Origin of the sequence: Reyranella sp. (assembly GCF_044224635.1) — a bacterium.
Taxonomy (GTDB): domain Bacteria; phylum Pseudomonadota; class Alphaproteobacteria; order Reyranellales; family Reyranellaceae; genus Reyranella.
In genome coordinates this window covers 1-56051 of record NZ_JBGAKA010000004.1, presented here as the reverse complement: position 1 = coordinate 56051, position 56051 = coordinate 1, and the positions used below count along the sequence as shown (strand labels likewise).

Here is a 56051-nt window from a genome sequence, read left to right as displayed (position 1 = left end):
CGTGACCCGGCCGGCTCCGGTGCCGGCAATATCGTCACGTGCGAGGGCGCTTCTGTCTTTGGCACGCTGAACCGGCTTCCCGTGGCGGGTTTCGCGGTGCTCGACCGCTATGAGGGCGTGGCGGCAGGTCACTACGAGCGGCGCACCGTCGCTGTCAGGCGCCTCGACACTGGCGAGATCGTCGAGGCGATCACCTATGTCGCCTTGCTGACTGGCGAGGGCTTGAGGCCGACCAGGGCCTATCTCGGCCATCTGCTGGCCGGCCGAGACCTGCTGCCGGCCGACTATGTCGTGCAGCTGGCCGCGACCCCGACAGTCGATTGATCAGCCGCCGCCCTGCAAGCCGTGGCGCACGTAGGATTTGAGATCGACGAGCGACTGAGCGGCAGCGGCTTCCTGCAGGCCGCCGCTGACCCCGAGCGTGCGGCAGGCCGCCTGCGCCTTGGCCAAGGCGCCCTGGACCGGCTTGCCGTCGGCGGTGTTGGTCGTAACGCCGCTCTTGCGTTCGACGAACGAGCCGTCGGGCTGCTGCTGAAATACGCACTGGGAATAGTTCTCGCCGCGTGGCGTAAAGTACGCCCGGCCACCATCGAAGCCGTGGCCGGCGCCGGGATAGACCTTGACCTCGATCTGTGCACCGTTGGCGCGCAGCGCCTCGGCATAGGTGGTGCACGGTTCGACGCCGACATAGGTGTCGGCGCTGCCCAGCAGCAGATGGATCGGTTGGCCGGTGGTCCGCGGCCGGTAGTACTGCGTCGCGCATGACGGGTAGAACGGCACGTGCAACGCATAGCGCAGGCCCGATGACACCGCGGCGGCGGCCAGCAGGTTGAGATGCGAGGCCATCAGCGCCGAGGTGCCGCCCTTCGAGAATCCCATGATGCCGATGCGGTTCCTATCGATGCGGCTGGTGGCGCCGAGCGCTTTCAGCGCGCCTAACGCATCGAGATTGAAGTCGGGTCCGCTCACCGCCGACTGGTCCTCGACGGTCGAGGAGACGCCGCGCGGACGGAACGAATCGATCACGACGGCGGCGACGCCTATCGCGGTGAGTTCGCGGGCGTAGCGCCCTTCGCGCTGGTCGCTGATGCCGCCGCTGCCGTGATGGATCACCATCGCGGGCACGACGCTTTGGCCGGCAGGCCAGTAGATCTCCGCCGTCACCCGGACCGGCTGTCCCTTCTGCCGGCTCTCGAAGTCGATCGTCTGACGCTGCTGCGCCTCTGCCGCGCCCGCCATCGCGAGGAGGGCGAGCGCGGTAAAGGCGCCGCGCATCATCACGCGGGAACTTTTGCTTTGTCGGCCAGCGCGCTGCGCGACACCGGATCCATGTTGTCGCTGAGCTCCGGCACATCGGCTTCGTGCCAGAAGTTGAGCTCGATCATGACGCCGTCGGGGTCATGCACGAAGACCTGCTGCAGCGGCCGCGCCGGTACCTTCTTGACCTCGAACGGAACGCCGTCCTTCTTGATCTGGTCGATCGTGCCGCGGATATCGGCGCAGTTGATGGCGATGTGATCGATCGCGCCGCTGCCATGTTCCTCACGACCGGTTTCGGACAGGAGATGAAGGATCGGCTTGTCGCCGGCGTAGAGCCAAGCGCCGGGGAAATTGAACGGCGGCCGATCGCCGTTCCTCAATCCGACGTAGCGCTCATAGAAGCGTACGGTTGCTTCGAGATCCTTGCAGTAGATGTTGTAGTGATCGAGCGAAAGAGCGGGCATCTGTCACCTCCGACCGTTGCCATTGGCGGGAGATTACAGCACTCCGGCTCAGCCGTGACAGCAGGAATTGTCGGTTTCTGCTTGTATTTGTCGTGGCGGCGCTTGCCGGTCCGGCTCCTTCACTGGATGCGGTCGGGACGCCCGAGCACGGCGCTGAACACCGTGTCGGGCACGGCGATGCGCCCGTCCTGGTAGGCGCGCTGGAGGGCGGAGGGATCGCGGTCGGGCTGGCGGGTCAGCGCCGCCATGCGATCGATGAAGTCGAGATCGGTCTCGGCGTCAGTCTGGCGCATGGCGCCCCAGACGTTCGCGGATGTGCGGCTCGGGCTGCTGAGCCGCCGTCAGCGCCACGCCATAGGCCGCTGCAACGTGCTGATGAAGCAGCACGCCCTGGACGACCTCGGCCAGCTGGCCGGCATCGTCCGGCAGGCCGTCGAGCAGCCCCGCGTGCCGGCCGGCGTCGCTCATGTCGACCGGTATCCGAAAACGGTCGAGGGTCATGCCAACGCCTTCTCGAGATTGTCGAGGGCGGCCGTCCAGCCGCGACGATGGTCGTCGCGCGCTGTCTCGTTGAAGAACTGCTCGTGCTTCAGGGTCAGGATCGTGCCGTCGCGGTCGGGCGCCAGGGCGACGGTGACCTGGGATTCGCGCTCTGGCGTACTTTGCCATGCCCACGAGAACACCAGCTTGCGCTCCGGCACCACCTCGCGATAGACGCCGCTCACGCTATGGTGCTCGCCCTCCGGCGACCAGAACTGGACGCGGAAACGGCCGCCGACCCGGAGGTCGGCCTCGGCGATGGGCGTCCTGTCGGAGCCGGTGACACCCCACCAGCGGATCATTTTTTCCGGCTGCGTCCAGGCCTGGAAGAGCTGCGCGGGCGAGGCCTTGAAGCGGCGCTCGAGGGTGAGGGCGGGTTTGGCGAGGGTGAGGCTGGGGTTGGATTGCATGACTCGTCCTCCAGGAAAGCGGCCAATCGGTCGAGTTGCTCGGTCCAATAGCGTCTGTAATGGGCGAGCCAGTTCATCGCCTGCTCCATCGGCGCGGCCTCGAGCCGGCAGGTCACGGTGCGGCCCGTCTTCGAGCGGGCGATCAGGCCGGCGTCACTCAGCACGTCGAGATGCTTCATGATCGCCGGCAGGGACACTGGGAAGGGCCGCGCCAGCTCACTGACCGTGAGCCCGTCCTCCTCGTCGAGGCGGGCAAGCAGCGCCCGTCGCGTCGGATCGGCCAAGGCAGCAAAGGTGCGATCGAGCGTGGCGGTTTGATAGTTAACCATAAAGTTAACTATTAGGAAGTCAAGCCGAGGAAGTCAAGGGCTCGCTCGCACCGACAAGAAGAGCGCCACGGGAGTGGCGCGCTCATAGGCGCATGACCAGCTCTTCCGGCGCGCGCGTCGCGAGGGATTGCTCAGCACCGTCGGCCGTAATGCCTCACAGCCGCCCGATCAGCGCCTGCGCCGCGGCGGGATTACGCACCTTGGCGCCCGAGATGAAGTAGAGGAACACATCGCCGCGCTTGGCCCATTGCTTGGCCCGCTTGGCCCAGGTGTCGAGCTCGGCCGGCTTGAACCCGGTCGCCGGCTTGTCCTGCGAGCCCATCAGCCGGGCGTAGGTGAAATCGGCCGTCGGCTCGTCGATGACGGGGAAATCGTCGTCGCCTGCGGCCTGGATGATGGCGACATTGTGCTTGCGCGCGAGATCGTAGAAGCGCGGGTCCTTGAAGCTCGGATGGCGCACCTCCAGCGCGTGGCGCAGGGGCAGCTTGCCGGCCTCGCGGGGCAGCAGCTTCAGGAAGGCGTCGATATCCTCGGCGTCGAACTTCTTGGTCCCCATGAACTGCCAGTTGATCGGACCGAGCCGGTCACGCAACTCGACCAAGCCCTGGCTGACGTAGCGCTGCACCGACTCGCCCGCCTCGGCGAGGACGCGACGATTGGTGCAGAAGCGCGACGCCTTCATGGCGAAGACGAAGCCCTCGGGCGTCTCGTCACGCCACTTGGCCCAGCTCGCCGGCTTGAAGCTCGAATAGTAGGTGCCATTGATCTCGATGGAGGTGAGCTTGCGGCTGGCGTATTCGAGCTCGCGCTTGTGGGCGAGACCCTCGGGATAGAACACTCCGCGCCACGGTTCGAAGGTCCAGCCGCCGACGCCGACATAAATCTTGCCGCTCATGACCTGCTCCTTGTCCGGGGCGCTGGGGTACCATGCGACCCATCGCCCGGCCAGATGCAGGGTGTTCGCATATGCCACTCAATCCGTCATCTCGAGCGGGGCTGCCCGATTCGGCGCTGTTTACAGCGCCTTTGGCGGCGCGATCGAGGGACCTTTCTAATCGCCGTGCCGCAACAAGATAAAGTCCTTCGACTACGCTTCGCTCGGCTCCGGTCGGGATGACGGCGTTTTTTGCCATATGCGAGTGCCCGGGGACCAGGCTGCTTCACCCGAGGTGGCCAAGCGGAAGGGGCGCGCCTGTCTTGATCGTCTGGATGGCGATGTTGCTACGGACTTCGCGAACGATCGGCAGCTCCAGGAGCTTATCGACGAGGAAGCGCTGGTAATGCTGCAGGTCAGGGACGACGACCTCCAGGAAGTAGTCGGCCTCGCCTGACACCAGGTGGCAGGCGATGACTTCGGGCATGGCTGCGACCGCCTGCTCGAACTTGAGGGCGCGCTCGTTGGCATGGCCGTCGATCTTCACGCCGACGAACACCGAGAAGCCGAGACCGACGCGGTCGCGCCGCAGCACCGCCCGATAGCCCTCGATGTATCCCTCGCGCTCGAGCTGCTTGACCCGGCGCAGGCAGGGCGAGGGCGACAGGCCGACCCGGTCGGCCAGCTCGACATTGCTGAGGCGGCCGTCGCCTTGCAGCGCGGCGATGATGCGGCGATCCAAGGCATCCAGGTCAGATTCTGGCATGTTCTACGCATCCTGGGCGCGGGTTGAGTGGATCATTGTGCCATCAGTCGTTCAGATAGCACAGTTTGCAAGGACGTGCCCTCGTGTCGAATGCCATGGTCGCCCGCCTTTCACGCCACGGGAATGCATCATGACAGAGACAGCCGTCCATCAATCCCTCGTCGACATCGTCGACGAGTACTTCGAAACCATGTTTGACAATGACGTCGATCGCTTCGATCGGGTGTTCGCGCCAACAGCCCAACTGCACGGACTGCGTGATGGCAAGCTTCGCGTGCTGCCGGTGCTCGAGTATCGGAAGGCTCTTGCCTCCACCCCGTCGCCGAAATCCAAGGCGGCGCCGCGGCAGCAGGAGATCCTTGCGATCGACATTGCCGCGCCGGTGCAAGCAGTGGTCAAAGTCAGGGTGCGCATCGATACGCTCCTGTACGTCGACTATCTCTCCTTCCACCAGATCGACGGCGCATGGCGCATCACCGCCAAGTCGTTTCACATCGAGAGGCGCTTCGAAGCGTAGCCATATGAGACCGACGCGGATGCAGTCTTGTCGTCAGGCCATGATGCTGAAGGTGTAGCTGCTCACCACGTCTTGCGGACTGTTCACGGCGCGATTGGTCGCGAAGTAAACGGCTGTCGTCATCCGGTGGACTTCTCCTTTCGCAAGTCGCCCGGATGCCGAAGCGTGAAGCCGGCGGGGTCGACGCCGCGTTGCAATCGATCCCAGTCCAATGGGGCGGCGATCGGGAAACCGGGCAGGACTCGCGGCGAGAAAGCGCCGATGGCGCCGCCGCCGCGGGCGTTGTAGCGGCAATCGATGGCGGTGCCGGTCAACCGGCCGGCGATGTCCTTGCCGTAGCGCTGTGCTTCCTGCCAGGTGAGCTCGGGCTCGATGGGCACCATGACATGCAGCTCAGGGCCGCCGCTGAGCTTGGGCCAGCTCTCCAGCCCTTCGCTTTGCAGGAGGGCATGCAGGCGGAGCGCGGTTGCCACGGTGCGCTGCCAGTCGTTGCCCCGGTCCGTTGCGAACACCAGCAGATCGGGATGGTCGAGATCATCGATTGTGGCATTCCACGGATGCAGCTCGACCGCGGCCATCCTGGCAAGTCCCAAGAGACCGTCGATGCTGTCGATCCAAAATCGATGACCGTCGCCGACCGTGATCCGCTGTACGGCCTTGGGCACCTCGGCCGACGGATCGTGCGGCACGAGGTCGAGCGGTCGTCGGGCGAGATGGACGAGCGCTTCCTTGCCGACTTTCTTCCAGTAGGCCGCGAGCTCTGCCTTCGCGGGCACCGTGTCGTTCCGTTCCGCTCTCTTGACGGCCGCAGTCGGAAGCGTCTGCTTCAGCGTGCCGATATCCTGCCAGGGATCGCGATCCAAAAAGGCGAGGCGATTGGGCAGGTTGAGGATGGTGAAGTGATTGGCGCGGATGTCGGGGCCGAGCTCGTCCCAGTCGAGCGGCACCGAGACCGGTGCGCCGTCGCGGGCGCGCGTCGAGTAGGCGCCGACCGCTGTAGCGCCCATGCCGTTGCGCAGGTAGTCGACATAGATGCGGCCGCGGCGGCCGCTTTTGGCCATGTTGTCGGTGTAGAGGGTCGGCTGGTCGGCGGCCATGGACGCGGCGATCGACTGGGCGAACGCCTTGACGCTGTCCCAGTCGGCCTGCGGCGCGAGCGGGAAAACCACGTGCAGGCCCTTGCCGCCGGTCGTCTTGACGAAGCTTTTCAGCCCGCTCGCCTGGAGGCGGCGGCGGACCTCGTGGGCCGCGTCGATCACCCTTTGCCACGGCACGGTGTCGTCGGGATCGAGATCGATGGTCACGCGGTCGGGCAACTCCGGCCGGCCGGCTTGCGCGCCCCAGGGATGGATCTCGAGCACGCTCGCCTGGTCCAGCTCGAGCAGGCCCGCAAGGTCGTCGATCACCAGCATGCGCTGCTCGTCGTTGGGCACCGCGATCTGGCGCACCGCGCCGCCCAGGCCGGCCCAAGCATGCTTCTGGAAGAAGCATTGTGCGGCGATGCCTTCGGGACAGCGCAGCAGGCTGAGAGGCCGACCGACAATGTGCGGCAGGATCCAGCCGGCAATCTCGGCATGGAACTCGGCCAGTCCCTGCTTGGTGATTCCCTGATTGGGCCACAGCAGTCGTCCGGGATTGGTCAGTCGCACCGGCAGCGTCGTACCGCTTGCTGCCTTGCTCCTGGGCTTGCGCTCGGTCGGCGCCGCCTCGCGCGGCTGGGACGACGACGTCTTGCCTTCGACGAGCTCGCGGAACACGGCATGACGGATCAGCCCGCCACCGGTGCGGCTGCGATACTCGATCTCGGCCGACAGCGCAGGCTTGACCCAGCGCACGCCCTTGGCGTCGGCCGTCTCGTCCTTGAGCGGCGGCGTGGCGGTGCGCAACGGCTCGAGCCGCTGGCCCAGCTCGCGCGCGCTCGCGCTCGTGAAGCCCGACCCGACATGGCCGACGGGCACCAGCTTCTTGCCGGCATACTCGCCCAGCACCAGCGCCGAGACCGCCGCCTTGTCGACGGTAGACGGGATGAAGCCCACGATCGCGAAGCTGTCGGTCCGGCTCGCCTTCAGCTTGAGCCACGTCTTGATGCGCCCCGATTGGTAGGCCGACGAGGCCACCTTGGAGATGATGCCCTCGAGGCCGAGGCGGCTGGCGTGCCGGAAGACGGCATCGCCGTCGCCTTCGATATGCTCGCTATAGCGCAGACGGCTCGAGCTGCCGTCGGCCGCGATGATCTGGGCCAGCGCCGCCTTGCGCTCGCTGAGCGGCGAGTCGCGGAGGTCGAAACCGTCGAGATAGAGGAGGTCGAAGGCGTAGAACGCCATGTCGCCGCGGCCGGTCTTCAGCGCGTCGACCAGCGCGGTAAAGCTCGCGACGCCGGTTTCAGCATGCACCACGGCTTCGCCGTCGACGATGGCGACCTTCACCGGCAGGTCGGCGAGCGCATGCGCAAGGGCGGGGAAGCGTTCCGTCCAATCGAGCCCTTGGCGGCTGAACAGCCTGGCTCGGCCGTTCTCCAGATGCGCCTGCAGGCGATAACCGTCGTGCTTGATCTCGTGCAGCCAGCCGCGGCCCGAAGGCGCCCTGTCGGTCGGTGACGGCAGGCTCGGCTCGATGAAGCCCGGTAGGGCGCCAGCCTTCGCCTTGGTGAGCGCCGCCGGATCGAGGATGGGCTTGCGCCGGCGGCGCTTCTTCGCCGGCTGCGTGATCTCGCCCTGGCCCGACGCCCAGACGCGGTCCTGGTCACGGGTGATCGCGTCCATCGTGCGGCCGGTCGCGGCCGAGTTCGGCTTGTCGACCAGGATGTCCGGGACATCGGTCGGACGCGCCGCTGCGTCATCGGACTTGAAGAGCAGCCAGGCCTCCTGCTTCTCGCGCGGCTTGGGCGCCATGCGCACGAGATGCCACTGACCCTTGAGCTTCTGGCCGTCGAGCTGGAACTTGAGATGACCCTTGCGATAGCCGAAGGCGGGATCGAAGTCGGGGGTCCAGGTCCCACGATCCCAGATCATCACCGTGCCGCTGCCATATTGGCCCGGCGGGATGACGCCCTCGAAGGCGGCATACTCCAGCGGATGATCCTCGACATGCACGGCGAGCCGCTTCTTGCCGGCGATCAGGCTGGGGCCTTCCGGCACCGCCCAGCTCTTCATCACGCCGTCGAGCTCGAGGCGGAAATCGTAGTGCAGGCGGCGCGCGGCGTGCTTCTGGATGACGTAGGCGTTGCCCGCGGTGCCGGCACCGGCGCGGGCGGGCGGCTCCGGCGTCTTCGAGAAGTCGCGCTTGGCGTTGTAGGTGTCCAGCGATTTGGCCACGGCGGCAGGGTAGGGGAAGCTCGAAGCGGATGCCACCCGGTGCGCCTCGGGTATCGTTGCCGTATTGGATTGGCCGAGAGCGGCATGGGAGACAAGCGTATGAAGGACCTCGCCGGAAAGACCGCGTTCGTGACGGGCGCGGCGTCGGGCATTGGATTGGGGATCCCACCGCCTTCGCCCAGGCGGGCGCGAAGGTCATGCTTTGCGACATCGAGGAAGAGGCGCTGTCCGCTGCCCTCGCGAAACTGAGGCTCACCAACGCCGACGTCGACGGCGTGAAGGCCGACGTGTCGCTCAAGGCCGAGATCAAGGCGGCGGCAGACGCGACGATTGCCCGCTATGGCAAGGTCCATATCCTGGTCAACAACGCGGGCGTGACCGGCGGTGGCGTTTATGGCGCGTGGACCGATGCGGCCTGGAACTGGACGATGGGCGTCAACCTGATGGCGGTCATCTGGGGGATCGAGATATTCGGGCCGCTGATCGAGCAGCACGGCGAGGGCGGACACATCGTCTCCACGGCCTCGATCGCCGGTCTTATTTCATCGTCGAGCATCCCCTACAACGCCTCCAAGTATGGCGTCGTCGCACTGTCCGAGGGCCTGCGGGACGAGCTCGCGCCGCGCGGCATTGGCGTGTCGGTGCTGTGTCCGGGCTTTATCCGCACGGAGATCCTGACCTCGTGGCGCAATCTGCCCGAGCGCTATCGTGGTGCGGTCGGCACGATGCCGACGTCCGGGCCCGTGGCGGAGCGGATGAAGTTGGTCCGGGAGCGCATCTCCCAGGGCATCGATCCTGCTTACGTTGGTGAGCTCGTCCGCGAGGGGGTCGAGAACGACTGGCCGTACATCTTCACCGACACTGAATTCGAGCCGTACATCGAAGCGCGCTTCGCTGCGATCAAGAAAGGCTTCGACCAGATCCGTGGACGCAATCCGAAGCATTGAGGCGTCGTCCACGAAGGCCGCCTCGACCGTTTCGGCCGGCTTGATGCGGTCAGCGGCGGCGTGCCAGCATCGTGCGAACGTTTTTGCCCCGACCAGCCTGCCCGGGAGGCATCTCATGTGCCGCAACATCAAGAACCTCTACAATTTCGAGCCGCCGGCGACGGAGGAGGAGATCCACGCCTCGTCGCTCCAGTTCGTGCGCAAGCTGAGCGGCTTCAACCGGCCCTCCAAGGCCAACGAGGAGGCCTTCAACCGTGCCGTGGAGGCAGTGACCCGCGCCGCGCGCGAGCTGATCGACTCGCTGACGACGACGGCGCCGCCGCGCGACCGCGAGGTCGAGGCCGAGAAGGCACAGGCCCGCTCGGCGTTGCGTTTCGCTCGCCCGGCCGATGGCACCGCCTAGCGCGCGCGAGGTCGGCATCGACGTCGACGCCGGCCGCCGCGTCTCGAGCCTGCTGCAGATGCCGGTGCAGGCGCGCTGCTGCTACGTGCTGGCGCACGGCGCCGGGACGGGCATGACACATGCCTTCATGGCGAGCGTCGCGTCGGAGCTCGCCGAGCGCGGCGTCGCCACTTTGCGCTATCAATTCCCCTATATGGAGCAGGGCGGCAAGCGGCCCGATCCGCCGGCGCTGGCGCAGGCCACGGTGCGGACCGCCGTGGCGGCGGCCGGTCGGCTGTCGCCTGGCCTTCCACTGATCGCCGGCGGCAAGTCGTTCGGCGGGCGCATGACCTCGCAAGCCCAGGCGGCCCAGCCGCTCGCCAATGTCCGCGGCCTGGCCTTTCTCGGCTTTCCCTTGCATCCCGCCAAGCGACCCTCCGACGCGCGCGCCGCGCATCTCGCCGAGGTGCAGATCCCGATGCTCTTCCTGCAAGGCACGCGCGATGCACTGGCCGATCTCACGATGCTGCGTCCGGTGGTCACGGCGCTCGGCCAACGCGCCACGCTGCACCTCGTCGACGACGCCGACCATTCGTTCCACGTCCCGGCCCGCACCGGCCGCAAGGATGCCGAGGTGCTGCGCGAGATTCTCGACGTGCTGGCCGCCGTGGGCGAAGGGGTTGTGAACGTCATGCTCCTCCCCAGCCTCGCTGGGGAGGTGTCGCCGTCTTACGGCGACGGGGTCATGGCCGGGAGCGCGCCACTCCGTGGTGCTCTTCTTGTTGATTACACATCCCATGAGCGCCACGGAGTGGCGCCCTCCCAGCCATGAGCTTGACCCTTCCGCCCGGAAAGACACCCACGGTCCGGAAGATCATGAGCGCCACCGCAGCGGCGCGGTCTCAGCGACGATGGTCATCCCGTCCGGGCGCGCTCCTGCTGCAGGCGCATGCGGCAGAGGGCGAGGGCTTTCTGCGCAGTGCTGGCGTGCCGCGAGGACGGCTCGAGCTCGAGGAAGCGTTCCCATATTCCGAGCGCTTCGGCGCAGCGGTCGAGCTTGGTGAGCAACAGGGCCAGATTGAAGTACGCGTCGGCGTAATCGGGCTGGGCCTGCACGGCGCGGCGATACTCGGCGATGGCGAGATCGGTCTGCTTCTCGTCTTCCGCCGTCAGGGCGAGATTGTACCAGGCCTCGGCGAAGGCCGGGTCGCGGGCGACGGCGATCTGCCAGGCGATCTTCGCCTCGGGCGCGCGGCCTTGCGACTGGAAGACGTTGCCGAGATTGAAGGGCAGCACCGGGTCGGCGGCGTCGGCGCGCATCGCCGTCGTGTAAAGGCTTTCGGCGGCGGCGAGGTCACCGCGCTCGGCGGCATCCTCCGCCTCGACCAGCAAATCGTCGAGGCTGCGTGCAGTCTGCTCCAGGCGCATGGTGAGCTGGCCGCTGAGCTCGGCGAGCTGGCCGCCGATCTCGCGCACCAGCGCGCCCGACGGACCTTCCGTGAGGCGCGCCTCGGCGAGATGGCTGCCGCGCCGCCGCAGCGCGACCGACGCCGCGAGCACATCGCCGAGAGCGACGCCTTGCCTCAGGAGGCGCGCGGCCTCGCGGGCCCCCACGAGGTCGTGGTAGGCGAAGCGTTCGTCGACCGGCTCCAGCACGTCGAACAGCACCAGGCACGACACCAGATTGGCGGACAGACCGGCGAGCCGCTCGATCTCCGTGCGCGCCATGCTGCGCTCGACGGCCGGCGGCGCATCGAGCAGGCCGAGATGGCGGCGCAACACGTTCTCGCTGATCAGCGCCGCAGTCGCCGGCAATCCGGGCGGCAGCTTCACGCGGCCATCATCGAGTGCCTGCGCCACCGCCGAGTGCCCGAAGGCCACGATCGTCACACGATTGGAGGGCCGGGTTGCAAGCTTGCCCCCGCGATTGTGCACGAGCTGCTCGAGGCGGCGACGCGTCAGGCCCTGGATGCGGCCGACGACATGGAGAGTCTGTCCAGCGAGAGGCAACCCGGCCTCACGCCGTCAGCGGGCGGCCTTGCGCGCCCTGGGCTTGCGCGCCGGCCCGGCGGCGGCGGCCGCCTTGGCCGCCTTCTTGCTCGGCGCGCGCGGTCGGCGGATCGCACCGGCGTCCGCGCCTTCCGCCTGGAGGCTGCGCTTCAGCGCATCCATGATATTGACGACGTTGACCGGCGCCTCGGCTTCGGGCACCGCGAAAGCTTGGCCGGCCTGCTTGGCGCGCAGCATGCCGACAACGGCTTCCTCGTAGCGATCGGTGAATTTGTCGGGCTCGAAGTGTCCGGATTTGCGGCCGATGATCTCCTGGGCGATGTCGAGCATCTCGGCAGGCAGCTTCACGTCGCTGATGTCGGCAAAGTATTCGCCGTCCTGCCGGACCTCGTAAGGATAGCGCAGCGTCGTCGCCAGCATGCCCCTGCCGCGCGGCTCGAGCATCAGCATGCGCTCGCGCCGGTTCAGCACGACGCGGCCGATGCCGACCATCGCCTTGCGGATCATGGCGTCGCGGATGACGGCGAAGGCCTCCTCGGCGACCTTGTCGTCGGGCGCGAGATAATAGGGGCTGTCGAGATAGATCTGGTCGACCTCGGCCTGCGGCACGAAGGTTTCGATCTCGATGGTCTTTGTGCTCTCGATCTTCAGCCCCTCGAGGTCGGTGTCCTCGACCAGGACGTATTGTCCCTTGCTGACCTGGTAGCCCTTGACCCGGTCGGCCGTGTCGACCGGCTCACCGCTCACCGAATCGACGAGGTTCTGCTTCAGACGATTGCCCGTCTTGCGGTTGAGCGTGTTGAACGACACGCGCTCCGACGTCGAGGTGGCGTTGTAGAGCGCCACCGCGCACGAGACGAGCGACAGTTTCAGGTAGCCCTTCCACGCGGACCGCGGCATCGAAAACTCCCGAATACAAGGCTGAATGCATTTTAGGGCAGCGGCGCCCGGCGGTCCAACGTCGCCGGGCACCGGACTGTAACCATTGTATCAATTTTCGGCCACGCGCTTCCGGCAGGCTTGGCCTGCATTGTAGCCGAGTGCCGAGATGCTCGGACGAAGGTGGGGAGGCCGGCTTCTTCTTTGCCGCCATCTCGTTCTCCTGGCTGCCCGGCCAACCGATGCGGACGCGAAATCCGCAGCAAGACACGCTCCAGGTCGATATATATATATATGCGGGCTGCCGAAAGCGGTGCCGGCCACAGAGTGGCTGGCCGCACGCGAACCGCCGCCGGACACATTGCATCCGCCTTAGCAGTTGTGCCGCTACTATCGTAGCGAAACAGCCCGACTACAACCGAAACTGGCAGCTGATCGATGACGCAGACTCAGCCCTTGACCGACCCGGCAGTCAATCCCGAGACGTAGTGCTCGACGAAGAACGAATAGATGATCGCTACCGGGATCGAGCCGAGCAGGGCAGCCGCCATGAGCTGGCCCCAATAGAATACATCGCCCCGCACCAGTTCGGCGATGGCGCCGACCGGCACGGTGCGCACCTCGGTCTTGGTGAGGAAGATCAACGCGTAGAGAAACTCGTTCTGCGCCAGGGTGAAGGCGAAAATGCCGGCGGAGATGAAACCCGGGCCGCAGAGAGGCAGGACGACCTTGACCAGGGTCTGCAGGCGACTCGCGCCGTCGATGCGCGCCGCGTCCTCGAGCTCGACCGGCACGGTGCGGAAGTAGCCCATCAGCAGCCAGGCGCAGAACGGCACGAGCAGCGTGGGATAGGTCAGGATCACCGAGGTCAGCGTATCGCCGAGGCCGAGCCGGTTGATGATGTCGGCAAGCGGCACGAACAGCAGCGGCTGCGGCACCAGGTAGGTCGCGGCGATGGCGAAGGAGACCAGGGCCGCGCCGGCGAAGCGAATGCGCGCCAGCGGATAGGCGAGCATGGCGCCGAACAGAAGCGAGATCGCCGTCGACACGATCGCCACCACGAAGGTGTTCCAGGTCCATTCCAGGAAGCTCGTCTCGGTAAGCAGGTCGACGTAGTGCTTCAGGGTCGGCTGGTGCACGATCAGCGGCATGATCTTGCGGTTGTAGAGTTCCTGGTTGGGCTTCAGCGAGGTGACCGCCATCCAGTAGAAGGGGAACAGGCAGAACACCAGCGAGACGCCGAGCGGCAGCCACAATTTCAGGATTCGGCCGCCGAGGCCGTCGCGCGACACCGTCACGACTTGGGCGCCCGCATGTAGATCGCCATGGCGAGGATGATCAGCGCCAGCGGCGGCACCATGGTGAGCGCGATCGCGGCACCCTGCCCGAACTGGCCGCCGTTCATGGCGATATCGAAGGCGTAGGTCGCGAAGACATGGGTGGCGTTGGCCGGCCCGCCGCGCGTCAGCACATAGATCAGCTGGAAGTCGGCGAAGGTGAAGATCACCGAGAACATGGTGACGATGAAGATCACCGGCATCAGGAGCGGCAGGGTGACGTAGCGGAAGCGCTCCCAGGTGCTGGCCCCGTCGATGGTCGCCGCCTCGTAGAGCTCGGGCGAGATGGTCTGCAGGCCGGCCAGCAGGGTGATGGCGTAGAACGGCAGGCCGCGCCAGACATTGACCACGATCAGCGAGCCCATCGCGAGATACGGGTTGCCGAGCCAGCTCGGACCGGGATTGGCGATCCCGGTCGTGATCAGCGCCCAGTTGATGACGCTGAAGGCGGGGTCGAGGATCCACTGCCAGGCGATGGTCGACAGCACCGTCGGCACGATGAACGGCAGCAGCAGCAGGGCGCGCGTCAGATTCTTGAAGCGGAAATCCTGGTTCATCACCAGGGCAAGGCCCAGGCCGCCCACCATCTTCAGGATCGTGGCGATGATGGTATAGACGAAGGTGTTGGCGACGACCTGCCAGAACACGGGATCGTGCCAGGCGGAGATGTAATTCTCCAGGCCGACGAACACGCCTTCCTTGGCGACCGGCCGATTCTGGAGGCTGAGCCAGATGCCATAGAAGAAGGGATAGCCGACCAGCGCCGCCATGAAGGCGACCGGCGGCCCCACCATCAGCCAGCTGAACACCCCGCTGCGCTCCAGGAAGCGGCCAAGCGAGAACGCCGGCCGCCGACGCGTCAGCGTCGGCGCGAGCGATTGCCCCGTCATCCGGGTCAGCCTGCCTTGTAGATCTGCTTCAGCTGGGCCTGCGCGTCGGCGATCACTTCCTTGGTCGACTTGCCGGCGCACGCCTTGGCGAACATGTCGACCACGACGTACTTGGCAACGCTTTCCGATTGGGCGCGGCTGAGCGGCGCCGGCCAGCCGGGCAGGTGCGAGGTCTTGAGGGCGTCGCGGTACGGCAGGTTGCGCGGCTCGACCTTCCACATCGGCGCGTCGTCATAGACGTGCAGGAACGGCTGGTAGTAGGTGACCGCCACATCGAGCCACGCGGAGCACTGGGGCGGTGCCATCAGCCAGCGCAGGAAATCCTTGGCCGCCTTCTGGTCCTTGGTGTGAGTGAAGATCGCATGGCACAGCGGATTGAGCATGTGGAAGCGACCCTTCGGCCCTTTCGGGTTCTCCGACTGGTCGATCACCTTGGCCATGTCGGGGAAGTCTCGCTTGGCCCCCCACAGGATCGATTCGGCATTGTTGGTGCAGGAGATCTGGCCCGACAGGAACGCCTTGTTATTGTTGACGTCGGTCCAGCCCAGGCAATCCTCGAACATCGTCTCCTTGAAGAAGCGGCGACAGAAATCGATCGCCCGCGCGGTCTCGTCGGAGTCGATCACGATGGTCTTGCCGTCGGCCTCGACCTCGCGCGCGCCGTACGACCAGAGCAGCGGATAGAGCCAGCCGTGATTGTCACCGAAACCATGGCCCAGCTCGAAGCCGAACGGATGGCCTGCTTTCTTGAGCTTGATGCCGGCTTCCAGGAGCTCGTTCCAGGTGTCGGGGAATTTGGTGTAGCCGGCCTCCTTGAACCAGTCGGTGCGCCAGTTCATCAGCTGGCCGATATTGCCGAACGGAATGGCTTTCCATTTGCCGTTTACGACGACGGATTCCTGCGCCGATTCGTACCAGCCGCCCGACTCCTTGCCGATCTCCGCGGCGATGTCGCTCACGTCGACGAACTTCTGGTCGAACAGGAAGGCCCAGTTGAAGCCGATCGCCGTCAGATCGGCGCCGGTCGCGTTCTCGGCCGCGGTGGTGACGCGGGTCAGCAGGCTGCCGACGCTCACGACCTCGTAGTTCACCTTGATGCCCGTCGCCTTCTCGTAGGCGCTTGCGAGCTTGTTCTTGAAGAAGGCATCATAGGGCGGCACGAACGAGCTCTCGTGCAGCATGGTGAGGCTCTTCGCTTGGGCTTGAGCGGCGGCCGGACCAAGCAGAGTGCCGGCAGCGCCGTACGCGGTAAGCTTAAGGACGTCTCGTCGAGACTGACGGGAAACGGTACTCATACCCAGATCCCTCCCTTTGCCGTTTTGTGAGCGGAGCATAGCCGACGCGAGCAGCGTCGACCACCTCGATCGCAGGCGAGCCGTTGAGCCAGACGTATCGGGTCGCGTTGATGCCCGCGGCGTCGGCGATTTCCTCTCGATCCGCTCAACCCCCGGAGGCCGATCGATCCGATGCAGGCGCTGAACCCGATTCGTCAGACCGACTACACCATCAGCTTTGCCCGCGACCTGGAGGCGATGCGGCGGTTCTACGAGCAGATCATGGAGTTTCCGCTGTTGCGCGTCCGGGATCTAAGCCGAGATCTGAGTGGGCTGTCGCGGACTATCTTGGCGATCGCAAAGGCCGCGCGAAGCTCAACTCATGGCCGTCGAGATCGGTAAGATGAAAGTAGCGTTCGCCCCATTCGGCATCGCGCGGCGTCGTCGAAGGCTTCCAACCGGCCGTCAACGCGCGCTCGTACAGGGCGTCGACATCGGTGACATGGAAGATGACACGTCCCCACCATGACCAGCCTGTGTCCGCAGGCTGGGTGATCAGGTTGAGAAAGCCGGGGCCGGCCCGCAGGCTGGTGAACGAGGATGCTTCTCCGCCGTAAACGATCTCGAATCCCAGCGAGAGGTAGAACCCGACAGCCCGCCGCATGTCGTGCGTGCCGAGGGTTATTGCGCTAATCGCTTCGATCATGCCGGCACCTTAGCGCAGCCTCACCGGGCCCTGAAGCCGGGCGGCAAGCGCGCGGTCGAGCACTATGAGCCGGGCGTCGACGCTTCGTTTGACCTCGCTGGCGATCAGAACATGCCATCGTCGCGAGGCCGGCGTCTTGTCCTGGGACGCTCCCAGACGACGCCGGGATACCCTTTCAGTGGCACGAGCTTGCCGCCCATGTAGGTCCAGTCCTGCAGTTCCGAGATGCCGATATGGTAGAGGGGCTGTCGGCCGGTGCGGCTCTGAAAGAGCGCCCGTGGGACGTTCACCATGTGCGGCGAGCGCGTGCGTTCATAGAACAGGGGTGTGCCGCATTGCCCGCAGAAGCTGCGGGACGTGCCCGTGGCCTTGTCCTCGTATCGCACGATCTTGCGCGCGCCTTTGGTCACGCGGAAACGCTTGCGCCAGCTGCCGACATAAGTGGCGTAGGCCGCGCCGTGGGCACGCCGGCTTGCCGCGGAATGGTCGTGCCATGCCCAGCGGGCGGGAAAGCCGATCTCGAGATGGACGGCGCCGCAGAGGCATTCTCCCGCGACTTGACCAGCTTCGTCCGCTTTCCGTTTCATGGTCATCGCGGCCCCGGGCTTCTGAAGCATGCTCTTTCTTGGTGCAATCATGTGTGCGGACCCAGAATTGCAGCGCCAATCGTGCGCCGTCGGCGCGATCCTGTCGCGCACGATACCGCTCGGTGGATTTTCCGTCGAACGCGCTGACAGTATCGGATGGAGATGAATCACGTGCGATGCTGCAATGCGCGTGCCGCCAAGAGTGACATTGCCGGAAATGGAGGCGCGTCGGCGTTCACCCATCGAGCCTCGCCGTGGACGCCGTCGTTGCTTGACGGGAACCGGGACCATTGCGACGATCGGTTCTCGACGGGGGAATGAGGGGAAGATTCAGATGGCGTTGAAGCGTTTGCTGTGCATGGCCGCCCTGATTGCAGGCATGCCGTTTGCCGCTGCAGTTGCCCAGGACAAGATCGTCGTCACCTCTGCCGGCGGTGTCTGGCTCGAGTCCGCCAAGGCAAACTTCGCGGCCTGCTTCAAGGAGCGCACGGGCAAGGAGGCGGAAATCCTGCTTTCGGCTTCGAACGAGATCATGCAGAAGCTGCGCGCAAGCCCGGGCAAGCCGCCAATCGACGTCGTCGTGCTGTCCGAGACCGACGCCATCAGGGCCGGCCAGGAAGGCCTGCTCGACAAGATCACCGCCGACAAGGTGCCCAACATCAAGGACGTGCCGGAGATCTTCCGCAAGCAGTGGAACGACTTCGCGACCATCCAGAATTTCGGCGCCATGATCGTCATGGTGAACGGCGACAAGGTGCCGAACCCGCCCAAGGACTGGAAGACCCTGATCGACGAGGTCGCCGCCGGCAAGTATGGCAAGCGCGTGTCGTTCCCATCGCTCACCATGCCGTGGGGGCCGATGTTCACCTGGTTCCTGACCACGCTCTACGACAACAACGAGGACGTGGTCTTCCAGAAGTACAAGGCGATGCTGCCCAACATCGCCAAGTACTGGGTCTCGCCGGTCGAAGCGCTCAACATGTTCGCCGCCAAGGAGATCGACATCCTGGTCTACTGGGACGGCCGGGCCTACGCCTTTGCCGAGGAGAACAAGTGGGCCAAGGCCTATATCCCCGAACCCGGCGCGTTCCAGTCGGCGGCTATGCTGGCCAAGCCCAAGGGCGCGCCCGATCTGGCCTGGCAGTATGTCGATTGCGTGCTGTCGCCCAAGGCGCAGCTCGGCCATTCGCAGATGGTCAAGTATCCGATCGTCAATTCCACCGTGGAGTATCCGCCCGCGCTCAAAGCGCAGCTCACGCCGCTCGACAAGGTCCGCCAGCCCGATTTCCAGCTCATCATCCAGAAGGTGCCGGGCTGGCTCGATCGCTGGAACAAGGAGATCCGCTGACGCAATGCGGCGGTCGACCGTTGCGCTGCTGCTCGCCCCGGCGATCCTCTTCCTGCTGTTCGGCTTCGTCGCGCCGATCGCCGTCGGCCTGGGGGAGAGCCTTCGGGCCGGCCTCGGCCTCTACGGCAAGATCTTTGGCGATGCCTACTATCTCGAGGTGATCGCCAGCACGCTGGCCTTGTCGGCGGTCGTGACGCTGCTCAGCCTGCTGATCGGCTATCCCTATGCGCTGATCCTGGCGCGGGCGCGCGGCTGGAGGAAGGCGGCGCTGCTGCTGCTGCTGGTCGCGCCGCTGCTGGTCAACGTCGTCGTGCGCAGCTTCGGCTGGACGGTGGTGTTCGGCCGCAGCGGCCTGATCAACGCCGTGCTGGCGGCTCTGGGCCTGCCGACCCTCGACATGCTGAACAGCTGGACCGCCATCGTCATCGCCCTGGTTCATGTCCTGATGCCGTTCATGGTGCTGTCGATCGCGGCGACGTTGGAGACTCTCGATCCCGCGCTGGAAGAGGCGGCGGCGACGCTCGGTGCGCGGCCCATCCGGATCTTCCTCCATGTCGTCGCGCCGTTGAGCCTGCACGGCGCGGTGACCGGGTCGATCCTTGTGTTCGCCCTGTGCATGGGCAGCTTCGTCACCGTGATGATGATGGGCGGCAACAGCACGATGGTGCTGCCGCTCCTGATCTACCAGCAGCTCTCGGTCGCCGGCGACCAGGCATTCGCCGCCGCGCTCGGCATGGTGCTGCTGGCGACGGTGTTGATGGTGTTTTGGCTGCAGGGCAAGGTGGTCGGGAAGCTGCGGCCATGATCCGCAGCGCCTACCTCGTCGTGGCCGGGCTCTTCATCCTGACGCCGCTGGTGGTGGTCGTCGTCGTCGCCTTCACCTCGGCGTCGTTCGTGAGCTTCCCGCCCCCGGGGTTCTCGCTGCGCTGGATCACCAAGGTGCTGGCGGATCCCGCCTTCATGCGGCCGCTCGTCAACAGTGTCCTGCTCGGACTGGCGGCGGCGTTGTCAGCTGCAGCCCTGGCCGTACCGGCCGCCCTGGCCCTGGTGCGCGGCGGTTTCAGGGGCACCGCCGAGATCGAGTCCTTCCTGCTGTCGCCGCTCAGCCTGCCGGCGCTGATCCTGTCGATCGCGCTGCTGTTCTATCTCAGCCGCCTCGGCGTGGGGGCGGGCTTCATCGGCCTGCTGGTCGGCCATACGGTGATCGTCCTGCCCTACATGCTGCGCACCGTGCTGGCGGTCGCGCGCGGCGCCGATCCGGCCCTGGAGGAGGCGGCCTTCGTGCTCGGCGCCGATCCGTGGCGCAGCTTCCTCCACGTCACCTTGCCGATCCTGCGGCCCGGCATCGTCGCCGGCGCCCTGTTCTCCTTCCTGGTGTCGTTCGACGAGGTCGCCGTGGCGCTCTTGCTGTCGACGGTGTCGACGATGACCCTGCCGGTCGCCATCCTGAATCACGTCGCCAACAATTACGATCCGGCGATCGCCGCCATCTCGCTGATCAAGATCGTGCTCGTCGTGGCCGTGCTGGTGGCGCTCGAGCTGGGGTTCGGGCTCGACCGGCTGATGCTGTCGCGGCGGCGGCCATGACCCGTGGCAGCCTCGAGATCCGCGGACTGACGAAGCGCTATGGCGCGCATGCCGTCGTCGATGGCATCGACCTCGACGTCGCGGCCGGATCGTTCGTCGCCCTGCTTGGACCCTCCGGTTGCGGCAAGACCACGCTGCTGCGCTGCATTGCCGGCCTCGTTCAGGCCGATGCGGGCGCCATTCGCATCGACGGCCGCGACATGGTCGGCCTGCCGCCGTGGCGGCGATCGCTCGGCATGGTGTTCCAGAGCTATGCGCTGTTCCCGCACATGAGCGTCGCCGCCAATGTCGGCTTCGGCCTCAGGATGCAGGGCGTGTCGCGCGACGCCGCCGCCGGGCGCATCACCCGCGTCCTCCAGATGGTGCGCATGGAGGGCTTCGACGGGCGACGGCCGGCCGAGCTCTCGGGCGGCCAGCAGCAGCGCGTCGCGCTGGCGCGCGCGTTGGTCACCGCACCGCCCGTGCTGCTGCTCGACGAACCGCTCTCCGCGCTCGATGCCAAGCTGAGACTGGCGATGCGCACCGAGCTGCGCGAGCTGCAGCGCCGGCTGGGCATCACCACGCTGTTCGTCACTCACGACCAGGACGAGGCCATGGCTGTCGCCGACCAGGTCGCCGTCATGGACCACGGCCGGATCGTGCAGATCGCCGAGCCGGAAACCGTCTATCGCCGGCCGGCGACACCGTTCGTCGCGGAGTTCATCGGGCGCATCAACCGTCTCGACGGCCTGACCGACGGTATGGCGATGGTGCGGCCCGAGCATATCCGGCTGCGCCCGCCGGGTGAGACCCTCGATGGCGAGATCGGCGTCGAGGGGCGCGTCGTCGACATCGTCTTTGCCGGCGACAGGCTCGAGATCCATGTCGATGCCGACGGCCGTCGCATCCTGTGCGTCAGGCCTGCCACGGTGGGCCCGCCGCCGTCGATCGACAGCGCGATTCGTGCCGCGTGGTCACGCAGCGATATGCTGACCTACCGAGCCTGATCGAACCAGCGTCGCCAAGCCGGCCATTGCGCGATCAGGTGGGCGAGCCTGGCATAGCCTTCCGCGGCCGGATTGCTGCCGTCGCCGGCCTGGGTCATGCGCTCCCAGTCCGGATCGCCCAGCAGCTGCGTGTGCAGATCGAGGAACGGGATGCCGAGCTCCGCGGCGAGCCCGGCATAGGCGTTGTTGTACTTGGCCTGGCGCGCATTGGAAAAGCGGAACTGCGGGCCGGCCAGGAGCTGAGGGTAAGGCTTGATGTCGCTCATCGGGATCAAGCCGATCCACAGCGTGGGCTTCCAGGCCGCTGCCGCGCTCATCAGGGCGCGCGCGTTGTCGAGCGACTCGGCCAGCGGCACGTCGAGGCCCTGGCCGACCACCTCCTTGGCGTCGTTGCCGCCGAAGGCGAAGACCAGCCTGCCGTTGGCTGCGGCCGGCAGCCTCGCCTCGCATTCGGCCCGCCAGCGCTTCAGCAGGCCGCGCGTGGAATCGCCCCTGATACCGAGATTGTACGTGGTGACGTCATGGCCGCGGGCCCACTCACCGGCGGCCAGCCGGCCGACCCAGCCCAGCGCCGTCTCATCGCCCGCGCTGGCGGTGAAGGCATCTCCCAGGAAGCAGATCCGGCTGAAGGAACGACGCTGCGGCGGCCAGGAATCTGGCGTTGGTTTCAATGTCATGGTCGGCTGATTGTTGGCTTGCAACGCGGCGTGACGCAAGCGGCCGGCGAAAGGGCGCATTCATTCGCTTCCCCCGTAAGACGGCAGGGCGTTCGCATTTGGACGCTTTTCTTCTCCTCCCCAGCGGAGCTGGGGAGGAGAATGAAGGCGCGTCCAAATGCGAATGCCCTGCGTAAGACGGGGGGAGGCGAATGAATGCGGCTATCCCGCGGCGCTCGGCAAGACTAGAGTCGGACGGCAGCCCGAGGGGACAACCATGAAGACCCATGTCCGTTGCGGCACACTGTTCAGCGCCGGCGATCAGGAGGCGAGGTCCGGGCAGACCCTGGTGTACGACGCGCGCGGCATCCTGGAGTTTGTCGGTCCGACGGAGCAGGCGCCCAGGGCGGCGCCGGCCGAGCCGGTGCTGGACTATTCCCGCCAGTTCGTCATGCCGGGCCTGATCGACGTCCACGTCCATCTCGCCTACGGCAACGCCAAGAGCGAGGAGGATATCGATCTTTACAGCCCGCTCGAGTTCCGCGCGCTGCGTGGCCTGTTCTTTGCCCAGAAGCTGCTGGCGGCGGGCTATACTGCACTCTGCTCGCCGGGTGATGCCGGGCAGGTCAGCCTGTCGATCCGCAACGCCATCCGCGCCGGTCTGTTCGACGGGCCGCGCATCACCGCCGCCGGGCCTTACATCACCGCACGCCAGAGCCTGACCGATTGGTATCCGAGCTGGATCGGCGCACCGTCGACCTCGATCGGCCGACTGGTCACCAATCGCGACGAGGCGATCGAGGAGATCCGTGTTCAGGCCAAGAACGGCGTCGACTGCGTGAAGATCGCGCTCGACGGCATCCAGCGCCGTCCCGACGGATCGCTGATCGCCGCCTTTACCGAGGACGAGACCGCCGCCATGGTGCGCGAGATCCAGCGGCTGGGCCGCAAGGCGGTGGTCCACGCGATCGGCCGAGAGGCCGTGCTGTACGCCGCGCGGGCGGGCGTCGACCTGATCTTCCATGCCTTCGACCTCGACGATGAATGCATCGACGCGGCGCTGAAGGGCGGCTCGGCAATCGCGCCCACGCTCACCTTCCAGCGCAACATCATCGAATTCACCCAGCCGCACGACCCGGCGGCGAACAACGGTCGCGTCGGCCATGTGCAGCGCCAGTACGAGCGCGCCTGCCGCAACCTCGCCAAGGCCCACAAGGCCGGCGTGCCGATGCTGGCCGGCACCGATTCGGGTTTCGCGGTCACGCCCTACGGCGAATGGCATGCGCGCGAGCTCGAGATCTTCGTGAACGATCTGGGCTTCACGCCGGCCGAGGCGCTCAGCGCTGCGACCCGGGTCAACGCGCGCTTCCTCGCCGACGCCGAGCGGGTCGGCACGCTGGAGCCCGGCCGCTCAGCCGATTTCATTGCCCTCGATGGCTCCCCGCTCGAGGCCATATCGATTCTGCTCGACAAGAGCCGGATCCATGCGGTGCACCTCGGCGGCAAGCGCATGACGCTAACCGAGCGCGGCTACGATCCGCGCGAGGTCACCGACAAAGCGCTGGTCAACTGGAGCGATGTCTACACCCAGGCGCGCGTCGCCGAGCTGCGCCGCGACACGCCGCTGCGTCGGGCTGCGGAGTAACCGTCCGGCCCATGGGATCAAGCAAGGGAGGAGATGCCGGTGTTGCCCCTCGTTCTGTCGTCCGACTCGCACGTGTTCGAACCGCCCGACCTGTGGCAGAAGCGTATCGATGCGGCGTTCCGCGATCGCGGGCCGCGCATCCAGCGGATCGACGGCGCCGACCAGATCGTGGTGGAGGCTGATCAGATCCTCTCGGGCATCGGCCTCATCTCGAATGCCGGCGCGCGGTTCGAGGCTCCCGAGACCATCTCTGCCGATGGGCGCTTCGAGGATGTGCTTCGCGGCGGCTACGACCCCGAGCAACACCTCAAGGACATGGTGCTCGATGGGGTGGCCGGCGAAGTCCTCTACCCCTCGCAGGGATTGTTCTACTTCAGGCTGGCGGATTCTCAGCTGATGTCCGCCATCTTCCGCGCCTACAACGACTGGCTCGCCGAGTTCTGCCGCACCGATTCCGGCCGGCTGAAAGGCATCGCGATGATCAACCTCGACGACGTCCAGGATGGTATCGAGGAACTGGAGCGTGCCGCCCGTCTCGGCCTGTCCGGCGCCATGATCACCGAGTACCCCTTCGAGCACCGGCGTTACGACCAGCCCGAGTACGAGCCGTTCTGGGCCGCCGCCGCCGCACTCGGCCTGCCATTGAGCCTGCACACGGCGACGCGACGGCAGGGCAAGATCCGCGGCGCCGGCGAGAAGACCCTGCGCGACGCCAGCAGCCGGTCCACGAAAGCGCACTATCCGGCGTTGTCGATGTGCGACATGATCTTCTCAGGTGTCTTCGAGCGCCATCCGCGCCTGACGCTGGCCATTGTCGAGTTCGAGCTCTCGTGGGTGCCGCACGTGCTTTCCTCGATGGACTATACGTACCGCGAGCGTCACGGCGAGGCGATCTACCGGTTCAAGGACGGCATGGTCCCGAGCGATTTCTTCCGCCGCAACGTCGTGCTGAGCTTCCAGGAGGACGCCATCGGCATCCGGCTGCGCGATATCATCGGCGTCGACAACATGATGTGGGGCTCGGACTATCCGCACAGCGAATCGACGTTTCCCCAGTCGCAGAAGATCCTGGCCGACATCCTGGCCGGTGTGCCGGCCGACGAGCAGGCCAAGATCGTCGGCGGGAACACCGCGCGAGTCTACGGCTTCGACGTGGCGAAGGCTGGTCGGCCCTGATTCACCACGAGTTGCGTAGCTCGCGCAGCTTCAGGAACACCGTGCGCTCATCGGGCTTCTCGGGCAGGTCGGGGAAAGATTCGCGCAACCTGGCGATCACCGTCGGGCTGCTCAAGCGGAAGAAGGTGTTGATTTCCTGCTCGACCTCGAGCGTCGAGACGTACGCGTTGTCGGGGTCCTGGCCCTCGAGCTTGTCGAGCAGCTTGCGGGCGCTTGCGTTGTCGGGCTCGCGATCGAGCGTGAATCGCAGATTGTTCTCGATATAGTCGTGACCGGGATAGATCAAGGTCGAGCTCGGCAGCTTCGCCAGCTGCCCATCGAACGTCCTGTACAGCTCGTTCGGATGACCGCCATTATGGCAGTTCCCGGCGCCGGCATTGAACAGCGTATCGCCGCAGAAGAGGGCCGGTTGATCGGTGTGCGACCTGAGGCAGATGTGGCACATCGTATGACCCGGCGTGTCCAGCGCCTCGAGCTCGACCGTCTTGCCCACCTTGATGACGTCGCCCGCGCTCAAGCCGCGCGCCATGTTGGGGATCTTGTCCTTGGCATTCTTGTGCGCCAGGATTTTCGCGCCTGTCTTGCGCGCCAGCGCTTCGTTGCCGCCGGTATGGTCGCCATGCTCGTGCGTGTTCAGGATCTGGGTGATGGTCCAGCCTTCGTCCTTGGCGGCTTTCAGGCACTTTTCATGATCCAGGGGGTCGATCGCCAGGGCCTCGCCGGTTTCGCCGCAGGCGATGAGATAGTTGAAGTTGCGGTATGCGTTGGCGGTCCAGATCTGTTTGACTATCACGGCATCCATCCCCGTCAGTGGCGTCCGGAAAAGACAGCGCTGGAACTGTGATGACTCCAGGCTGGAGCCGCAAGGGCACTGCCGTCACGAGGGATGTGGCCTCACAACACCATCCAGCGCAACAGCACGCTCAGCGTCAGCATCGCCAACGCCTGTGTGACGGACAGCAGCCACTCGTCATGCCAACGCTCTACACGATTGCGGCTCGTATGCGACATGCGCACCTCCGATCATGTCTCGGCGATTTGATTCAGAGACCTACGCAGCCTGAACAGAGCAGAGGGCGACCGGGAACGCAAGGTCTCGTCGCGTTTGCGATACGACGTAGAACAATTTTCTTTCTGGAAGGAGGTTGGGAGATTAGCCTTTCTCCGGGAGGAACAGGATGCCGAACGAGGGTAAAGCGAGCGACGACCGCCAGGCGGAGGGCCTCAAGCTCGATACGTCGAGCGCAGATCGGATCGCGCGCACGACCTGCTACATGTGCGCCTGTCGCTGCGGCATCAAGGTTCACCTGAAGGATGGGCGCATCCGCTACATCGAGGGCAATCGCGACCATCCGGTGAACAAGGGGGTGCTCTGCGCCAAGGGATCCGCCGGGATCATGACGCATTACTCGCCGGCCCGGCTGCGCAAACCCCTGCGCCGGGTCGGGCCGCGCGGCAGCGGTGAGTACCAGGAGATCGAATGGGACGAGGCGATGGCGATCGCCACCGATTGGCTGGGCGCCATCCGGCAAAGCGACCCGCGCAAGCTCGCCTTCTTCACCGGCCGCGACCAGAGCCAGGCTTTGACCGGCTGGTGGGCAAGCCAGTTCGGCACCCCCAACCACGCCGCCCACGGCGGCTTCTGTTCCGTCAACATGGCGGCTGCCGGGCTCTACACCATCGGCGGGTCGTTCTGGGAGTTCGGTGAGCCCGACTGGGAGAACACAAGGTACTTCCTGATGTTCGGCGTTGCCGAGGATCACGATTCCAATCCGATCAAGATCGGTCTCGGCAAGCTGAAGAGCCGCGGCGCCGCCAAATTCGTCTCGGTTAATCCGGTCCGCACCGGCTATTCGGCGATCGCCGACGAATGGATCGGCATCCGGCCGGGCACCGATGGCCTGTTCATCCTGGCCCTGATCCAGGAGCTGTTGCGCGCCGGCAAGATCGACGAGGAATACCTGTGTCGATACACCAACGCGCCCTGGCTCGTGATCCAGGACGAGGGCGCCGCCGATCACGGGCTCTTTGCGCGCGACGCGGCGGGCCAGCCGCTGGTGTTCGACGCCGTCACCCAGACCGTCACCGGCGCCCACCAGGTCGACGCCAAGCCGCAGCTCGCCGGAAAGGTTTCGCTGGCTGATGGGCGATCGGCGGTGCCCGCCTTTCATCTCGTCGCCAGGCGCTGCCTCGAGCCGCAATACTCGGTCGATGCCGTCGCGGCCGAGACCGGCATCGGCGCCGAGATCATCCGCCGGATCGCCGCCGAGCTGGCGCACGCCGCCTTCGAGCAGACTGTCGTGATCGACCAGCCATGGACGGACTGGGCCGGTCGCCGCCACGACAAGATGATCGGCCGGCCGGTCTCGATGCATGCCATGCGCGGCATCTCGGCGCATTCCAACGGCTTCCACACCTGCCGCGCCATCCACATCCTGCAGATGCTGCTGGGCGCCGTCGATTCGCCGGGGAGCTTCCGTTACAAGCCGCCGTTTCCGCGGCCTACGCCGCCCGCCGTGAAGCCGACCGGCCGTGCCGCCGACATCCAACCCGGCAAGCCGATGCCCGGGCCGCCGCTTGGATTTCCGACATCGCCGCAGGACCTGCTGGTCGAGGCCGACGGCACGCCGCGTCGGCTCGACAAGGCTTACTCATGGGAGGCGCCGCTGGCCGCCCACGGCCTGATGCACCAGGTCATCCGCAACGCCTGGGCGGGCGATCCGCACAAGATCGACACGCTCTTCCTGTTCATGGCGAACATGAGCTGGAACTCGTCGATGAACACGGCTGGCACCATCGACATGTTGACCGACAAGGATCCCGAGACCGGCGACTACAAGATCCCGCACATCATCTATTCCGACGCCTATGCCAGCGAGATGGTGGCCTACGCCGACCTCATCCTGCCCGACACGACCTATCTCGAGCGCTGGGACTGCATCTCGCTGCTCGACCGTCCGATCTGCGACGCCGACGGCGTCGCCGACTCGATCCGTCAGCCCGTGGTCGCGGCCGATCGCGATGTGCGCCCTTTCCAGGAGGTGCTGATCGATCTGGGGACCCGACTCGGCCTGCCCGGCCTGGTGAAGGAAGACGGCAGCCCGCGCTATCCTGGCGGGTTTCCCGACTACCTCGTCCACCACGAGCGCAAGCCCGGTGTCGGCATGCTGGCGGGATGGCGTGGCGCCGCCGGCGAGAAGCAGGGTGTCGGTACCGTCAACGAGGGTCAGCTCGACGCCTATGTCGCCAACGGCTGCTTCTGGCGTCACGAGATCCCGGATGAGGCCCGCTACTTCAAGAACGTCAACCGCGCCTATCTCGACTGGGCAGTCGGCATGGGACTGATCGACAGAGCCGATCCCATCGTCCTCCAGCTCTACAGCGAGGTCATGCAGAAGTTCCGTCTGGCCGCAGCAGGTCATGGCGAGGTGCAGCCGCCCGACCAGCATCGCGAACGGGTAAGGACCTACTTCGATCCGTTGCCGCTCTGGTACATGCCGTTCGAGGAGGCCGAGATCGCGCGCGATGCCTTCCCGCTACACGCCATCACGCAGCGGCCAATGGCGATGTATCACTCCTGGGGATCGCAGAACGCCTGGCTGCGCCAGATCCACGGCGAGAACCGGCTTCACATCCATCGCGCGACAGCGGCCAGGCTCGGCATTGCCGACGACGACTGGGTCGCGGTCATCAGCCATCACGGACGGATAAAGGTGCAGGCCAAGCTGATGGATGGGGTGAATCCGAACACGGTGTGGACATGGAACGCCATCGGCAAGCGCTCGGGCGCCTGGAACCTGGCGCCGAAGGTCGCCGAGTCGCAGCACGGCTTCCTGCTCAACCACGTGATCTCGGAATTGTTGCCGATACGCGGCGACGGCTATCGCTACGGCAACAGCGATCCGGTCACCGGCCAGGCCGCCTGGTACGATCTGCGCGTCCGGATCGAGAAGGTCGCAGCAGGGGAAAGCGTGAGCGAACCCCAGTTCGCCACCTTGCCGGTGCCGCCTCATCTGCCCGAGCGGCCCGGCGTGCTGCGCTACGGAGCGGGCTTCAGGGCGACCGTTCACGCAGGTGCCCAAGTCACCGGAGATGCCAAGTGACCAGTCTGCCTGCACAGCCTTCGCCCAAGCGCCTGGGCCTGGTCATCGACCTCGACATCTGCGTCGGCTGTCACGCCTGCGCCGTGAACTGCAAGGAATGGAACAGCGGCGGTGTCGCCGCGCCATTGACCGATCTTGCGCCCTATGGCGCCGCGCCCGACGGCGTCTGGTTCAATCGCGTGCACACCTTCGAGGTCGGCGAGGGTGCGGCCGGCCGCACCGTGCATTTCCCCCGCTCGTGCCTGCATTGTGCTGAGCCGGCGTGCGTGACGGTGTGTCCGACCGGTGCCTCGTACAAGCGCGCCGAGGACGGCATCGTGCTGGTCAACGAGGATCTTTGCATCGGCTGCAAGCTCTGCTCGTGGGCCTGCCCGTACGGTGCCCGCGAGTTCGACCAGGACGCCGGCGTGATGAAGAAATGCACGCTCTGCATCGATCGCATCTACAACACCACCTTCGAGCCCGAAGACCGCGTACCGGCGTGCGTCGCCACCTGCCCAGCCTCGGCGCGCCATTTCGGCGACCTCGGCGATCCGGAGTCTCCTGTCTCCAAGCTGGTTGCCGAGCGCGAAGGCTTCGACCTGATGGCGGAGATGGGCTACGCCCCCACCAACAAGTATCTGCCGCCGCGGCCGCGTCGTCAGAACGCAGGCTGCACCGGCGCGCCGGATCAGCTCACGCCCGCAACGCTCGCCCAAGCCGGCGGCCTGCTGGGATGGCTCGACCGGCTGCTGTCGCAATGAAGAACGACCAATCAGATCTCGTGGAGCGGCCGTGCATCCTTCGCTGTCGGTGATCCTGTTCACCACTGCCTCGGGCGCCGGATATGGGCTCCTGGCCTTGCTCGGCGTGCTGGCGCCATTCGGCATCCTGCCTGCTGACCGGCTGTTCGGCCTGGTGGCATTGGCCCTGGCGCTCGGCGCGATCACCGCGGGCCTCGTGTCATCGGCCTTCCATCTCGGGCAGCGCCAGCGTGCCTGGCGGGCGTTCTCGCAATGGCGCTCGTCGTGGCTGTCGCGAGAAGGCGTCGCCGCCGTCGCGACCTACCTGCCGGCCGGGCTGTTCGGCATCGGCTGGGTATTCCTCGGCGTCGTCCTGAAGGCGGCAGGCCTGCTGTCGGCGTTCGGCGCCATCGGCACCGTTTTTTGCACGGCGATGATCTATCGCTCGCTGAAGCCCATCCCGCGCTGGCACAACAAATGGGTCGTGCCGAACTATCTGGCGCTCGCCCTCATGAGCGGCACCCTCTGGCTGATGGCGGTGCTACCGATTTTCGGCGCGCGGCCGGAACTGTACGGGCTGGCGCCGGTCGTCATCGTGCTCGCCGCCCTTCTGAAGCTGGCCTACTGGCGTTCCATCGACGGGGCGCCGGCCACCAGCACGGCCGGCAGCGCGACCGGGCTTGGCGCCCTGGGCACGGTGCGTCTTTTCGAGGCGCCGCACACGTCGGAGAACTATCTCCTGAAGGAGATGGGCTTCAAGATTGCCCGCAAGCATGCCGCCAAGCTGCGACGCATCGCGGTCGGACTGGGCTTCGGCCTGCCATTTCTGCTGTCGCTGGTCCCCTTCGTCGTCTCGGGCTGGCCGGCCATCGCAGCGGCCTTCGTCGCCGCGGCTCTGGGAACCGTCGGCGTCTTCGTCGAGCGATGGCTGTTCTTCGCCGAGGCGCAGCACACCGTCACCCTGTACTACGGCAGGTCCGCGGTCTGAAGGGCAGGCGCGCGATGAACGCGCGCCGAAGGAAAGGTCCTCGCTGCGCTCGGGATGACAGCAATCACTGTCATCCCGAGCGCAGCGAGGGACCTTTCATTTCTTCAATTGATGGCTGATGGATGCGGCGGGCATAGGCTTCACGAGTCACCTGATCACTTTCCTCGCGCTGCCAGCCACGATTACAGCATCGTATGCTCGGCCAGCAGCCCGACCGCCGCGACCAGGATGAGCGCGGATATGGCGGTCACCGCCTGTCTTCGCCATTCGACCCGGGACAGCAGGAGGAGCGCCGGGAAGAGCAGGGCGATGATTATTGCCTGGCCTGCCTCGACGCCGAGATTGAAGGACAGCAGCGACGAGAACAGGCTTTCACCTGGCACCTCGAGCTCGAGGAGCGCGCCGGCGAAGCCGAAGCCATGCACGAGGCCGAAGAGCAGGCCGACCAGCCATCGTCGCGACGGGGTGCGCTTCAGGAATATGTTCTCGCAGGCGACGTAGGCGATCGATGCCGCGATGAGCGGCTCTATGAGCCATGCCGGCGGCCTCACCAGGCCGAGCACCGCACAGGCGAGCGTGACGCTGTGGCCGACCGTGAAGGCCGTGATGATTCCCAGGAGGGTTCCAATCCTGCCGCCGCCCAGCACCAGCGCGACGATGAAGAGGATATGGTCGAAGCCCTCCAGTATGTGCTCGATGCCCAGGAGGAAGAATCCGAGCGCTCCGTCGCCGGCGGGATTCGCTGTCCGCGCACCTGCCGGCTGGTCGGCGATGGTGATCTGCGCTTCGGTCCGGTCCGGATCGAGCAGGACCAGCTCGGTTCGCCCGGGCCCTTCTATGCTGGCGAGCGTGTGATGGTCGCGACCAAACACGGCCGACAGGGTGTCACGCATCGTCAGGAGGCGTACCGGCGCCGGGCAGGCGTAGTGGATGACGATCACGACAATGGACCGTCCCGGCGGGGGCGGCTGCACGGCGTCGGGCAGCGGCACGCAGGCGCTGCCGTCGGCCGAGATCGTGACGTGGCGCGACACGAGGCCGGCGAGCGCGTCGTAGCCGCTGGCAAGTGGTACCGGCGTTGTGCCGGCCGGAGCGTTCTGGGCCTTGGCTGCCGTCTCGAGGTCCAGCGTCAGGCTGTAGCGGATGGTCTGACCTTCCACTGTCAGCCTTGCGAAGCCCGTCGTGCCGCCAGTATGGGCACCGGCGGAACCGGCCCACAGGAGGAGCAGCGCCACCGGCAGCATCTCGATGACGAGGCGTCGCCAGCCGTACCTCATCGCTGGAGGCTCCGGTTCAGCGCCTCCGTCCATTCCTCGCCCACGAACTTCGAGAGAAGGTGGACGCGGGGCTCGCCTTCGATCCTCATGTATTGCAGGAAGCCATCTGGATTGTAGGCGCCGAACTGCGCGGCAAGGACCGGTGTCTGGCCGTCCGCATAGAGCCTTGCCGTGAGACGCGGCGGGTCGAGCTCGAACGCCGCCACATCGGCGCTGGGCAGCTCGGCGGCCGAAATCTCGTTGGCGGGCGCTGATGTGTGCATCATCTGCACCGCCATGCTGAGGCGTTTGCCGGCTTCTTCTCCCAGGTCGGTGCCGTCAGGCATCGCCCAGCGCTTGTCGCCGGTGCGCACCGCCGCAAGCCTCTCGCCGCCGCGGCTGATCTCGACCCGGCGGATCTGCTCGGGGGGGCTGTCGAGCAGGCCTCTTGCTTCGAATTTCACGTTCTGGCGCAGCACGGGCTGGCTGCCGCTCAGCACCATTCCGCCAAGGAACGCCAGCGCGGCAATCGCCGTCGCCGGCACGGCGATGCGGCGCCATCCGATCATCGCCGGCGCCACCAGACGAAGCACCCCAGCGCCACGACCAGGAGCGGCAGCAGCATGACGATGACGCCGAATACCAGGCGGGTCTGCAGGCCGGTCAGGAGGATGTGGGGCGGAACCGGGATGCGCGACGAGACGGCGGTATTGCGCTCCTCGCGCGCCAGCCAGCGCGTCACGGCCAGCAGCAGGTCGCTGTTGGCCATGTAAGGGAAGAACGAGTTGCTGGCGAAGTCGGCGTCGCCGACCGCCACCACCCGCATCGGCCGGGTGCCGCCGCCGATCAGCCCCTCGATCGCGACTCCCAGGACGCGCACCCCCGCCACCGGCGGGCCGGCTTTGGCGAGCTCGGCGGTGGCTTCCGGGGCGGCGCCGGAGTGCCCGGCGACGCGGTGGCCCGCCGTCGCCACGGTCCGGGTGTAACTGTCTCGACTGCTGGTCAGCAGCGGCATGACCTGCAAGCCCGACGGCGACGCCGGAAGGGTAAGGGGCCGAATTCCGGGGTAGAGGGTCAGCGACAACGATCGCGTGATCGGATGGCGGTCATAGCCCGTGACGGCGACCAGCTCGGGGTCATTCTGATAATGGCTGAGAGGGTCGATCACGACCTGCTGCTCGAAGCGCACGCCGAGGTCGGACATCAACCGCTCGAGCTCGGGTTCGAGCACGTAGCCCAGATCGAACATGAAGAGGGCGGAGCCGCCTTGGCGAAGGTAGGCGCGCAAGGCGGCGCTTTCGGCGGGCAGCAATGTCGTTCGGGGGCTTGCCAGGACCACCACGGTGCAGTCCGACGGAACGTCGGCGCGCGTGGCCAGCACGAGCTTGTGCGTCTCGTAGCCTTGCGCTTCGAGGGCGCGGCGAAAGCGTCCCACGCCATGCCCGGGCATCTCGATGACATGCGATGCCGCATCGCCGTGGCTGTGGTCGGCCACGTTCTCGAGATGCGTATGAAACTCGAAATTGTCCATCGGCAGCTCGCCATGGCCTTCGACGAAGCAGACGGAAATCTTCCGTTCACGCAGCACGCGCTGCACGCCAAGCGCGATCTCGGCTTCGTCGGTGCTCTGCACCAACACGCGGCGTCCTTCCGCCTCGATCAGCGCGGCGTTGTAGATCTTGACGCCGCTGGTGCGGGCGAGCGTCGGTTCCTTGTCGGGGTCGACCACCTTGAGCTTGAAGTGCGGGTTGCGGCGTTCCATGACCTTGAGGATGTCGCGCGACCGTTTCGCCGCGGCGTCGCGCGAGTGATAGAAATAGGTGACCGTGACGTCGCGGTCGAGGGCATCCACCACCCGCATGGCGGCAGCGGACGGCGTATAGACCTTCTCACGCGTCAGGTCGACATGGCTGTCGTGAAGCGTGAGGGCGACGTTGGCCAGCGCTGAGACACCGACGGCGGCGATGACGACACCGGCCGCATAAAGCCGGCTGCGCCAGGGGCCGAGCCGGGTTTCCAGCGGGAGCTTCAGACCGGCCCAGAACACTGCCGCGACAGCGACGAGCCAGCCGGCAAACCAGAGCAGGGGAACGATCTCGAAGTGATGCTCGTCCATGACTTTAGCGACGCATGGTTCAACGACGCACGAGCGCCCGTACTGTGAGGAAGAGCCCCAGCAGCGTGATGGAGACAAAGAAGCCTGCATCGGACGTGTAGACGGCGCCCACCGCAAACGGGGTGAAGCGCGCCAGGAGCGACAGGCCGATGAACCAGTTGTCGACCGGCGCCGGCAGCAGCGCCGCCAGCGAATCGATCGCCCACAGGAAGCCGAACACGCCCAGCGATGCCACCGCCGCGACGATCTGGTTGGCGGTGAGGGCCGAGATGGCGAGCCCGATCGAGACGAGCGCGCCGCCCAGCAGCACGAGGCCAAGATATCCGCTGTAGACGGGTCCCCAGTCCGGCTTGCCGAACAGTCCCAGGACCACGGCGTAGGTGAAGGTGAGCCCGATCATCGCCATCAGCAGCACCATGGCGGCGGCGAACTTCGCGAGCACGATATCGATCTCGGGCGCCGGCGAGCTCAACAGGAGCTCCAGGGTTCCGCCGCGGCGCTCCTCGGCGAACTGGCGCATCGTGACCAGCGGCACCAGGAGCACGAGCTGCATGGCCGACTGGAAGAAGATGTGGACCAGGGTCGCCTGCTTGGACATGACCAGCGTCATGACGAAGCTGTAGCCATTGAGGACGAGAAAAACCGCAACCACGGCATAGGCGATCGGCGACACGAAGAGGGCGCGGATCTCCTTGATTGTCAGCGTTCGCAGGATCGTCAATGGACGGCCTTTCGCGCGGTGACCGCGAGGAAGGTCGCCTCGAGATCCGCGCCGGCCTCCGACATCTCGATGACGCCGATACCGGCAGCGCCGAGCCTGGCGACGACTTGGTCTATGGTGCTTCCGCCGTCCGGCCAGCGGACGAGCACCGCGACCATGCCGTCAGCCTGCGGCTCCTCGACGATCTCGGCGCCTGCCATCGCCGTTCTCAGCGCGGACGCGATCCCCGGCGCGAGATCGGCACGGGTGCGGAGGCGAACCGATTGCGAGGCCTTCACGGGCCGCACGGCAAGCAGGCGCCCATCGAGCAGGATGGCCACCTGATCGGCCAGGCGGGCGATCTCCGCCAGGATGTGCGAGCTCACGACGATCGAGCAGTGCTCTGCAAGGCCACGAATGAGGGTCCGGAACTCGATGATCTGGCGCGGATCGAGGCCGTTGGTCGGCTCGTCGAGCACCAGGAGATCGGGCTCGTGCAGCACGGCCTGGGCCAGGCACACGCGCTGCCGGTAACCGCGCGACAGGCGGCCGATGATCGTCTCGCCGACCGCCTCCAGGCCGAGCCGCTCTCGGGCCAGCCCGAGGGACGTATGCAACTTCCGTCCGTCGAGGCCGCGCAGCCGGCCCATGAAGGCCAGGAACTCGTTGACCCGCATCTGCGGGTAGAGCGGCGCGTCCTCTGGCACATAGCCGATCCGCCGGCGGGCCAGCCGGCCTTCCCGCACGACGTCGAAGCCGGCGACACGAACCGTGCCCGCCGTGGGGCGCAGGTAGCCGGTCAGGGTGCGCAGGATGGTGGTCTTGCCCGAGCCGTTAGGGCCAAGCAGACCCAAGACCTCGCGGGCGCCAACGTCGAAGGAGACGTCGTCGACCGCGAGATGATTGCCGTAGCGTTTGCTCAGACCCTCGAGCGAGACCACCGCCATGGCGGGGTGCTGCGACAAGGCCTCAGTCGTAGAACTCCGGCGCCTTCTTCATCGCCTTGAAGGCGTCCGGATCATGGGCGGTCATGAAGTCCGCCTTCTCTGTGGCCATCATGAAACGGATCCACTCGTAGGCGCTCAGGATGCCGCTCGGCGAGTAGGCGAGCACGATGTTGGGCGGCAGGTTCTTCTCGACGTTCTCGCGGAAATAGACGTTATCGCCGGTGAGGATGACCGGGCCCTTGTTCTTGAGCCGCACGGTCATCATCTGGCTGCCCGGCGTGTGGCCGACCGCGCGCTTGACGACGAGCGTGCCGTCGCCGAACAGATCCCTGTCGCCATCGAGCTGCAGCATCTTGACCGCGTTCGGGAAATCGGCGCCGGGTGCCCTGAGCGGCAGGAAGTCGCCGAGCATGTACGGACCGCCCGTGCCGGGCTCCGGCCAGAACGCGTTCTGTATCTCGGATTTCTGGACGACGATCGTCGATTTCGGGAATTTCGCGACATTGCCGCCATGGTCGAGATGGAGGTGGCTCACGACCACGTAAGTGACGTCGTCCGGTCTGACGCCGATTTTCTGCAACTGCGCGTCGATCGCGATATCGGGCGTGTTGACCGGCTTCATCGCCTTGAACGCCTCACCCCAGTAGGAGGGATCGGTGATGATCTTGTCGTTGTTGCCGGTGTCGAACACCACGATGCCCCTGGGATGCCTCACGACGTAGAAGCCCACCGGGACCTGGATCTCGGGCGTCATGGGGGCGTTGTTCTGCAGCACGCCCCTGCCGATGGTCAGCGCGCCTGAGCTGAAAGCGTAAAGCTTGATGTCCTGCGCATACGAGGCGGCGCTCAAGGTCGCCGCCGAAGCAAAGGTCGCCAAAGCAGCAATCGCCTTGCGCATCATGCTTGCCTCCCCGGAAAGATTGTGAATCTTGGCGCGTCCGCCAAGGGAACTCGCACTATGCGTGTGAGTCCAACACATCCTTCGCAGGCCGTCAATCATCGGGGGATGGTTCCGTGAGCCGCTGTCATCGGTCGCCGGGCGTGGACGGCCGGGTCTCCGGCATCAGCAGCCACGCCGTCGCGAGACAGAGGGAGGCGGTAACGGCGAGCCCGAGGAAGGCAATGGGGCTGCCGAACGTGTCGCTGAGGTATCCCGCAAGCGTGGGACTGAGCGATGCGCCCACGCCCATCATGGTGCCGATGACCCCTTGCACCAGGTTGAAGCGCCCTGTGCCGCGTGTCAGGTCGGCCACCGTCAAGGGCACCATGACGCTCAGCACGGCGGCGGTCAGTCCATCGAGCAATTGCACGACGACCAGCAGGTAAGGGTCGCTCACCGTGGCGAACAGCAGGCCGCGGATCGGCAGGGCGGCGAAGCCGGCGAGCAGCAGCGGCCGGCGCCCCAGGCGCTCGGCCTGTCGGCCGACCCACGGCGAGAACAAGGCGACGACCAGTTGCGGTCCGACGATGCAGGCGCCGATCAGCACGGTGGCCCATTCGCTCGAGCGTGTCGTCAGAACGCTGCCCATGAGCGGCAGCATGGCCGCGTTGGCGAGATGGAACAGCAGGATGCAGACGCCGAACACTCTCAGCGAGCGATTCTTCAGAAGCTTGAGCAGATCGGCCGGCGATCGTGTGCTCGGCTGGCTGCGGCCATCCGGTCGATCGGGATCGCCCCCTTGCTTGGGTGGTCGGCACGACGACCGGCCGGGAATGTTGCCGTGCGCCCGGTCGGGGTCGATCTCCTCCGCCGCCACGCCGCGCAGCACGAGCAGGGTGGGAATGAGCAGCGCCGCCGTGACCAGGAAGACCGACTGGGCAGAGAAGAAATAGCCGCAAGCGCCCATCGCGGCGGCCGAGAGGCCCGAGCCGATCGAGGCGAAGCGCGCATTGCGGCCGAAGCGCTCGCCGATGGCTGAGTGGCCGACCAGGCCGAGGCTGATCGCCGCAATGCACGGCCCCAGGACGCAGCTCGCGGCGGCATGCACGATCGCGGCCACCAGCACGGCCGGGAAGACCGGCATGGTCGCGTAGATGAGCGCGCTCAGCGCGATCGCCGAGACGGCCACGCCTGCGACGGTGCGTTCTGAACGGGCGGCATCGACCAGAGCGCCGCCCGGCATCTGCCCCGCCAGGGAGACCAGGCCGGCGACCGTCATGACGAGGCCGATCTCGACCTGAGTCCATTTCTGGGTCGTCAGATAGACGGCGATGAACGGCCCGAAGCCGGTTTGCACGTCGGCGACAAGGAAGACGAACCAGTCGAGCCTGCGGAGGCTGCGCTGCGAAGGTCGAGGCGGTGAAGGAGCGGCATTCTCCGTCACCGGCGGCCCGTCACGGCAATGTTTCGAGATTGCCGGATGCACCCAGCACGATGATCGGCTTATCTTCCTTGTACTCGGGTGCGGCCTTCACCTGGTCGCGCGTCAACTCGAGCACGACGGCATACTGCTTGCCGGCTGCGGGAACGAAATGCAACGCCTTCCAGTCGACGGCGATCTTGCGGCTGCCGACGCCGAGAAAGCCGCCGAAGTCGATGACGGCGGCCCGCACCCGTCCTGCGCCGTCGACCAGCACGTCGACAATGCGGCCCATGTTCTCGTCCGCCGTGCTGCGCACGTCACGACCGAGAATGCCGCGCACTTCCTGCGCCCCGAGCACGGTGACCGACGGTGTCTGGACGGCGCCAGGCTGAGCGGCTGCCGCCAGCGCGCTGAGCGCCGAGGCGAAAAGGACGATCGTGAACCTGTTGCCCATTGAACCCTGCCATTCGTCGAGCGCCTCCGGCGAGCCTCAAGAGAACGAACGACGCTTGCCTTGGTTGCCCGGGCACTGTGGATTCGGACGACAACGGTGGGCGCGGCAAAGATCCTGTCATCCCGAGAGCCTGTGATTTTTTCGACGCCAGCGCCGCCGACTACAGGATGCAGAAAGGAAAGGTCCCCTCTCGCCGCGCTCGGGATGACATCGATTTTGTCATCCCGAGCGCGGCGAGGGACCTTTCTTGATGTCTCGAAGGTCCCTCGCCTGCGGCGCTTGCTTCGCTCATGTTGATCATGCTCTTCGCGGTCCGCGAAGAGCATGAACCTGATCCCTTCGCTGGGCAGCGTGAGCCTCAATTTCGAAGCTCGCGTGCCGTCACTTGAACCAATCACGCTCTGGCGCCTTGCTTGGGATGACGATATGCTGGATGTCCAGTGCTCCGCGCCATGCGAGGTGGGCTGTCTCTATCGCGCGCATACCCCCGCCTGCGTCGCCGTGTGTCTCTGATCGCTAATACATCACGTCTCCGCCGTTGGGCGACAGGGTGGCGCCAACGTAGAAGCCGCCGTCCGGACCGGCGAGCAGCAGCGCGGTGGCGGCAATTTCCTCCGGTCGGCCGAAGCGACCCACTGGCAGCGCATCGATGAAGGCCTGGCGATCCTCGGGAGCCATGGTCGCGGTCAGATCGGTGACGATCGGGCCCGGTGCGATGGCGTTGACGCGAACTCCCTTCGGCGTCGCTTCCCATGCCAAGGCGCGCGTGAAGCCCATGATCGCGGCCTTGGCCGCCGAGTAGGGCGCCGAGTTTACCGCTCCCTTCAAGCCGCGCTGGGAGGCGACGTTGATGATGCAGCCCTGCCCTCGGGCCACCATCGCGGGGTAGACCGCCTGCGCCATGAAGAACATGCCCTTCAGGTGAACGGAGAGGATTCGGTCGAATTCCTCCTCGGTGTAGGCCTCGAACGGCTTGCGGATGTTCATCCCTGCATTGTTGAACAGGATGTCGATGGGTCCCAGCTCTTGCGCCGCTTGGCCGATGAAGATCCGGCCCGACGCGATATCGGCGACATCGACCGAACGGTGCAGGGCGCGCCGGCCGAGGGCGCGGATCTCGCCGGCGGTTTCGTCCGCCTTGGCGTCGTCTTTCAAATGGCAAAAGGCGATGTCCGCGCCCTCGGCGGCGAAGGCGAGTGCCGTGGCGCGGCCGATCCCGCGCGAGCCGCCAGTGATCAAAGCGATTTTCCCCGCGAGCTTCATGCTGTTCTCCCTTGCCATCGCGCCATGTTGCCATCCGGCGACCACCAGGATCGCGTCGAGCGGCGACGATACCGGGCGGGCAGGTTGAAATGCCAGGGGCTCTCCAGGAGGGAGAGCAACGAGGGCCGCAATCGAGTAGCCCAGCCGGTGCCACGCCGTGCGGTTCATGATCATGGGCAGCATGTCGCCGGAGGGGCAATCCGGGAGGTCTGACGAGTAGCGCGCCGTGTTCTGCATCACCAGGCGGTTGCTGCGCGGCGGGCGGCCGCGGGCACGCAGATGGGCGGCGGCGTAGACCCGGGGATGGTTCTGCAGGTTGAGCCCGACTCCTGACCGGTTTGCTACGACGGCGATGCCGTGCGGTGCCAGCTCGCCGGCCGGGCCGATGCCCGCGCGGAGCAGCAGTGCCGGCGAATGTATCGCCCCGGCGGACAGGATGGTCTCGCGCGTGCGGAAGGTCGCCCGGGCAGACCCGGTCGAGGCCTCGATACCCGTGATGCGCCGACCCTCGATGATCAGCCGCTCGACCGTGGTGTCGCCGAGGATGCTGAGGTTGGCTCGCGCCCGCGCCGCTGCTCCGAGATAGGCGCGGACCGACGAGATGCGGTGCTCGGGCACGTTGCTCATGGGCAGCGGCCCGTAACCGTCGGCGAAGACGACGTTGAGGTCAGCTCGTTCTTGGGAGCAGCCGGCTGGCATGTCGTTCGCGCGGCAGGCGGGGCGACATTTCGCATGACCTGGATTTATGACCTGGAAAAGATTCATGTTCTGGAAAGGGCAGGGTCCGTATGCCACGCTGAGCGCAATCCAATCGGAGGTGTTGCCATGAGCCTGCTCGAGGTCGCCGGGAACAACGTCGCGGTGGACAGGAAGAGGGTTTCGTCGGCCTATGTGCCGTCGCTCCAGGTCACGCAGGGGCAGCCGGCGCCCATCGCGGCGAACGGCGGCCTGTCCTACATGTCGTTCGATCGGGACGGCGATGCGGGGACAGCCAAGGCGCTCGAGGATGCGCTCGCCCAGATCGCCGAGGGCGAGGGCCAGCGCGTTGTCGACATGATCGACAATGCGCCGCCAGGCCGTCCGATCGAGACCCGCTGGGGCCCAGCGTTCCGTGATTACGACGCGTGCGTCGACTACATCCGCGCGACTGGCATGACGGCGCCGGAGGGTGGCCTGGCTCTGCCGCTCGCCTATACTGTCTACGAGCGCCCAACCTATTCGATCGTTCCGTCCAACGCCCTGTGGTGCGACCCGGCGCGCGCCGAGATCGCCAAGGTCCTGCGCAAGAACGAGGAGCAGAACCGGCGGCGCGACCTCTACTTCCCGCACGTGATGCGCGATGCGCGGCGCATCTCGGAGTATCACCCGGGCCTGTCGCCCAACAGCCCGGAATGCATGGACCGGCTCGGCGTCTCGCTGGCGCACCTCGAGTCCAAGTGCCGGAACTTCTACGACTCGGCGGAGGTGGAGCGCGTGTTCTACCCCGAGATCGAGAAGCTGCTCCTCGATTTCTTTCCCGGCGCGGCCGACGCCCTTGTCTACAACCACGACGTCTTCGACAAGGACTATGCGGGCGACCGCACCGAGGACCAGGACAACAAGAATCCGGGCGTGAACGCCCGCTACGTCAACCTGGTGCACAACGACCTGAACGACAACAGCGGTCGGGTACGCTGCCGCGAGCTTCTCACCAGGAACCTGCGGAACTTCGGGCGCCCGCAGCACTATACGGAGGAAGAGGCCGACCGGAAGATGTCGCGCCGCTTCATGTCGATCAATCTCGCCAAGCCGATGGAGACGGTCGAGCAGTTCCCCTTCGTGCTCTGCGCCTGGCCGTCCTTCGCCGACCAGCCGTACATCACCAACTACCGCATTTACGACGACCGGGTTGGCGAGACCACGCGCTTCACGCATCGTGCCGACCACGAATGGTACTGGTTCCCGCGCCAGACCTCGACGGAGGTCTCGATGCTGAAATGCTACGACTCGGTCGCCGATGGTTCGGTCTCGCGGTGGTCCTTCCACACCGCCTGCATTGACCCGACCGCGCCCGCACAGGCGCGGTGCCGCAAGAACGTTGTCGTGCGCTCCTTCGTCTTCTTCTAGGAAACTTTCGCGCCGACCACCATCCCGACGCAGAAGCCGAGCAGCCGCGGCGCCAGCCGGCGTCGCGCCACGGCGGTGTGCCTCCGCCCTCGCTCGCCTGCCTGAGGTTCCTTGGCAGCAGCGGGATGGACAGCAGGACGACGGCGGCCGGCAGGATCCCGGGCACCGGTTCAGACCTGTCGATGAAGCGGTCGTCGCTGGCACGACGGTGTCAGTGGGGCCAAGCTACGTTCCCTGCTTCTTCAATCTGCCCGGTGGCCGGGCGAACAAGTCCGGAAGGCCAATCGAGGCGCCGGGCAACAGCTACACGCTCAATCCAACGGGGCAGCCGCACAGTGCGATGATCGCCGCCGAGAATGTCGCCCTGGTGATCTATTCGGGCGAAACCGACGACGTCAAATCGGTCGAGATCGTCGACATCGAGCCATCATTGGAGGAAGTGGCGTAAGGTGTGATCCCGCATGCTAGAGTGGTAATTTCTCTTAACTCCAGCGGCGCTTCGGCCGTGGGGCGCGATACTGGACCCCGAAGGCACGGGTGGCGCGGTTGCCCTCATCGTGGTGGACAAAGCTGGCGGCGATTGCTTCTACTGGCTCCGTCCTGGCGATCGAGAGATGGTTGATGGTTGATGTTCTGAAGGTTCTTGCGGCCTTGGCCATGGGCTACCTTCTAGGCAGCCTCAATACAGCAGTTATTGCAGGAAGAGTTTACGGCAAGGACATCAGAAACCATGGAAGCAAGAGTGCCGGGCTTACCAATGCGCTGAGGGTGCTTGGGAAATCTGCCGCGGCGCTGGTTCTTGCGGGAGATATATTGAAAGGGGTCGTTGCCTGTCTGATAGGTCTGCGCCTCGGCGTTTATGTTCAGTCGGGAGAGGATTCGGATTGCGTGAGCCTTTTGGCAGCCGGCGCAGGAGCGGTCATCGGGCATAACTGGCCGGTCTATTTCGGGTTCAGAGGGGGCAAGGGCGCCCTTACGGCGGCGGCCGTGATGTTCATGGTCAGCTGGGTCATGTCCCTCATAAGCCTCGGCTTCTTCGTGATGATCGTGGCTTTGACCCGCTACGTTTCCCTGGGCACGATATGCGCCGCGATGGTCTTTGTGGCCATTTCATTCCTGCCTGTATTTGGGAATACCTATTACTTTAGTATATTTGCGCTTCTCATGGCGTTCGTGATCATTCTCAAGCATAGGGAGAATGTACGAAGGCTGCTTTCGGGAACAGAGAACAGGCTTACCCTCTGATTTTCTGGGGCAGTCCACAGGAACGGTGCTCGGCGGCAGATGTTGCGGAAAGCGGTTCCTCAACGCCAGAGTCGCTCGCTTGCGATGGCCGCGCCGTCGCGCATCGCCTCGAGCTTGGCCCAGACCACGTCCTCGGATACCTGGGTGTCGCCGACGATGGTCCCGAAGCCGCAATCGGTTCCCGCCATGACGCGCTCGCGGTCGCCGACGGCGCGTACGGCGCGCTCCAGCCGCTCGGCGATCACCCGCGGGTGCTCGACGTAGTTGTGCGTCGATTCGACCACGCCGCAGACCAGGGTCATGTGGTCGGGCAGCTTCTGTGTCTTGAACGCGTCGATCTCGTGGCTGTGACGCGGATTGGCGAAGGGCAGGCAGAGCGCACTGGCCTTCACCTGGTAGCAAACCGGCAGCACGTCGGGCGCCGGGACGTCGTTCACGTGCGGGCTGTCGCGGTTGCCCCAGCAGGCGTGGAAGCGCACCCGCTCGGCCGGGATATCGGCCAAGGCCTCGTTCAGCGCGGCGACGTGCATCTCCATCGCTTCGATGAACTTCGGCAGCGGCTCGTCCTGGAAGTAGCCGGCGCGTTCGATGCCGAGGTCGGGCGAGTCGATCTGCAGCACATGGCCCTGCGCCACGATGAATTGGTACTCTTGCCTGAGCTCGCGGGCGAGGGCGAAGACGTAGGCCTCGTGACTGTCGTAGTGCTGGTTCAGCAGCGAGCAGGCGGCGAAGCCGGGCGATACGGCGGTGACGAAGGTTTCCGTGAAGCGCTGTGGCTGGCGCGCCAGCGCGCCGGCAAAAGCGTCGAGCTCGGCCCTGGCGCCGTCCAGGCCCTCATAGCACACCGGCCCGATCGCCGCCGGAAAACCGTAGACGTTGAGCCGGCGGACGCCGCGCGCCTGATAGTTCTGCCACCACTTGGGAAAGTGCTGCATGTCGAGGATCGGCCGGCGGCGCGATTGGCCGCCGAAACCCGACATGCGGCCGGTGATGTAGCTGAAGAAGGTCGAGCGCGGCATCTCGCCGTCGTTGCCGACATCGATGCCGCAGTCGAGCTGGCGACGCACGACGTAGTCCATCGCCTCGTCGGTCAGCGTCGGGATCCGTGCGGCATCGACCGGCTTGCCTTCGGCCTGGGCCACCAGCAGGTCAGCGAGCACGTCCGGTCGCGGCAGGCTGCCCATGTGAGTGGTCAGGATGCGGTCCGTGCTCCGTTTCATGCTCTCGATCCTCACAGCAGGCGGCGGCCGGCGACATCGAAGTAGAAACCGCGCGCCTGCCGGATACAAGCCGCACCGTCTCGATCACTCGTGCCCGAGGGTGGGTCGGGCGCGGATCGGGCTATTTCTCTTCTGCCGGTGTGGCGATGGCAGGTCCTTCGCCGGTGATCAGCAGTATGGAGTTGGCGGGCGCAGCCCTGCTACCATGGTGGCAGCGCCTGCCCCGAAGCGGCTGAAGGCGAGCAAGGCCAGCATCTGCCAGCTGCCAATCGTCAGACCGTGAGCACCATCCCGTCTTCGGCGGCTTCGCATCCGGTCTCGGCGACGCGAGCCAGCATGCCGGGGTTCATGTGGGTCAGCACCACGCGCTTGACGCCGAGCTCCGGGAGGTGACGAGCAAGCGTTGCGTAATCGAGGTGGAACCTGACCTGCTTGTCGAAGAAATAGGTCTCGGCGATGAAGAGGTCGGCGCCGGTGGCCGCGTCGCGCAGGCCGTCGACCCATTCCGTGTCGCCGGAGTAGCAGAGGGTCTTGCCGTCGACCGTCAGGCGGAGTGCGAAAGGCGGTGCGCCACAGGGATGCTTGACCACGAAAGGCGTCACCGCGATCCCCTCGACATCGTGGGTGCAGCGCGGCTCGAGCTCGCGTATCTCGCTGACGAAACGGCGTTCCACCCTGGTCGATCCGGGGAAAAAAGTTTCCATGGCGGTCGTGAGGCGGTCGCGCAGTCCAGGCGGTCCGGCAATGATGAGCGGCGCCGTGCGGCGGCTCACGAGCTGCGCATCCAGAATGAAAAACGGCAAACCACCGAAATGATCACCGTGCAGATGGGTGATCAGGACGGCCCGAATTGTATTCGGGTCGATGCCGAACTTGCGGATCGCGATCATCGAGGAGGCGCCGCAATCGATGAGGAATGCGCCGCGCGCGTCGCGAACATAAAAGCACGTGTTGAAGCGGCCGCCGCTGCCGAACGCATCTCCCGAGCCCAGGAACTGCAGCTCCATCGAAAACTCCATTTGACGAGCTTCGCCGACTTATAGATTGCGATTCATTTACCCATCGACCCGGTAAAGACGCCACCGCTTCGGCACGCCCTTGAGTTGGTGAACACCGCGATCCTTGAACAGGATATCGGACTTCGGCATCAGATCCCTGACGGGGCTCGAGACCAGGACCTCACCGGCGCGCGCCTTCGCGGCGACTCGTGCGCCGATGTGAAACGCGAGACCGAACACGTCAGGACCGCTCACCTTGTATTCGCCCACGTGCAGGCCCACCCTGACCTCGAGCCCCAGTGTGCGCACGGCCTCTCGGATTGCGGTCGCGCACTGGACCGCCGCCGCCGGCGCCGCGAATGTCGCAAGCAATCCGTCCCCTGTCGTCACGACTTCCTTCCCGCGCAACGTCTTCAGCTCTCTCCGGACGGTTGCGTAGTAGTGATTCATCACTTGTGTCCAACGCGAATCGCCGAGCCGCGCGGCCTTTTCCGTGGACTGGACGATGTCGACGAACAGGATCGTGGCGAGCACCCGTTCGAGCTCGGCGCCATGATTGGCAGGGCGGCGCTTGATGGCGATGCTGCCAGCCAGCGGTTCATAGCGGTGGTTGCGCCGACGTGCGATCGCGCTTCTTACATAGTCCTTGGCAGGTTGTACCGCGCCGCAGCGAACGGTCTTCTCGCGCGGTGGGACCGTCCAGTAGATCTTGCGTCCGTCTCCCACGCCATGGACCTCGACGGCGCCCCACTTCAGGAAAACCGTCGCGCCAACCCGACGAACCCACCACGCCTTTGACGTGTATCCGGACACGTTCGATTGGTGGACTCCGATGCGAAGGAACTTGGGCATGTGCGTGCGGCGCGGCTGTTGCGTGTGGCCCATCGCAATGTGATCGCGCATGCCTGCCTTGGCAACAATGCTGACCCCATGGGCCTCACTCCCGCGCAAGACCAGTTGTATCGCACTGGGCAAATTGCCACACTCGCTCTCGGACTGGACCGGCCGAGGCAGGCCATGATGCACCAAGCCTCCTTTGCCGACGGGACAGGAACGCCACCGCGCGCCAGAACGCGGGGCCAGGAGGAAGGAGCGAACGATGGCGGTCACGACCACGACCGACAGCCCGGCCGCGGCCACCGGCACCACGCCCCTGACGCGGCGACGCGGAAAAATTGGCGCCGACAAGCTCTGGGCGCTGGCCTTCGTCACCCCCTACGTCGCGGTGTTCCTGGCCTTCGTGATCTACCCGATCGGCTATGGGCTGTGGCTGGGCAGCAATCCGGCCAGCTATCGCGCTCTGTTCAGCGATCCGGTCTATCCGCGCACGGTGGTGAACACGCTGCTCTATCTGCTGTTCGGCGTGAACCTGAAGCTGTTCCTGGCGCTCCTGCTGTCGGGCTTCTTCATGCGCAAGGGCTGGTGGTCGAAGGTCCTGCTGCTGATCTTCATGCTGCCCTGGGCGATTCCGGCGCTGCCGAGCTACCTGTCGATCAACTGGATGCTGAACGGCCAATGGGGGCTGATCAACAACATCATCTGGAACGTGGCGCAGGTCGACGGGCCGCCCTGGCTCGACAGCCACTACTTCGCGCTGGGGTCGGTCATCTATGGCCATATCTGGAAATGGCTGCCCTTCTGGACTCTGATCTTTCTCGCCGGGCGCATGGCCATTTCGCTCGAGCTGTATGAGGCCGCTTCTGTCGATGGCGCGAGCCCGCTGCAGAAGTTCACGCTCGTGACCCTGCCACTGATGGCCGGCATGTACCTGGTCTGCACCATGCTCTCCACCATCTGGGCGCTGGGCGACTTCAATGCCGTGCGCTTCATCTCCGGCGGCGGGCCGGCGCTGTCGACGCACGTCCTGGCGACGCTCGGAATCCGCAACGCCTTCGAGCTGGGCGATCCCAATCTCGGCATGGCGACGGTGCTGACGGCGCTGCCTCTGCTGATCCCGCTGGTGATCCTGCTGATGCGCCAGTTGCGGAAGAGCGAGGTGACGATATGAATGTGCGTCGCCGGGCTCGCGTGCTCAACGGCATCGGCGTGTGGCTGCTGTCGGCGGTGTTGCTCGTGTGGACGCTGCTGCCGATCTACAACATCATCCGCGTGTCGGTGCAGGAGAAGGAGGAAGTGCTCAGCACCTCTGTGTTCCCCGTTGCACCGAGCACGCATGCCTTCGACGTCGTGTTCCGTCAGGCCTTCTGGCTGCTCGAGACGTTCTGGAACCAGATGGGCAACAGTTTTTACATTGGTATCGTCGTCGCGTTCCTGACTCTGGCCATCGGGACCCTGGCCAGCTTCACCATCAGCCGGATGCGCATCCGCAACGGCTGGATGCTGACCAATGCGGCGCTGCTCACCTACGTGATCCCGATGTCGTTCCTGGCCATCCCGTTCTACGGCATCATGGGCAAGTATGGCCTGACCAACAATCCGATCGCCGTGATCGCGGTCGAGGTGACCTTCGCCACGCCCTACGCGATCTTCATCTTCCAGCAGTACAGCGCCTCGATCCCGTTCGAGCTCGACGAGGCGGCGCGCATCGACGGGGCCTCGCCGCCGCAGATATTCTTCCGCATCTATCTGCCGCTGATGGCCCCCGCCCTGGTGGCGATCGGCACCTATGCGCTGCTGCTGTCCTGGAACGAATATCTGTACGCATTCCTGTTGTTGTCGGGCGGCAAGGTCATCACAGTGCCGGTTACGCTCGGCAAGTTCCTGGTGGGCGACGAGGCACCCTGGAACTACCTGATGGCGGCGGCGATCATCTACGCCATTCCGCCTTTGCTTATCTATTACGGTGTTCGCCGCAAGATGCACGGCGGGCTGACCATGGGCGGGGTGAAAGGCTGAACACGGCGCCCCCATCGAGCGTAGAGGGGGCGTCGAGGTCTAGGGAGGAAACAAGATGGCAGGCATTACAAGGCGGCAGGCGTTGGTTGGCGCAGGGGCCGCGATCGCGGCGGGCACGAGCGTGATGCCGCGCCGTGCCACGGCGGCAGGCGAGCTCACGGTCTGGTGGACCCAGGGTTTCTACAAGGCCGAGAACGATGCCGTGATCACCTGGATGGCTGACTGGGAAAAGAAGAACAACACCAAGGTCAATCTGACCATCATGAACGGGCCGGATGTGATCACCAAGCTGATCGCCGCCATGCAGGTGGGCGACGTGCCGGATGTGGTGCACACCGTAACCGGCGACCGCTTCCTGGTGCCGCGCGCGGCCTGGAACGATCAGCTCGAGGACGTCTCCGAGGTCGTCGACTCGCAGAAGAACGAGTTCACGGAGACCGCGCTGATCAGCGGGCGCCTCTACAACGCCAAGCAGAAGAAGAGCTCGTACTACGGCGTGCCGACCAAGGCTTCCTCGCTGATGAACTCGGTCTGGCTGCCGCTGCTCGAGGAAGCAGGCTTCGCCGCGACCGACATGCCGGCCACGCAGGACAAGTTCTACGATTTCTTCCAGACCGTTCAGGACAAGCTGCGCTCCAAGGGCAAGCGCATCTTCGGCCTCGGCTACTCGATGGCGGCGAAGGAGGCGGATGCCGGCAACCTGTTCCACCAGTTCCTGGTGAGCTACGGCGGCGCCGGCATCGTCACGCCGGACGGCAAGCTGAACATCGACGACCCCGCCGTGCGCAAGGCGGCGACCACGTCGCTGGAGCGGTTGACGACGCCGTTCAAGAAGAACTACGTGCCGCCCGGGGCGATCAACTGGGGCGATGTCGACAACAACAACGCCTTCTTCGCCAAGCAGATCGTGATGACGCCCAACGCCACCATCTCGATCGCCGCGGCGCAGATGGACAAGCCCGATCTTTACTTCAAGGAGATCCTTACTCGCGGCGTCCCCATGGGCAACGACGGCAAGCCGGTGCCGAGCGTACTGGCGATCGCTCCCACCATCATCCCGAAGGGATCGAAGAACGTCGATGGCGCCAAGGCTTTGTTGCGCGATTTCATCCAGCCGGCGAACCTGAACGCCTACCTGAAGGAAACCCGCGCCCGCTATTTGCCGGTGATGGCCTCGATCGTGAAGAACGATCCCTACTGGACCGACCCGAAGGACCCGCACCGCCAGGTCGCGGTGGACATGGGGCTGATCAAGCCGACGGTGCCGTGGTGGATGTCCTACAACCCGGCCTATTCGGCCGTGCTGTCCGAGCAGATTTGGCCGCAGGCGGAAGCCAACATCACGCAACGCAACATGACCCCGGACCAGGCCACCGAGGAGGCGGCCAAGCGGATCAAGCAGCTGTTTGAGCAGTTCCAGAAGTAATGCGCGGGACGTCCCTTCGGTCATCCTGAGTAAGGCGCTTGCGAAGCAAGCGCCGTAAGCGAAGGATCTCATCGCCAGAAGTTCCACAGAGCTATCTGGCGGGCGGCGATGAGGTGCTTCGCTGCGCTCAGGACGACAATGATTTGGACGCCGCCCTAAAGGGCGGCGCTTCAATCCAAGAAGATCACGCTCTAGCCAAAACCAAGCTCGTCCGCGATCCTGTATTCGACGGCGAGTGCGCGCAGTTTGTCCCATGTCGCGTCCTCGACCTCGATGCCGTTCTTGCGCCGCTCCTGCTCGCGCAGATATTCGACCTCGCCGGGATAGAACACGCCGCTCGAACCTTCGGAGGGCGGTGTCGATTTGAGATAGCGCGCGAACTCGACGACTTCCTTCTTGAAGTCCTGCAACGGCCGGAACGCGGCGACATTGAACACGGCCATGAAGCAGCCGTCGTTGTGACGGCCGGTCGGCTCGACGCCGAAGCCAAGGCCGGTCAGCAATCCGCACAGCACCTCCACCATCGCCGCGAGGCCGCTTCCCTTGTAGCCCTCGGTGCCGCCAAGCGGCAGCAGCGCACCGCCTTTGCGGAAATCCCTGGGATCAGTCGTGTGGCGACCGTCCGTATCGATGATCCAGCCTTGTGGGATCTGCTCGCTGCGAGCGACGGCAAGCGCAATCTTTCCGGCCGCAACCGCCGAGGTCGCCATGTCGAGACAGAAGGGACCCTCGAGATCGGAGGGCACCGCGATCGAGATCGGATTGGTGCCGAGCCGCGGCTCTCGTCCTCCGAATGGTGCGACATGCTTGGGCGACCGGCCGGAATCGGCGGTGGCAAGCCCGATCATGCCCTCGCGCATCGCCATCATGGGATAGGCTGCGAGTCGGCCGACATGGCTCTGGCGAAATACCGTGCAGGCCGCGACATTCGCCGTCTTGGCCTTCTCGATCGTGAGAGCCATCGCCTTGGCGTTGACGTGGAAGCCAAAGCCCCAGTGGCCATCGATCACCGTTGTCGTGGGCGATTCGCGCACGATGGTCCACGCCGCGCCAGGCACAATGTGGCCGGCCTTCACGCGATCGATGTAGGTCGGGATCGCGATCACACCGTGTGAATCGTGACCGGCGAGGTTGGCGTTCACGCAGCCGACGGCGACCGCACCCGCCTCCTCATCGGAGGCGCCGGCAGCCTTCAACAAGGCTGCGCCGATACGGGAGAGACGATCAGCTTGAACGATCGGCATGGATTTCCTCGGGACTACGATCCCACCGGAGGGTCGCGACATCGCCGGCCCCCAGCTCCAGCGTGGCGTACGCGCCTTGGTGCCGAACGCGAAAGCGGCTTGCACGATCGGAGTCATTCGTGACTACCGTCACCACCCGCGAATCAGGCGTCAGGCAAGCGACGTTGGGAAGCGAATCCACTTCGCTCGAATAAACCCGCACCGACCCCGGTCGGATGAACCGCGCCGAGTGCGCCATCAGATAGTATCCGGGATTTCGCTTGATTGTAGCGCCGATGGTAATGCCGCCGAGCGCTCCTACGGCGCCGCCAGGCGTGTGCAAGAGGAACTCGGGATCATTGGCAAGATTCCATTCCAACGCAGTGCGGCACCAGTTTCTCAGGCCACCGACGATCACATTCTTCGTATGCCAGCGCAGGGCGCCCATGAAATCGTCATGTGCGGAAACCCATTGCTCGGTGAAGTACACCTTCTTCTCCGGATAGTGCGCCCAAACCTTTGACATCGCCTCCGGCAATCCATTGTACAAATGCCAAGCGACTCCGCCGATATAGGCGCGCGCCTCGGCGTCGCCCAGCACCGCGAGCGGATAGTCGGGCTCGTCGCAATTGTGGTCCCAGCAGAGTATCTCGGTTTCAGGCGCGCCTTTGCGCAACTCCGGTCCCAGGTATCCCTTGATGAACTCCGCCTGTTCGGTGGCGGTCATCACCATGCTCGGTTCGTTCTTCGGGTTGCGCGGCTCATTCTGCGGTGTCACGGCACTGACATGAATGCCAAGCCCGCGCATCACCTGCACATATTTCACGAAGTATCGTGCATACGCCGAGTAGCACTCCGGCTTCAGCGATCCTGCTATGAATCCGTCATTGGTCTTCATCCACGGCGGCGCCGACCACGGCGAAGCGATGATCTTCATGGTCGGATTGATCCGCAATATCTCCTGCAGCACGGGAACCACCTCCGGATCACAGGCGGCAATATTGAAGCGCGCGAGATCAGGGTCCGCCGTTCCGGGAGGCAGATCCCAATAGGTGAAATCGTTCCGGCCGAGATCAGAGGCGCCGATACTCAGTCGCAGGCAGCTCAGCCCGAGCGACGCATCGGTCGGGCCAAACAGCTCCTGCAGCAGGTCCGCGCGGTCTGCCGGCGCAAGCCCCGCCAGCAAATACGCGCTGCCGCCGGTCAGCGCGAAGCCGAAGCCCTCGATCGGCTGAAAGGTCCGGCTATCGTCGATCTCGATCGTGGCGAGCGCATCCTGCGGCAATGATCTGGAAAATGCCACCGGCTGCATCGGCTGCAGCAACGCATTGGCGCCACGCGTAACCCAGCCTTCGATCGTCCCGTGATCGCCCCGTTCTCCGGCTTGTTCACGCATGACGGCCTTGCTGCTGCGCCTGGATCAACTGCGCGAACCAATCAAACGATGCCTTGGGAATGCGTCTCTGGGTCGCGTAGTCGACGAAAACGATCCCGAAGCGGCTGGCAAAGCCGGCGCCCCACTCGAGATTGTCCAGGAGCGACCAGAGAAAATAGCCACGCACATCCGCGCCGGCTGCAACAGCCTGCTCCAGCGCCTTGGTGTAGGTGGCAAGATAGGCAATGCGCCCGACGTCGTCGCTCACCCCGCCCGCTTCATCCAGCGCCTCGTGGGCCCCGTAGCCATTCTCCGTGATGTAAACCGGAAGCTTGTAGCGCTGGTGCGTGGCGATCACCTCGTTGCGGAACGCGTCCGGGTCGATGCGCCAACCCACGCCGGTCAGGGGGACGTCCTTCGGCGCATCCGCCCAGGCAAAACCGAGCGGGCCCTGGTCGGCGCGCGCATAGATCGGGCAATAGTGGTTCAGGCCCAACCAGTCGATCGGCTGGGCGATGCGCGCCATGTCTCCCGGCTGCACGAATTCCTGCAAACCGTCGGTCAGCTCGGGAGGATATTCGGCGAGGCATTGCGGGTCGGCGTAGAGCCGGTTCCAGCAAGCGTCCAGGATACCGGCCGCCACCGCGTCCTGTGGCGCGGCGCTGATTGGCAGACAGGCCTGCCGATTGTAGATGGCGCCAAGAAGAGCTCCCGGCGCCAACGCCCTCAGCGCGCGGACCCCCTCGCCATGCGCGAGATTCACGTGGTGAGCCGCCTGCAGGAAACTCCGCCGGTTGGCAATGCCGGGTGCATTCCAACCCATGCCGTAGCCGAACAGCGTGCACACGTTGGGTTCGTTGAACGTGGCAAAATGCCGAACCCGGTCGCGAAAGCGGCGCGCAACCAGGGCGGCATAGTCGGCAAACCAACCAGCGATATCGCGATTCTGCCAACCGCCAAGATCGTCCAGCGCCTGCGGCAAATCCCAATGATAGAGGCACAGCCACGGCTCTATGCCGCTGCGCAGCAGCTCGTCGACCAGGCGATCATAGAAGTCGAGGCCCAGGCTGTTGGCTTGGCCGCGCCCTTGCGGCAGCACGCGCGGCCAGGCCACGGAGAACCGGTAGACCTGTGCGCCAAGGCGGCGCATCAGTGCGACGTCCTCCTTGTAGCGGTGGTAGTGGTCGCACGCCACGTCGCCGGTATCGCCGTTGGCGATACGGCCCGCCTGTCGGCCGAACAGGTCCCAGATGCTGGGGCCGCGCCCGCCTTCTGCGACCGCTCCCTCGATCTGATAAGCCGCAGTGGAGACGCCCCACTTGAATGATGCAGGCAGCGCCAGGGCCGAAGGCACGGGGCGCTCCGGTGCAGAGTCGACGTCAGGTCCAGCCGATCCCACAGGGCCCTCCCTCAAACTGGTGTTGCAACGTGCGTCTTGTCGGCCGCTACGTCGTAGGACGCGGTCGCTGCTTCCACATGCAGCACGCGCTGGAAAAATCCGTCGGACAAGGCGGTTCGACCAACGGCCACGATTGCGGCCGACGAAAATTCCTTGACCAGCAACTCGGCCATTTCGCGCTGGCCCGCTGTATCGAGCGCATTCATTGCCTCCGACAGGAAAATCCAGTCGGGCCGATGAAGCAGCATGCGCGCAAAACTGAGCCTTTGCCGCTGCGCCGCGGAGAGTACCGCTTCCCAGTTCTCCGTCACGTCGAGCCGGCCGGCCCACTCGCCCAGGCCCACGCGACGCAACGCCGAATTGACGTCGTCCGGCACGCACACGCCAAGTGTCATCGGATAGCAAACGGTCTCGCCCAAGGGACCCACGGGCAGATAGGGCCGGTCAGTGACGATGAACATGTTCGCGTCCGCCGGCAGCGTCACTGTCCCGGCGCCCCATGGCCAAAGCCCCGCAATGGTGAGGATGAGCTTGTGGCAAATCGGCGTCTTGCCCTCGATCAGCACATGCTCGCCGGGGCCGATCTCGGCCGTCATCTCCTTCATCACCGGCGTCCCATCGTGCTCCATCACGTGCACGCCGGCGAGCTGCAACGAATTGCCCTCGTGCTTCACCTCGATGCGGTTCGCGCCGAGCTTCTCCTGGAGCTCGTCCAGCGCATTCTGCAGCGCCATCACGCGCTCGACGGAGGCCCGCCACAGGGCGAGGCCGGAAAGGTTATCGACCGGAAACGCCAGCGCAGCGGTGACTTGCGAGAACGCCTGCGCCATTTGCATCAGCGTGCCGAGCGAGATCAGCCCCATGATGTAGCGCGGCGCCGCGACAAGAAGCGGGAACGGGTTTGCCAGCACGCCGTACGCCGTGGTGAACACGATGATGCGCACCAGGCCATAGGTCTGGCGCTCCCAGCCCCGTCTCACGCCCCGCAGCAGCTCCTGAAGATGCGCTCGCTCATCGGTATCGCCGCGGATCAAGGCGATGCTTTCCGAATATTCCCGGGCGCGCGCCAGGCCAAACCGGAAATTGGCTTCCACCGTCTGCCGCAGATTGGAGGCGCCGACCAACGGGAACCCCGCCCAGAGCGCCAGGCTGGTGCCGATCGCCGAATAGACAAGGGCGACGAAGACCATGAAGCCGGGGATGGGAATGACCGTGTCGCCGATTTCCACATGGATGACGCCGGAGAGCGTCCACAGCACGGCGACGAATGTCGCAAAGAGCAGGATGCAGTAGAACGCAGCCTGACCCAGCTCGATGGCCGACTCGGTCGTCACGCGAATATCCTCGGCGATTCGTCCGTCCGGATTATCGCCGTTCTCGTCCGCGACCAGGCCGAGCTGATAGTGTCCTCCTTGCGCCATCCAGACTGCCAGCGTGTTCTTGGTGATCCAGACACGCCAGGCGAATTCCAGGCGTCGCTTGGTGTAGAGCGTTATGGAGAAGACGAGGATGCTTGCCAGAAGCAGGAGCACGAAGTCCGTGATCAGCCCCAGGAACGCGTCGAGGTGACGGCCTTCGATCGCGTTGTAGAGCTTCGCCGACCAGGAATTCAGGCCGACCTGAACCGCAACCTGTGCAACCGTCAGGGCCGCGATCAGCGCCAGGCGGCCCCGGTTCATCCATTTGTGCTCCGCCGACCAGAAAGGCAGGGCAAAAAGGACGAAACGCCATAGAAAGCGCCCCTGATGGACCATCCCCGTCCTGGGCTGGGCACTGTCGGCCGACGTATCCTGCTTCATTGGCTCCGCCCGCCTTGTCTAGCGCAGGCTTGCCGAAAGATGCTGGAGCGGCCGACAGAAAGGCGAGCACGCCCGCCATGTTCTCTTCGGTCCCGAAAGCCGGACGACCCTCGAGGGACCCGGGAATAGCATCGGATCGGACGTCGATTGCAAGCAGCCCCCGCGTCGTGCACGTGCCGGCAACCTGGATTGCTCTACGGGCACGAGATTATCATCGAAGCCACGTTGTATCAGAAAATGGCGGTAAGCCGGGCCCCAGAAATGTGAGTGGATTGGTGCGGCGCAGCAAGACTTCGCTCGGGCTTGTCGGACGTCGAAGCGGCGCGGGTGACGCCGGCTGGACGGCAACATAGCCAGCATGGGCCCAGGTCCGGATGCATCCGGCACGGTTGTCATCCCGAGCGCAGCGAGGGACCTTTGAGGCAGCAGGAAAGGTCCCCTCGCTGTGCTCGGGATCACAGGGTTTTCGTCGTGCGCACCACGCGTCAGTATCGGAAGCTGGCTTTACGACAGCAGCCCCAGGCTCCGGAAGCTCGCGTGCCCCTTGCGGCCGATCACCAGGTGATCGTGGATCGCAATGCCCAGCGCCTCGGCAGCGGCCTTGATCTCGCGCGTCATCTCGATGTCGTCGCGTGACGGCTTGGGATCACCCGATGGATGGTTGTGCA

54 protein-coding genes and 1 pseudogene (1 of these 55 running past the window's edge) are annotated in these 56051 nt (G+C 65.5%); 20 read left to right on the top strand and 35 right to left on the bottom strand.

The genetic code is table 11. The features are described 5' to 3' along the window. A protein-coding gene (locus ACILR9_RS05260) for a gamma-glutamylcyclotransferase (protein ID WP_395708848.1) crosses the window boundary here: on the top strand, window positions 1–324 show its 3' portion. It extends 141 nt beyond the left edge of the window; the window shows 324 of its 465 coding nt (coding positions 142–465); the start codon falls outside the window, past its left edge; the stop codon is at window positions 322–324. Here ACILR9_RS05260 and ACILR9_RS05255 read toward each other — a convergent pair whose 3' ends face one another. The 8 genes from ACILR9_RS05255 to ACILR9_RS05220 all read right to left on the bottom strand — a co-directional run bounded on the left by ACILR9_RS05255 (window position 325) and on the right by ACILR9_RS05220 (window position 4643). Next, the gene (locus ACILR9_RS05255) at window positions 325–1278 is read right to left on the bottom strand and encodes a dienelactone hydrolase family protein (RefSeq protein WP_395709045.1); all 954 of its coding nucleotides are present in this window, start codon (window positions 1276–1278) and stop codon (window positions 325–327) included. It abuts the gene before it with no gap. Beyond that, window positions 1278–1724, bottom strand: coding sequence for a VOC family protein (locus tag ACILR9_RS05250; RefSeq protein WP_395708847.1), 447 nt, complete (start codon window positions 1722–1724; stop codon window positions 1278–1280). Before ACILR9_RS05250 ends, ACILR9_RS05255 begins: the two co-directional genes overlap by 1 nt. A 119-nt stretch (window positions 1725–1843) precedes the next feature. Then, window positions 1844–2017: a hypothetical protein gene (locus tag ACILR9_RS05245; protein ID WP_395708846.1), complete on the bottom strand. Its 174-nt coding sequence runs from the start codon at window positions 2015–2017 to the stop codon at window positions 1844–1846. Continuing rightward, window positions 2004–2225, bottom strand: coding sequence for a hypothetical protein (locus ACILR9_RS05240; protein ID WP_395708845.1), 222 nt, complete (start codon window positions 2223–2225; stop codon window positions 2004–2006). Before ACILR9_RS05240 ends, ACILR9_RS05245 begins: the two co-directional genes overlap by 14 nt. Beyond that, entirely contained in the window at window positions 2222–2674 is a 453-nt protein-coding gene (locus tag ACILR9_RS05235) for an SRPBCC domain-containing protein (protein WP_395708844.1), read from the bottom strand. The genes ACILR9_RS05240 and ACILR9_RS05235 overlap by 4 nt, the downstream gene beginning before the upstream one ends. Next, window positions 2563–3003, bottom strand: coding sequence for an ArsR/SmtB family transcription factor (locus tag ACILR9_RS05230; RefSeq protein WP_395708843.1), 441 nt, complete (start codon window positions 3001–3003; stop codon window positions 2563–2565). The genes ACILR9_RS05235 and ACILR9_RS05230 overlap by 112 nt, the downstream gene beginning before the upstream one ends. A gap of 154 nt (window positions 3004–3157) precedes the next feature. Continuing rightward, the gene (locus ACILR9_RS05225) at window positions 3158–3898 is read right to left on the bottom strand and encodes a DUF72 domain-containing protein (RefSeq protein WP_395708842.1); all 741 of its coding nucleotides are present in this window, start codon (window positions 3896–3898) and stop codon (window positions 3158–3160) included. Between the two features lie 265 nt (window positions 3899–4163). Next, on the bottom strand, window positions 4164–4643 hold the full coding sequence (locus ACILR9_RS05220) for an Lrp/AsnC family transcriptional regulator (RefSeq protein WP_395708841.1): 480 nt from the start codon (window positions 4641–4643) through the stop codon (window positions 4164–4166). Between the two features lie 130 nt (window positions 4644–4773). Here ACILR9_RS05220 and ACILR9_RS05215 point away from each other — a divergent pair, with 130 nt between their 5' ends. Continuing rightward, window positions 4774–5160: a nuclear transport factor 2 family protein gene (locus tag ACILR9_RS05215; RefSeq protein WP_395708840.1), complete on the top strand. Its 387-nt coding sequence runs from the start codon at window positions 4774–4776 to the stop codon at window positions 5158–5160. Between the two features lie 119 nt (window positions 5161–5279). On the opposite strand, the gene ligD is transcribed toward ACILR9_RS05215, so the two are convergent. Next, entirely contained in the window at window positions 5280–8510 is a 3231-nt protein-coding gene (gene ligD, locus ACILR9_RS05210; protein WP_395708839.1) for a DNA ligase D, read from the bottom strand. A gap of 161 nt (window positions 8511–8671) precedes the next feature. On the opposite strand from ligD, the gene ACILR9_RS05205 reads away from it, so the two are divergent. From ACILR9_RS05205 to ACILR9_RS05195, 3 genes and pseudogenes are all read left to right on the top strand, one after another. Further along, entirely contained in the window at window positions 8672–9421 is a 750-nt protein-coding gene (locus ACILR9_RS05205; protein WP_395708838.1) for an SDR family NAD(P)-dependent oxidoreductase, read from the top strand. A gap of 115 nt (window positions 9422–9536) precedes the next feature. Beyond that, window positions 9537–9824, top strand: coding sequence for a DUF2277 domain-containing protein (locus tag ACILR9_RS05200; protein ID WP_395708837.1), 288 nt, complete (start codon window positions 9537–9539; stop codon window positions 9822–9824). After that, a pseudogene (locus tag ACILR9_RS05195) lies at window positions 9811–10470 on the top strand (alpha/beta family hydrolase); the annotation flags it as partial. The gene ACILR9_RS05200 and the pseudogene ACILR9_RS05195, both read left to right, overlap by 14 nt. A gap of 248 nt (window positions 10471–10718) precedes the next feature. On the opposite strand, the gene ACILR9_RS05190 reads toward ACILR9_RS05195, so the two are convergent. From ACILR9_RS05190 to ACILR9_RS05160, 7 genes are all read right to left on the bottom strand, one after another. Further along, window positions 10719–11813, bottom strand: a complete 1095-nt coding sequence (locus tag ACILR9_RS05190) for a tetratricopeptide repeat protein (RefSeq protein WP_395708836.1) — start codon at window positions 11811–11813, stop codon at window positions 10719–10721. Between the two features lie 15 nt (window positions 11814–11828). Continuing rightward, window positions 11829–12713 carry a Ku protein gene (locus tag ACILR9_RS05185; RefSeq protein WP_395708835.1) on the bottom strand — a complete coding sequence of 295 codons (885 nt, stop codon included), beginning with the start codon at window positions 12711–12713 and terminating at the stop codon, window positions 11829–11831. 428 nt (window positions 12714–13141) lie between these two features. Continuing rightward, on the bottom strand, window positions 13142–13990 hold the full coding sequence (locus tag ACILR9_RS05180) for a carbohydrate ABC transporter permease (protein ID WP_395708834.1): 849 nt from the start codon (window positions 13988–13990) through the stop codon (window positions 13142–13144). Next, window positions 13987–14919 (bottom strand): carbohydrate ABC transporter permease, encoded by a 933-nt coding sequence (locus ACILR9_RS05175; protein WP_395708833.1) that lies wholly within the window; start codon window positions 14917–14919, stop codon window positions 13987–13989. The genes ACILR9_RS05180 and ACILR9_RS05175 overlap by 4 nt, the downstream gene beginning before the upstream one ends. 5 nt (window positions 14920–14924) lie before the next feature. Then, window positions 14925–16100: an ABC transporter substrate-binding protein gene (locus tag ACILR9_RS05170; protein ID WP_395708832.1), complete on the bottom strand. Its 1176-nt coding sequence runs from the start codon at window positions 16098–16100 to the stop codon at window positions 14925–14927. Window positions 16101–16536: 436 nt separating this feature from the next. Beyond that, entirely contained in the window at window positions 16537–16899 is a 363-nt protein-coding gene (locus tag ACILR9_RS05165) for a VOC family protein (protein WP_395708831.1), read from the bottom strand. A 104-nt stretch (window positions 16900–17003) separates the two neighbouring features. Then, the gene (locus tag ACILR9_RS05160; RefSeq protein ID WP_395709044.1) at window positions 17004–17486 is read right to left on the bottom strand and encodes a GFA family protein; all 483 of its coding nucleotides are present in this window, start codon (window positions 17484–17486) and stop codon (window positions 17004–17006) included. 334 nt (window positions 17487–17820) lie between these two features. Here ACILR9_RS05160 and ACILR9_RS05155 point away from each other — a divergent pair, with 334 nt between their 5' ends. The 4 genes from ACILR9_RS05155 to ACILR9_RS05140 are packed head-to-tail and all read left to right on the top strand — an operon-like array spanning window position 17821 to window position 21407. Then, entirely contained in the window at window positions 17821–18834 is a 1014-nt protein-coding gene (locus ACILR9_RS05155) for a PotD/PotF family extracellular solute-binding protein (protein WP_395708830.1), read from the top strand. Between the two features lie 4 nt (window positions 18835–18838). Then, a complete protein-coding gene (locus tag ACILR9_RS05150; protein ID WP_395708829.1) occupies window positions 18839–19639 on the top strand; it encodes an ABC transporter permease in 801 nt (266 codons plus the stop codon). After that, complete coding sequence (locus tag ACILR9_RS05145; protein WP_395708828.1) at window positions 19636–20421, top strand: ABC transporter permease; 786 nt, start codon at window positions 19636–19638, stop codon at window positions 20419–20421. The genes ACILR9_RS05150 and ACILR9_RS05145 overlap by 4 nt, the downstream gene beginning before the upstream one ends. Next, window positions 20418–21407: an ABC transporter ATP-binding protein gene (locus ACILR9_RS05140; RefSeq protein ID WP_395708827.1), complete on the top strand. Its 990-nt coding sequence runs from the start codon at window positions 20418–20420 to the stop codon at window positions 21405–21407. The genes ACILR9_RS05145 and ACILR9_RS05140 overlap by 4 nt, the downstream gene beginning before the upstream one ends. Here ACILR9_RS05140 and ACILR9_RS05135 read toward each other — a convergent pair. Continuing rightward, the gene (locus ACILR9_RS05135) at window positions 21395–22144 is read right to left on the bottom strand and encodes a GDSL-type esterase/lipase family protein (RefSeq protein WP_395708826.1); all 750 of its coding nucleotides are present in this window, start codon (window positions 22142–22144) and stop codon (window positions 21395–21397) included. The two genes, ACILR9_RS05140 and ACILR9_RS05135, sit on opposite strands and share 13 nt — an antisense overlap. A 196-nt stretch (window positions 22145–22340) precedes the next feature. Between ACILR9_RS05135 and ACILR9_RS05130 the strand changes: the two genes are divergently transcribed. Next, entirely contained in the window at window positions 22341–23708 is a 1368-nt protein-coding gene (locus ACILR9_RS05130) for an amidohydrolase family protein (RefSeq protein WP_395708825.1), read from the top strand. A 39-nt stretch (window positions 23709–23747) separates the two neighbouring features. Next, window positions 23748–24884: an amidohydrolase family protein gene (locus tag ACILR9_RS05125; protein ID WP_395708824.1), complete on the top strand. Its 1137-nt coding sequence runs from the start codon at window positions 23748–23750 to the stop codon at window positions 24882–24884. Window position 24885: 1 nt separating this feature from the next. Here ACILR9_RS05125 and ACILR9_RS05120 read toward each other — a convergent pair whose 3' ends face one another. Then, window positions 24886–25677 carry a hydroxyacylglutathione hydrolase gene (locus tag ACILR9_RS05120; protein ID WP_395708823.1) on the bottom strand — a complete coding sequence of 264 codons (792 nt, stop codon included), beginning with the start codon at window positions 25675–25677 and terminating at the stop codon, window positions 24886–24888. 385 nt (window positions 25678–26062) lie between these two features. Here ACILR9_RS05120 and ACILR9_RS05115 point away from each other — a divergent pair, with 385 nt between their 5' ends. The 3 genes from ACILR9_RS05115 to ACILR9_RS05105 are packed head-to-tail and all read left to right on the top strand — an operon-like array spanning window position 26063 to window position 30697. Next, window positions 26063–28987: a molybdopterin oxidoreductase family protein gene (locus ACILR9_RS05115; protein WP_395708822.1), complete on the top strand. Its 2925-nt coding sequence runs from the start codon at window positions 26063–26065 to the stop codon at window positions 28985–28987. After that, complete coding sequence (locus ACILR9_RS05110) at window positions 28984–29730, top strand: 4Fe-4S dicluster domain-containing protein (RefSeq protein WP_395708821.1); 747 nt, start codon at window positions 28984–28986, stop codon at window positions 29728–29730. Before ACILR9_RS05115 ends, ACILR9_RS05110 begins: the two co-directional genes overlap by 4 nt. 31 nt (window positions 29731–29761) lie before the next feature. Continuing rightward, window positions 29762–30697 (top strand): dimethyl sulfoxide reductase anchor subunit family protein, encoded by a 936-nt coding sequence (locus tag ACILR9_RS05105; protein WP_395708820.1) that lies wholly within the window; start codon window positions 29762–29764, stop codon window positions 30695–30697. 182 nt (window positions 30698–30879) lie between these two features. Here ACILR9_RS05105 and ACILR9_RS05100 read toward each other — a convergent pair whose 3' ends face one another. The 9 genes from ACILR9_RS05100 to ACILR9_RS05060 form a co-directional block, all read right to left on the bottom strand. Continuing rightward, window positions 30880–31974 carry a HupE/UreJ family protein gene (locus tag ACILR9_RS05100; RefSeq protein WP_395708819.1) on the bottom strand — a complete coding sequence of 365 codons (1095 nt, stop codon included), beginning with the start codon at window positions 31972–31974 and terminating at the stop codon, window positions 30880–30882. Continuing rightward, window positions 31971–32522 carry a hypothetical protein gene (locus ACILR9_RS05095; protein WP_395708818.1) on the bottom strand — a complete coding sequence of 184 codons (552 nt, stop codon included), beginning with the start codon at window positions 32520–32522 and terminating at the stop codon, window positions 31971–31973. The genes ACILR9_RS05100 and ACILR9_RS05095 overlap by 4 nt, the downstream gene beginning before the upstream one ends. Continuing rightward, the gene (locus tag ACILR9_RS05090) at window positions 32519–34069 is read right to left on the bottom strand and encodes a GldG family protein (protein ID WP_395708817.1); all 1551 of its coding nucleotides are present in this window, start codon (window positions 34067–34069) and stop codon (window positions 32519–32521) included. Before ACILR9_RS05090 ends, ACILR9_RS05095 begins: the two co-directional genes overlap by 4 nt. Before the next feature lie 19 nt (window positions 34070–34088). Further along, complete coding sequence (locus ACILR9_RS05085; RefSeq protein ID WP_395708816.1) at window positions 34089–34790, bottom strand: ABC transporter permease; 702 nt, start codon at window positions 34788–34790, stop codon at window positions 34089–34091. Next, window positions 34787–35734 carry an ABC transporter ATP-binding protein gene (locus ACILR9_RS05080; RefSeq protein ID WP_395708815.1) on the bottom strand — a complete coding sequence of 316 codons (948 nt, stop codon included), beginning with the start codon at window positions 35732–35734 and terminating at the stop codon, window positions 34787–34789. The genes ACILR9_RS05085 and ACILR9_RS05080 overlap by 4 nt, the downstream gene beginning before the upstream one ends. A gap of 4 nt (window positions 35735–35738) precedes the next feature. After that, window positions 35739–36617, bottom strand: a complete 879-nt coding sequence (locus tag ACILR9_RS05075) for an N-acyl homoserine lactonase family protein (protein ID WP_395708814.1) — start codon at window positions 36615–36617, stop codon at window positions 35739–35741. 124 nt (window positions 36618–36741) lie between these two features. Next, complete coding sequence (locus ACILR9_RS05070; RefSeq protein WP_395708813.1) at window positions 36742–38040, bottom strand: MFS transporter; 1299 nt, start codon at window positions 38038–38040, stop codon at window positions 36742–36744. A 10-nt stretch (window positions 38041–38050) separates the two neighbouring features. Then, window positions 38051–38473, bottom strand: a complete 423-nt coding sequence (locus ACILR9_RS05065) for a PRC-barrel domain-containing protein (protein WP_395708812.1) — start codon at window positions 38471–38473, stop codon at window positions 38051–38053. 516 nt (window positions 38474–38989) lie between these two features. Continuing rightward, the gene (locus ACILR9_RS05060; protein WP_395708811.1) at window positions 38990–40435 is read right to left on the bottom strand and encodes an SDR family NAD(P)-dependent oxidoreductase; all 1446 of its coding nucleotides are present in this window, start codon (window positions 40433–40435) and stop codon (window positions 38990–38992) included. Between the two features lie 126 nt (window positions 40436–40561). On the opposite strand from ACILR9_RS05060, the gene ACILR9_RS05055 reads away from it, so the two are divergent. The 3 genes from ACILR9_RS05055 (at window position 40562) to plsY (ending at window position 43087) form a co-directional block, all read left to right on the top strand. Beyond that, complete coding sequence (locus ACILR9_RS05055; protein ID WP_395708810.1) at window positions 40562–41842, top strand: CmcJ/NvfI family oxidoreductase; 1281 nt, start codon at window positions 40562–40564, stop codon at window positions 41840–41842. A gap of 214 nt (window positions 41843–42056) precedes the next feature. After that, on the top strand, window positions 42057–42290 hold the full coding sequence (locus ACILR9_RS05050; protein WP_395708809.1) for a hypothetical protein: 234 nt from the start codon (window positions 42057–42059) through the stop codon (window positions 42288–42290). A gap of 173 nt (window positions 42291–42463) precedes the next feature. Further along, window positions 42464–43087 carry a glycerol-3-phosphate 1-O-acyltransferase PlsY gene (gene plsY / locus ACILR9_RS05045; protein ID WP_395708808.1) on the top strand — a complete coding sequence of 208 codons (624 nt, stop codon included), beginning with the start codon at window positions 42464–42466 and terminating at the stop codon, window positions 43085–43087. Window positions 43088–43146: 59 nt separating this feature from the next. Here the strand turns inward: plsY and ACILR9_RS05040 are convergent, their stop codons facing one another. From ACILR9_RS05040 to ACILR9_RS05030, 3 genes are all read right to left on the bottom strand, one after another. Beyond that, complete coding sequence (locus tag ACILR9_RS05040) at window positions 43147–44307, bottom strand: hypothetical protein (RefSeq protein WP_395708807.1); 1161 nt, start codon at window positions 44305–44307, stop codon at window positions 43147–43149. 272 nt (window positions 44308–44579) lie between these two features. Next, window positions 44580–45314, bottom strand: a complete 735-nt coding sequence (locus ACILR9_RS05035; protein WP_395708806.1) for an MBL fold metallo-hydrolase — start codon at window positions 45312–45314, stop codon at window positions 44580–44582. A gap of 48 nt (window positions 45315–45362) precedes the next feature. Beyond that, the gene (locus ACILR9_RS05030) at window positions 45363–46157 is read right to left on the bottom strand and encodes an adenylate/guanylate cyclase domain-containing protein (protein WP_395709043.1); all 795 of its coding nucleotides are present in this window, start codon (window positions 46155–46157) and stop codon (window positions 45363–45365) included. A gap of 247 nt (window positions 46158–46404) precedes the next feature. Here ACILR9_RS05030 and ACILR9_RS05025 point away from each other — a divergent pair, with 247 nt between their 5' ends. Genes ACILR9_RS05025 through ACILR9_RS05015 form a run of 3 tightly spaced genes read left to right on the top strand, consistent with a single transcriptional unit; the run spans window position 46405 to window position 49587 of the window. After that, window positions 46405–47313, top strand: a complete 909-nt coding sequence (locus ACILR9_RS05025) for a carbohydrate ABC transporter permease (RefSeq protein WP_395708805.1) — start codon at window positions 46405–46407, stop codon at window positions 47311–47313. Next, on the top strand, window positions 47310–48161 hold the full coding sequence (locus ACILR9_RS05020; RefSeq protein WP_395708804.1) for a carbohydrate ABC transporter permease: 852 nt from the start codon (window positions 47310–47312) through the stop codon (window positions 48159–48161). Before ACILR9_RS05025 ends, ACILR9_RS05020 begins: the two co-directional genes overlap by 4 nt. Window positions 48162–48216: 55 nt before the next feature. Next, window positions 48217–49587 carry an ABC transporter substrate-binding protein gene (locus ACILR9_RS05015; RefSeq protein ID WP_395708803.1) on the top strand — a complete coding sequence of 457 codons (1371 nt, stop codon included), beginning with the start codon at window positions 48217–48219 and terminating at the stop codon, window positions 49585–49587. 191 nt (window positions 49588–49778) lie between these two features. On the opposite strand, the gene ACILR9_RS05010 is transcribed toward ACILR9_RS05015, so the two are convergent. The 5 genes from ACILR9_RS05010 to ACILR9_RS04990 all read right to left on the bottom strand — a co-directional run. After that, entirely contained in the window at window positions 49779–50831 is a 1053-nt protein-coding gene (locus ACILR9_RS05010; protein WP_395708802.1) for an Ldh family oxidoreductase, read from the bottom strand. Further along, entirely contained in the window at window positions 50812–52206 is a 1395-nt protein-coding gene (locus ACILR9_RS05005; protein ID WP_395708801.1) for a glycoside hydrolase family 30 beta sandwich domain-containing protein, read from the bottom strand. Before ACILR9_RS05005 ends, ACILR9_RS05010 begins: the two co-directional genes overlap by 20 nt. Beyond that, a complete protein-coding gene (locus ACILR9_RS05000; RefSeq protein ID WP_395708800.1) occupies window positions 52199–53539 on the bottom strand; it encodes a GH1 family beta-glucosidase in 1341 nt (446 codons plus the stop codon). The genes ACILR9_RS05005 and ACILR9_RS05000 overlap by 8 nt, the downstream gene beginning before the upstream one ends. 56 nt (window positions 53540–53595) lie before the next feature. Then, complete coding sequence (locus tag ACILR9_RS04995) at window positions 53596–55383, bottom strand: ABC transporter ATP-binding protein/permease (protein ID WP_395708799.1); 1788 nt, start codon at window positions 55381–55383, stop codon at window positions 53596–53598. Window positions 55384–55887: 504 nt separating this feature from the next. Continuing rightward, window positions 55888–56051 (bottom strand): JAB domain-containing protein (locus ACILR9_RS04990; protein ID WP_395709042.1); only part of this gene is annotated, 164 nt, incomplete at its 5' end.

Bases quoted from the DNA above. Each gene is read 5' to 3' on its own strand.
- ACILR9_RS05255 (WP_395709045.1), bottom strand. From the start codon at position 1,278: ATGATGCGCGGCGCCTTTACCGCGCTCGCCCTCCTCGCGATGGCGGGC.
- ACILR9_RS05250 (WP_395708847.1), bottom strand. From the start codon at position 1,724: ATGCCCGCTCTTTCGCTCGATCACTACAACATCTACTGCAAGGATCTC.
- ACILR9_RS05245 (WP_395708846.1), bottom strand. From the start codon at position 2,017: ATGCGCCAGACTGACGCCGAGACCGATCTCGACTTCATCGATCGCATG.
- ACILR9_RS05240 (WP_395708845.1), bottom strand. From the start codon at position 2,225: ATGACCCTCGACCGTTTTCGGATACCGGTCGACATGAGCGACGCCGGC.
- ACILR9_RS05235 (WP_395708844.1), bottom strand. From the start codon at position 2,674: ATGCAATCCAACCCCAGCCTCACCCTCGCCAAACCCGCCCTCACCCTC.
- ACILR9_RS05230 (WP_395708843.1), bottom strand. From the start codon at position 3,003: ATGGTTAACTATCAAACCGCCACGCTCGATCGCACCTTTGCTGCCTTG.
- ACILR9_RS05225 (WP_395708842.1), bottom strand. From the start codon at position 3,898: ATGAGCGGCAAGATTTATGTCGGCGTCGGCGGCTGGACCTTCGAACCG.
- ACILR9_RS05220 (WP_395708841.1), bottom strand. From the start codon at position 4,643: ATGCCAGAATCTGACCTGGATGCCTTGGATCGCCGCATCATCGCCGCG.
- ACILR9_RS05215 (WP_395708840.1), top strand. From the start codon at position 4,774: ATGACAGAGACAGCCGTCCATCAATCCCTCGTCGACATCGTCGACGAG.
- ACILR9_RS05205 (WP_395708838.1), top strand. From the start codon at position 8,672: ATGCTTTGCGACATCGAGGAAGAGGCGCTGTCCGCTGCCCTCGCGAAA.
- ACILR9_RS05200 (WP_395708837.1), top strand. From the start codon at position 9,537: ATGTGCCGCAACATCAAGAACCTCTACAATTTCGAGCCGCCGGCGACG.
- ACILR9_RS05185 (WP_395708835.1), bottom strand. From the start codon at position 12,713: ATGCCGCGGTCCGCGTGGAAGGGCTACCTGAAACTGTCGCTCGTCTCG.
- ACILR9_RS05175 (WP_395708833.1), bottom strand. From the start codon at position 14,919: ATGACGGGGCAATCGCTCGCGCCGACGCTGACGCGTCGGCGGCCGGCG.
- ACILR9_RS05170 (WP_395708832.1), bottom strand. From the start codon at position 16,100: ATGCTGCACGAGAGCTCGTTCGTGCCGCCCTATGATGCCTTCTTCAAG.
- ACILR9_RS05165 (WP_395708831.1), bottom strand. From the start codon at position 16,899: ATGATCGAAGCGATTAGCGCAATAACCCTCGGCACGCACGACATGCGG.
- ACILR9_RS05160 (WP_395709044.1), bottom strand. From the start codon at position 17,486: ATGAAACGGAAAGCGGACGAAGCTGGTCAAGTCGCGGGAGAATGCCTC.
- ACILR9_RS05155 (WP_395708830.1), top strand. From the start codon at position 17,821: ATGGCGTTGAAGCGTTTGCTGTGCATGGCCGCCCTGATTGCAGGCATG.
- ACILR9_RS05150 (WP_395708829.1), top strand. From the start codon at position 18,839: ATGCGGCGGTCGACCGTTGCGCTGCTGCTCGCCCCGGCGATCCTCTTC.
- ACILR9_RS05145 (WP_395708828.1), top strand. From the start codon at position 19,636: ATGATCCGCAGCGCCTACCTCGTCGTGGCCGGGCTCTTCATCCTGACG.
- ACILR9_RS05140 (WP_395708827.1), top strand. From the start codon at position 20,418: ATGACCCGTGGCAGCCTCGAGATCCGCGGACTGACGAAGCGCTATGGC.
- ACILR9_RS05135 (WP_395708826.1), bottom strand. From the start codon at position 22,144: ATGCGCCCTTTCGCCGGCCGCTTGCGTCACGCCGCGTTGCAAGCCAAC.
- ACILR9_RS05130 (WP_395708825.1), top strand. From the start codon at position 22,341: ATGAAGACCCATGTCCGTTGCGGCACACTGTTCAGCGCCGGCGATCAG.
- ACILR9_RS05115 (WP_395708822.1), top strand. From the start codon at position 26,063: ATGCCGAACGAGGGTAAAGCGAGCGACGACCGCCAGGCGGAGGGCCTC.
- ACILR9_RS05100 (WP_395708819.1), bottom strand. From the start codon at position 31,974: ATGAGGTACGGCTGGCGACGCCTCGTCATCGAGATGCTGCCGGTGGCG.
- ACILR9_RS05095 (WP_395708818.1), bottom strand. From the start codon at position 32,522: ATGATCGGATGGCGCCGCATCGCCGTGCCGGCGACGGCGATTGCCGCG.
- ACILR9_RS05090 (WP_395708817.1), bottom strand. From the start codon at position 34,069: ATGGACGAGCATCACTTCGAGATCGTTCCCCTGCTCTGGTTTGCCGGC.
- ACILR9_RS05075 (WP_395708814.1), bottom strand. From the start codon at position 36,617: ATGATGCGCAAGGCGATTGCTGCTTTGGCGACCTTTGCTTCGGCGGCG.
- ACILR9_RS05065 (WP_395708812.1), bottom strand. From the start codon at position 38,473: ATGGGCAACAGGTTCACGATCGTCCTTTTCGCCTCGGCGCTCAGCGCG.
- ACILR9_RS05060 (WP_395708811.1), bottom strand. From the start codon at position 40,435: ATGCCAGCCGGCTGCTCCCAAGAACGAGCTGACCTCAACGTCGTCTTC.
- ACILR9_RS05055 (WP_395708810.1), top strand. From the start codon at position 40,562: ATGAGCCTGCTCGAGGTCGCCGGGAACAACGTCGCGGTGGACAGGAAG.
- plsY (WP_395708808.1), top strand. From the start codon at position 42,464: ATGGTTGATGTTCTGAAGGTTCTTGCGGCCTTGGCCATGGGCTACCTT.
- ACILR9_RS05040 (WP_395708807.1), bottom strand. From the start codon at position 44,307: ATGAAACGGAGCACGGACCGCATCCTGACCACTCACATGGGCAGCCTG.
- ACILR9_RS05035 (WP_395708806.1), bottom strand. From the start codon at position 45,314: ATGGAGCTGCAGTTCCTGGGCTCGGGAGATGCGTTCGGCAGCGGCGGC.
- ACILR9_RS05030 (WP_395709043.1), bottom strand. From the start codon at position 46,157: ATGCCCAAGTTCCTTCGCATCGGAGTCCACCAATCGAACGTGTCCGGA.
- ACILR9_RS05025 (WP_395708805.1), top strand. From the start codon at position 46,405: ATGGCGGTCACGACCACGACCGACAGCCCGGCCGCGGCCACCGGCACC.
- ACILR9_RS05020 (WP_395708804.1), top strand. From the start codon at position 47,310: ATGAATGTGCGTCGCCGGGCTCGCGTGCTCAACGGCATCGGCGTGTGG.
- ACILR9_RS05015 (WP_395708803.1), top strand. From the start codon at position 48,217: ATGGCAGGCATTACAAGGCGGCAGGCGTTGGTTGGCGCAGGGGCCGCG.
- ACILR9_RS05010 (WP_395708802.1), bottom strand. From the start codon at position 50,831: ATGCCGATCGTTCAAGCTGATCGTCTCTCCCGTATCGGCGCAGCCTTG.
- ACILR9_RS05005 (WP_395708801.1), bottom strand. From the start codon at position 52,206: ATGCGTGAACAAGCCGGAGAACGGGGCGATCACGGGACGATCGAAGGC.
- ACILR9_RS04995 (WP_395708799.1), bottom strand. From the start codon at position 55,383: ATGAAGCAGGATACGTCGGCCGACAGTGCCCAGCCCAGGACGGGGATG.